General features: G+C 49.2%; 49 protein-coding genes, 1 tRNA gene and 2 pseudogenes (1 of these 52 running past the window's edge). 28 read left to right on the plus strand and 24 right to left on the minus strand.

The genetic code is table 11. The features are described 5' to 3' along the window. Window positions 1–69: 69 nt before the first annotated feature. Window positions 70–981 carry a LysR family transcriptional regulator gene (locus tag HMPREF3119_RS17330; RefSeq protein WP_015422282.1) on the minus strand — a complete coding sequence of 304 codons (912 nt, stop codon included), beginning with the start codon at window positions 979–981 and terminating at the stop codon, window positions 70–72. 100 nt (window positions 982–1,081) lie between these two features. On the opposite strand from HMPREF3119_RS17330, the gene HMPREF3119_RS17335 reads away from it, so the two are divergent. Together HMPREF3119_RS17335 and HMPREF3119_RS17340 are read left to right on the plus strand one after the other, a co-directional pair. Further along, the gene (locus HMPREF3119_RS17335) at window positions 1,082–1,714 is read left to right on the plus strand and encodes an alanyl-tRNA editing protein (RefSeq protein ID WP_070580420.1); all 633 of its coding nucleotides are present in this window, start codon (window positions 1,082–1,084) and stop codon (window positions 1,712–1,714) included. A gap of 56 nt (window positions 1,715–1,770) precedes the next feature. Beyond that, a complete protein-coding gene (locus HMPREF3119_RS17340) occupies window positions 1,771–2,409 on the plus strand; it encodes a LysE family translocator (protein WP_174525718.1) in 639 nt (212 codons plus the stop codon). A gap of 23 nt (window positions 2,410–2,432) precedes the next feature. On the opposite strand, the gene HMPREF3119_RS17345 is transcribed toward HMPREF3119_RS17340, so the two are convergent. Beyond that, window positions 2,433–2,750, minus strand: a complete 318-nt coding sequence (locus HMPREF3119_RS17345) for a helix-turn-helix domain-containing protein (RefSeq protein WP_004234724.1) — start codon at window positions 2,748–2,750, stop codon at window positions 2,433–2,435. After that, a complete protein-coding gene (locus HMPREF3119_RS17350; protein ID WP_036418075.1) occupies window positions 2,747–3,076 on the minus strand; it encodes a type II toxin-antitoxin system RelE/ParE family toxin in 330 nt (109 codons plus the stop codon). Before HMPREF3119_RS17350 ends, HMPREF3119_RS17345 begins: the two co-directional genes overlap by 4 nt. Before the next feature lie 285 nt (window positions 3,077–3,361). Here HMPREF3119_RS17350 and HMPREF3119_RS17355 point away from each other — a divergent pair, with 285 nt between their 5' ends. Further along, window positions 3,362–4,846 (plus strand): aldehyde dehydrogenase family protein, encoded by a 1,485-nt coding sequence (locus tag HMPREF3119_RS17355; RefSeq protein WP_004241158.1) that lies wholly within the window; start codon window positions 3,362–3,364, stop codon window positions 4,844–4,846. A gap of 38 nt (window positions 4,847–4,884) precedes the next feature. On the opposite strand, the gene HMPREF3119_RS17360 is transcribed toward HMPREF3119_RS17355, so the two are convergent. Further along, window positions 4,885–5,877: a hypothetical protein gene (locus tag HMPREF3119_RS17360; protein ID WP_070580422.1), complete on the minus strand. Its 993-nt coding sequence runs from the start codon at window positions 5,875–5,877 to the stop codon at window positions 4,885–4,887. 148 nt (window positions 5,878–6,025) lie between these two features. On the opposite strand from HMPREF3119_RS17360, the gene HMPREF3119_RS17365 reads away from it, so the two are divergent. Further along, window positions 6,026–6,808 (plus strand): sulfite exporter TauE/SafE family protein, encoded by a 783-nt coding sequence (locus HMPREF3119_RS17365; RefSeq protein WP_004241156.1) that lies wholly within the window; start codon window positions 6,026–6,028, stop codon window positions 6,806–6,808. Here the strand turns inward: HMPREF3119_RS17365 and HMPREF3119_RS17370 are convergent. Then, complete coding sequence (locus HMPREF3119_RS17370) at window positions 6,805–8,292, minus strand: MocR-like pyridoxine biosynthesis transcription factor PdxR (RefSeq protein ID WP_032098157.1); 1,488 nt, start codon at window positions 8,290–8,292, stop codon at window positions 6,805–6,807. The genes HMPREF3119_RS17365 and HMPREF3119_RS17370 overlap by 4 nt on opposite strands. Before the next feature lie 135 nt (window positions 8,293–8,427). Here HMPREF3119_RS17370 and HMPREF3119_RS17375 point away from each other — a divergent pair, with 135 nt between their 5' ends. Beyond that, window positions 8,428–8,904, plus strand: coding sequence for a GNAT family N-acetyltransferase (locus tag HMPREF3119_RS17375; protein WP_015422284.1), 477 nt, complete (start codon window positions 8,428–8,430; stop codon window positions 8,902–8,904). A 52-nt stretch (window positions 8,905–8,956) separates the two neighbouring features. Here HMPREF3119_RS17375 and HMPREF3119_RS17380 read toward each other — a convergent pair whose 3' ends face one another. From HMPREF3119_RS17380 to HMPREF3119_RS17390, 3 genes are read right to left on the minus strand one after another with little or no spacing between them, the layout of a single operon-like run. After that, a complete protein-coding gene (locus tag HMPREF3119_RS17380; protein WP_083297298.1) occupies window positions 8,957–10,282 on the minus strand; it encodes an amidohydrolase in 1,326 nt (441 codons plus the stop codon). 19 nt (window positions 10,283–10,301) lie between these two features. Continuing rightward, a complete protein-coding gene (locus tag HMPREF3119_RS17385; protein WP_004234713.1) occupies window positions 10,302–10,778 on the minus strand; it encodes a hypothetical protein in 477 nt (158 codons plus the stop codon). A gap of 12 nt (window positions 10,779–10,790) precedes the next feature. Next, window positions 10,791–11,579, minus strand: coding sequence for a DUF3100 domain-containing protein (locus HMPREF3119_RS17390; protein ID WP_004241147.1), 789 nt, complete (start codon window positions 11,577–11,579; stop codon window positions 10,791–10,793). A gap of 1,575 nt (window positions 11,580–13,154) precedes the next feature. On the opposite strand from HMPREF3119_RS17390, the gene HMPREF3119_RS17395 reads away from it, so the two are divergent. From HMPREF3119_RS17395 to HMPREF3119_RS17430, 8 genes are all read left to right on the plus strand, one after another. Continuing rightward, the gene (locus tag HMPREF3119_RS17395) at window positions 13,155–13,745 is read left to right on the plus strand and encodes a fimbrial protein (RefSeq protein WP_004241141.1); all 591 of its coding nucleotides are present in this window, start codon (window positions 13,155–13,157) and stop codon (window positions 13,743–13,745) included. 96 nt (window positions 13,746–13,841) lie between these two features. Continuing rightward, window positions 13,842–16,340: a fimbria/pilus outer membrane usher protein gene (locus HMPREF3119_RS17400; RefSeq protein ID WP_070580424.1), complete on the plus strand. Its 2,499-nt coding sequence runs from the start codon at window positions 13,842–13,844 to the stop codon at window positions 16,338–16,340. A gap of 61 nt (window positions 16,341–16,401) precedes the next feature. Beyond that, the gene (locus HMPREF3119_RS17405) at window positions 16,402–17,136 is read left to right on the plus strand and encodes a fimbrial biogenesis chaperone (RefSeq protein ID WP_004234702.1); all 735 of its coding nucleotides are present in this window, start codon (window positions 16,402–16,404) and stop codon (window positions 17,134–17,136) included. Window positions 17,137–17,155: 19 nt separating this feature from the next. Next, window positions 17,156–17,569 (plus strand): fimbrial protein, encoded by a 414-nt coding sequence (locus HMPREF3119_RS17410; protein ID WP_070580426.1) that lies wholly within the window; start codon window positions 17,156–17,158, stop codon window positions 17,567–17,569. Further along, a complete protein-coding gene (locus tag HMPREF3119_RS17415; RefSeq protein WP_036422833.1) occupies window positions 17,569–18,060 on the plus strand; it encodes a fimbrial protein in 492 nt (163 codons plus the stop codon). The genes HMPREF3119_RS17410 and HMPREF3119_RS17415 overlap by 1 nt, the downstream gene beginning before the upstream one ends. Further along, window positions 18,060–18,596, plus strand: a complete 537-nt coding sequence (locus tag HMPREF3119_RS17420) for a fimbrial protein (protein WP_070580428.1) — start codon at window positions 18,060–18,062, stop codon at window positions 18,594–18,596. Before HMPREF3119_RS17415 ends, HMPREF3119_RS17420 begins: the two co-directional genes overlap by 1 nt. Window positions 18,597–18,603: 7 nt before the next feature. Continuing rightward, complete coding sequence (locus HMPREF3119_RS17425; protein ID WP_036418065.1) at window positions 18,604–19,467, plus strand: MrpH family fimbial adhesin; 864 nt, start codon at window positions 18,604–18,606, stop codon at window positions 19,465–19,467. A gap of 98 nt (window positions 19,468–19,565) precedes the next feature. Next, the gene (locus HMPREF3119_RS17430) at window positions 19,566–20,468 is read left to right on the plus strand and encodes a LysR family transcriptional regulator ArgP (RefSeq protein WP_004234693.1); all 903 of its coding nucleotides are present in this window, start codon (window positions 19,566–19,568) and stop codon (window positions 20,466–20,468) included. A 28-nt stretch (window positions 20,469–20,496) separates the two neighbouring features. Here the strand turns inward: HMPREF3119_RS17430 and fba are convergent, their stop codons facing one another. The 7 genes from fba to HMPREF3119_RS17465 form a co-directional block, all read right to left on the minus strand. Continuing rightward, a complete protein-coding gene (gene fba / locus HMPREF3119_RS17435) occupies window positions 20,497–21,360 on the minus strand; it encodes a class II fructose-1,6-bisphosphate aldolase (protein ID WP_004241136.1) in 864 nt (287 codons plus the stop codon). Between the two features lie 66 nt (window positions 21,361–21,426). Beyond that, the gene (locus HMPREF3119_RS17440) at window positions 21,427–22,392 is read right to left on the minus strand and encodes a carbohydrate kinase family protein (RefSeq protein ID WP_004234690.1); all 966 of its coding nucleotides are present in this window, start codon (window positions 22,390–22,392) and stop codon (window positions 21,427–21,429) included. A 34-nt stretch (window positions 22,393–22,426) separates the two neighbouring features. Beyond that, on the minus strand, window positions 22,427–23,821 hold the full coding sequence (locus HMPREF3119_RS17445; protein ID WP_004234688.1) for a PTS ascorbate transporter subunit IIC: 1,395 nt from the start codon (window positions 23,819–23,821) through the stop codon (window positions 22,427–22,429). Between the two features lie 29 nt (window positions 23,822–23,850). Beyond that, window positions 23,851–24,132 carry a PTS sugar transporter subunit IIB gene (locus HMPREF3119_RS17450; protein ID WP_004234686.1) on the minus strand — a complete coding sequence of 94 codons (282 nt, stop codon included), beginning with the start codon at window positions 24,130–24,132 and terminating at the stop codon, window positions 23,851–23,853. Continuing rightward, window positions 24,129–24,578 carry a PTS sugar transporter subunit IIA gene (locus tag HMPREF3119_RS17455; RefSeq protein WP_004234684.1) on the minus strand — a complete coding sequence of 150 codons (450 nt, stop codon included), beginning with the start codon at window positions 24,576–24,578 and terminating at the stop codon, window positions 24,129–24,131. Before HMPREF3119_RS17455 ends, HMPREF3119_RS17450 begins: the two co-directional genes overlap by 4 nt. Window positions 24,579–24,989: 411 nt before the next feature. Then, window positions 24,990–26,090 (minus strand): ABC transporter substrate-binding protein, encoded by a 1,101-nt coding sequence (locus tag HMPREF3119_RS17460; protein WP_070580430.1) that lies wholly within the window; start codon window positions 26,088–26,090, stop codon window positions 24,990–24,992. Between the two features lie 10 nt (window positions 26,091–26,100). After that, window positions 26,101–28,314 carry a TonB-dependent siderophore receptor gene (locus HMPREF3119_RS17465; protein ID WP_070580432.1) on the minus strand — a complete coding sequence of 738 codons (2,214 nt, stop codon included), beginning with the start codon at window positions 28,312–28,314 and terminating at the stop codon, window positions 26,101–26,103. 194 nt (window positions 28,315–28,508) lie between these two features. On the opposite strand from HMPREF3119_RS17465, the gene HMPREF3119_RS17470 reads away from it, so the two are divergent. Further along, window positions 28,509–29,408 (plus strand): DMT family transporter, encoded by a 900-nt coding sequence (locus tag HMPREF3119_RS17470; RefSeq protein WP_004234679.1) that lies wholly within the window; start codon window positions 28,509–28,511, stop codon window positions 29,406–29,408. A gap of 47 nt (window positions 29,409–29,455) precedes the next feature. Here the strand turns inward: HMPREF3119_RS17470 and HMPREF3119_RS17475 are convergent, their stop codons facing one another. Both HMPREF3119_RS17475 and HMPREF3119_RS17480 read right to left on the minus strand, forming a co-directional pair. Further along, window positions 29,456–30,715, minus strand: a complete 1,260-nt coding sequence (locus tag HMPREF3119_RS17475) for a Zn-dependent hydrolase (RefSeq protein WP_070580434.1) — start codon at window positions 30,713–30,715, stop codon at window positions 29,456–29,458. Window positions 30,716–30,739: 24 nt separating this feature from the next. Next, complete coding sequence (locus tag HMPREF3119_RS17480) at window positions 30,740–31,081, minus strand: DUF5713 family protein (RefSeq protein ID WP_015422291.1); 342 nt, start codon at window positions 31,079–31,081, stop codon at window positions 30,740–30,742. Window positions 31,082–31,264: 183 nt separating this feature from the next. Between HMPREF3119_RS17480 and HMPREF3119_RS17485 the strand changes: the two genes are divergently transcribed. The 8 genes and pseudogenes from HMPREF3119_RS17485 to HMPREF3119_RS17525 all read left to right on the plus strand — a co-directional run. Further along, a complete protein-coding gene (locus HMPREF3119_RS17485; protein WP_228006246.1) occupies window positions 31,265–32,392 on the plus strand; it encodes a DNA cytosine methyltransferase in 1,128 nt (375 codons plus the stop codon). Between the two features lie 81 nt (window positions 32,393–32,473). After that, window positions 32,474–32,944 (plus strand): very short patch repair endonuclease, encoded by a 471-nt coding sequence (locus HMPREF3119_RS17490; protein WP_070580437.1) that lies wholly within the window; start codon window positions 32,474–32,476, stop codon window positions 32,942–32,944. Window positions 32,945–32,950: 6 nt separating this feature from the next. Then, window positions 32,951–33,649: a helix-turn-helix transcriptional regulator gene (locus HMPREF3119_RS17495; RefSeq protein ID WP_070580439.1), complete on the plus strand. Its 699-nt coding sequence runs from the start codon at window positions 32,951–32,953 to the stop codon at window positions 33,647–33,649. 50 nt (window positions 33,650–33,699) lie between these two features. Continuing rightward, window positions 33,700–34,302 carry a glutathione S-transferase family protein gene (locus HMPREF3119_RS17500; protein ID WP_070580442.1) on the plus strand — a complete coding sequence of 201 codons (603 nt, stop codon included), beginning with the start codon at window positions 33,700–33,702 and terminating at the stop codon, window positions 34,300–34,302. A gap of 138 nt (window positions 34,303–34,440) precedes the next feature. After that, window positions 34,441–34,749: a YdgH/BhsA/McbA family protein gene (locus HMPREF3119_RS17505; protein WP_070580444.1), complete on the plus strand. Its 309-nt coding sequence runs from the start codon at window positions 34,441–34,443 to the stop codon at window positions 34,747–34,749. Between the two features lie 919 nt (window positions 34,750–35,668). Next, window positions 35,669–35,938, plus strand: coding sequence for a helix-turn-helix domain-containing protein (locus HMPREF3119_RS17510; RefSeq protein ID WP_004234664.1), 270 nt, complete (start codon window positions 35,669–35,671; stop codon window positions 35,936–35,938). Window positions 35,939–36,091: 153 nt separating this feature from the next. After that, on the plus strand, window positions 36,092–38,956 hold the full coding sequence (locus HMPREF3119_RS17515; RefSeq protein WP_070580447.1) for an autotransporter outer membrane beta-barrel domain-containing protein: 2,865 nt from the start codon (window positions 36,092–36,094) through the stop codon (window positions 38,954–38,956). A 561-nt stretch (window positions 38,957–39,517) separates the two neighbouring features. Then, window positions 39,518–39,967: pseudogene (locus tag HMPREF3119_RS17525) on the plus strand (phosphorothioated DNA-binding restriction endonuclease); the annotation flags it as partial. A 141-nt stretch (window positions 39,968–40,108) separates the two neighbouring features. Here the strand turns inward: HMPREF3119_RS17525 and HMPREF3119_RS17530 are convergent. The 3 genes from HMPREF3119_RS17530 to HMPREF3119_RS17540 are packed head-to-tail and all read right to left on the minus strand — an operon-like array spanning window position 40,109 to window position 45,188. Continuing rightward, entirely contained in the window at window positions 40,109–42,286 is a 2,178-nt protein-coding gene (locus HMPREF3119_RS17530; RefSeq protein WP_070580451.1) for a Z1 domain-containing protein, read from the minus strand. Between the two features lie 6 nt (window positions 42,287–42,292). Further along, a complete protein-coding gene (locus tag HMPREF3119_RS17535) occupies window positions 42,293–43,807 on the minus strand; it encodes an ATP-binding protein (protein WP_168162296.1) in 1,515 nt (504 codons plus the stop codon). Window positions 43,808–43,853: 46 nt separating this feature from the next. Next, complete coding sequence (locus tag HMPREF3119_RS17540) at window positions 43,854–45,188, minus strand: DNA cytosine methyltransferase (protein ID WP_070580452.1); 1,335 nt, start codon at window positions 45,186–45,188, stop codon at window positions 43,854–43,856. Window positions 45,189–45,879: 691 nt separating this feature from the next. Between HMPREF3119_RS17540 and HMPREF3119_RS20030 the strand changes: the two are divergent. After that, window positions 45,880–46,389: pseudogene (locus HMPREF3119_RS20030) on the plus strand (IS3 family transposase); the annotation flags it as partial. 384 nt (window positions 46,390–46,773) lie between these two features. On the opposite strand, the gene HMPREF3119_RS17545 reads toward HMPREF3119_RS20030, so the two are convergent. Then, a tRNA-Leu gene (locus HMPREF3119_RS17545) sits at window positions 46,774–46,855 on the minus strand. Between the two features lie 396 nt (window positions 46,856–47,251). On the opposite strand from HMPREF3119_RS17545, the gene ampH reads away from it, so the two are divergent. After that, entirely contained in the window at window positions 47,252–48,475 is a 1,224-nt protein-coding gene (gene ampH / locus HMPREF3119_RS17550; RefSeq protein ID WP_024474288.1) for a D-alanyl-D-alanine-carboxypeptidase/endopeptidase AmpH, read from the plus strand. Between the two features lie 60 nt (window positions 48,476–48,535). Here ampH and HMPREF3119_RS17555 read toward each other — a convergent pair whose 3' ends face one another. After that, the gene (locus tag HMPREF3119_RS17555) at window positions 48,536–49,762 is read right to left on the minus strand and encodes an RtcB family protein (protein WP_036413148.1); all 1,227 of its coding nucleotides are present in this window, start codon (window positions 49,760–49,762) and stop codon (window positions 48,536–48,538) included. Window positions 49,763–49,957: 195 nt separating this feature from the next. Here HMPREF3119_RS17555 and rtcR point away from each other — a divergent pair, with 195 nt between their 5' ends. Next, window positions 49,958–51,544 carry an RNA repair transcriptional activator RtcR gene (gene rtcR, locus HMPREF3119_RS17560; RefSeq protein WP_070580454.1) on the plus strand — a complete coding sequence of 529 codons (1,587 nt, stop codon included), beginning with the start codon at window positions 49,958–49,960 and terminating at the stop codon, window positions 51,542–51,544. 58 nt (window positions 51,545–51,602) lie between these two features. Here the strand turns inward: rtcR and lptG are convergent, their stop codons facing one another. Further along, window positions 51,603–52,685, minus strand: a complete 1,083-nt coding sequence (gene lptG / locus HMPREF3119_RS17565; RefSeq protein WP_004234617.1) for an LPS export ABC transporter permease LptG — start codon at window positions 52,683–52,685, stop codon at window positions 51,603–51,605. Beyond that, window positions 52,685–53,788 carry an LPS export ABC transporter permease LptF gene (lptF, locus tag HMPREF3119_RS17570; protein WP_070580456.1) on the minus strand — a complete coding sequence of 368 codons (1,104 nt, stop codon included), beginning with the start codon at window positions 53,786–53,788 and terminating at the stop codon, window positions 52,685–52,687. Before lptF ends, lptG begins: the two co-directional genes overlap by 1 nt. Before the next feature lie 283 nt (window positions 53,789–54,071). Between lptF and pepA the strand changes: the two genes are divergently transcribed. From pepA to HMPREF3119_RS17585, 3 genes are all read left to right on the plus strand, one after another. Then, the gene (gene pepA / locus HMPREF3119_RS17575) at window positions 54,072–55,583 is read left to right on the plus strand and encodes a leucyl aminopeptidase (protein ID WP_004234614.1); all 1,512 of its coding nucleotides are present in this window, start codon (window positions 54,072–54,074) and stop codon (window positions 55,581–55,583) included. A 96-nt stretch (window positions 55,584–55,679) separates the two neighbouring features. Further along, window positions 55,680–56,129, plus strand: a complete 450-nt coding sequence (locus HMPREF3119_RS17580) for a DNA polymerase III subunit chi (protein ID WP_004234612.1) — start codon at window positions 55,680–55,682, stop codon at window positions 56,127–56,129. A 58-nt stretch (window positions 56,130–56,187) separates the two neighbouring features. Then, window positions 56,188–57,671 carry the 5' portion of a valine--tRNA ligase gene (locus tag HMPREF3119_RS17585; RefSeq protein ID WP_151908749.1) on the plus strand. The gene runs 1,372 nt beyond the window's last position, so the window shows 1,484 of its 2,856 coding nt (coding positions 1–1,484); it begins with the start codon at window positions 56,188–56,190; its stop codon lies off the right edge, out of view.

Raw genomic sequence — 57,671 nt, forward strand, 5'->3', positions numbered from 1 at the left:
TTGCAAAATACAGCAAAGCATTCTGATTAATCAGACAGATACAAAAAAAGCGCCTTTAAGGCGCTTTTTTTATGTCCGCAGTTTTTTCACCAGATAATCAATAAACACCATCATATGCGGCGGCTGATAACGCGACGGCGGATAAAGCAGCCAGGCATCCCCGCTGTAACGGGTTTTAAACGTCCAGTCCGGCAGAACCTGCACAATCTCCCCGCTCTCCAGCGATTTACGCGCCGTAAATACCGGCAGCCCGCCGATCCCGAGATGTGATTTCACCCCGCCGAGCCGCACCCCGCTGTGGTTTGATGAATAACGCCCGTGCACATTCACAGACACCACTTTATTCCCCTGCTGAAAACGCCAGCGGGTATCTGCCGCTTCCTCACTGAGGAACAGGCAGCTGTGATCCTTCAGCTCCTGCGGATGAGACGGAGTGCCATATTCCGCCAGATACTGCGGCGTGGCACATAAAATATGACTGACCGTAAACAGCCGCTTGCCGATAAGCCCCGGCGGCGGTTCATTGGTAATACGGATGGCAAGATCGATTTCCTCATCAATCAGATCCATATAGCGATCTTCCAGACGCAGCATCACATTCACACCGGAATTCGTTGCGAGGAATTCATTGATAAGCGGATGCACCATAAAATAGCCCAGTGCTTTCGGGGCGCCCAGACGCACCAGCCCGGAAGGTGTTTCACTGAACTGCCCGCTGGCACTCATCACCGCTCCCGCAGAATTCACCAGCGCCTGACAGTGCTGATATACCGCTTTGCCGCTCTCATTCAGACGCAGTTTGCGGGTCGTACGCTGCAATAACCGGGTATTCAGTGCACGCTCCAGCCGCGAGACCGCACGGCTGATCGCAGACGGTGTCGCGCCGAGTTGCCGGGCAGCTTCCGAGAAACTGCCGGTTTCCACCACTTTGGCAAATACCGCCATTTCCTCGAGTAATGCGAGGGTTTCATTTGTGATCACAGGGAATAAATCCTTTGCATTTTTGCCGTATTATCATATGACAGTGCCTGCAATACAATGTCAGACAACACGACACAATAATAATGAGGCACACATCACCATGACAGAAAAATGCTATCTGACCAGCCGCGCCTTACAGGGCACCGCCACTGTCCTGGAATGCCGTCCGGCAGAGGACGGGCGCTATGCGGTTATCCTCGATAAAACCCTGTTCCATCCGCAGGGTGGCGGGCAACCGGGAGACACCGGCACACTCGGTGACGCCACTGTTCTTCACACCGCTTTTATGCCGGAAGGTATCATTCATTACACCGATATACCGGTCGCCCCCGGTGAAGTTCAGATGAATGTCGATGCGGAGAAACGTCAGCTGCACTCGAGGCTGCATACCGGCGGACACCTGCTCTCTCATGTGATGGAAACTTTCGGCTGGAAACCGACCAAAGGACATCACTGGCCGGATGAAGGGAGGATCCAGTATATTCCTGCCGGTTCCCCGGTGATCGTGGATCCGGAAGATGTCCGCCGTCACTGTCAGGCGCTGATCGACGCAGATCACCCCTGCCATCTCTATCAGGATGAGGACGGTATGTTTCAGATCCGTTTTGCGGATTTTGAACCTTACTCCTGCGGCGGCACGCATGTGCAGTCACTCGGCGAGATCGGCACACTGGTGCTGAAATCCGTGAAAACCAAAAAGGGCGTTCTGTCCGTTCAGTACGACGTCATCTGACGGAGCCTGTCTCTCTGCGGCGGCACTCCCGCCGCCCCTGTTAATCTGCTGAGGTTATGATGAATCTGTTCAACCAGAGTGAATTTCTGGCGCTTGCGCTCGTCCATTTTTTCATTGTTGTCTCGCCGGGGCCGGACTTTGCCGTGACGCTGCGCCAGAGTATTTATCACGGACGCAAAGCCGGACTGATGACCGCACTCGGCATTGGCGCCGGGATTTCCGTGCATGTGGTGTACACGCTGGCTGGTGTGACAGCCCTGATGCAGGCCACACCGTGGCTGATGGATACCGCGAAATACATTGGTGCGGCTTATCTTATCTGGCTGGGCATTCAGTTTCTGCGCAGTAAAGGCGCAAGTGCCGCTATCGCCCCGGAGAGCCCGGATAGCGCCCCGGTACAAACGGCCGGCAAGGCATTTTGGATGGGATTTCTGACCAACGCCACCAACCCGAAAGCGATGCTGTTTTTCCTGGCCATGTTCACCACGCTGGTCAGTCCGTCCACGCCGGTGACGGTGAAACTGTTCTACGGCGTGTGGATGTGCGGCGTGAATGCGGCCTGGTTTATGGCCGTTTCCGTTTTGTTCTCACACCAGCGTATCCGTGAGCGGTTCCTTGCACACAGCCGGTTGTTCGACAATGTCATCGGCACTATTCTGCTGCTGTTTGCCGGGCGGCTTTTGCTGGCTGTATAACGGCAAGGTAACCGCCGGTATTATCAGACAGACTCCGAAATTACAGGCAGAAAATCAAAAGATAATCGTCCGCCAATGGCGTCTGCATAACGAATCAATGTTCCCAGTTGCGGGTCATAGTCCCCTTTTTCCAGGCGGGAAATATTCTGTTTTTGCGTCGCCATTTTTTCAGCCACTTCAGCCTGGGTAATTTTCCGGGCTTTTCTCGCTGCTTTTAATGTATCCAGCAATACTTTTCGTGCCTGAATTTCATCCAGTGCATCAATGACTTCAGGATCTTTAAGTAATGTATTTTTCAGCTCTTCAAAAGGGACTAGATCATAATCATCATTACGACTCATTTCAGCCTCCTTATCACTTCTTTCATTCTCTCATGTGCTAACTCTAGCACCTGCTTTGGTGTTTTCTGCGTTTTTTTCTGAAAGACATGCACAATAATTATATGGTTTCCCCGGTAAAAAAAGAAAACCCCTCTGGCACACCCTTCATGAGAACGGATCCTCAGCTCCTTCAGCCCGTCACGATGAAGGTCACGGACAACCGGTTCTTTTAGAAATGCACCGTATTTACGCAGGGTTTCAAGCCCGGTCAGCATCTCAGCTTTAAGTCCTGCGGGTAGCTTCATGATCTCTTTTTCTGCTGCTTTAATCACTGAAAGTTCAAACATCCTTCATCCCAATGTTTTCTTTTCAGTTTATCGTCCGCACCAAATGTAATCAAATATGATTACTGTATACCATAACTCTATTCAATATGGCAAAAAAATAAATTTGGTAATTAATGCTGCCTTTTGCAGTTATAGCCAAATTCATTGCCACGTTAATAGTTTGATATGGTAATGTTTAAGGACGTTAATAAATACGTGCAGTTACGTTCTCATGTATTTACGCCTTGTTGTCCCGATGAGGCCGTTCCGGCGCTCATCAGTCACCCGGACAGAACGGAGAAAATAATGATTAAACTGAAAGATATAGAACAGGCTTTGCGTCCTCAGCCATCCTACAAAATGCTGATTAACGGCCAGTGGGTCGAAAGCAGTGATCACGCCAAAAGCCAGACATTTAATCCCGCAACCGGTGAATTACTGGCAGATTATCCGGCCGGTACCGCGCAGGATGTCAACACAGCGGTTGCCGCCGCCAAAAAGACCTTTGAAACCTGGCGCCATACCTCTCCTGCGGAACGTCAGCAGCTGTTACTGAAAATTGCCGACCGCCTGGAAGCCGAAAAAGAGCGCTTCGCCACCCTGGAATCCCTCGACAACGGTAAGCCGTATAATGAGGCTATTTCCATCGATTTACCGGCCGCGATTGACCATTTCCGCTACTTTGCAGGAGCTATCCGCGCCCATTCCGACCAGGCCGATGTGCTGGATGAAAACACCCTGAGTCTGGTGATCCGCGAACCGCTCGGCGTTGTCGGTCAGATTATCCCGTGGAACTTCCCGCTGCTGATGGCTGCCTGGAAACTGGCGCCGGTCATTGCCGCCGGAGATACCGTGGTGATAAACCCGGCTAGCCTGACCCCGCTGACCCTGCTGGAACTGGGCCGCATCCTGAATGATGTGCTGCCTGCCGGGGTGATTAATATTGTCACCGGTCGCGGCTCTGTGGTCGGCCAGGCGATTCTTGACCATCCGGATGTGGACAAAGTGGCGTTCACCGGCTCCACCAGCGTTGGTTACACTGTTGCTGCTGCCGCCGCGAAAAAACTGATCCCGGCCACTCTGGAACTGGGCGGTAAATCGGCGAATATCGTGTTCCCGGATGCCAATATGGAAAAAGCCGTCAAATATGCAGCTATCGCGATCCTGATGAACCAGGGTCAGGCCTGTGAATCCGGTTCACGCCTGTTCCTGCACAAAGATATTCACGATGAGTTCCTGAAAAAACTGAAAGCCCGTTTTGAATCTGTCAAAGTCGGCGATCCGATGGCGAAAGACACTCAGATGGGCAGCCAGGTCAGTCAGGGACAGCTCGATACCATCCTCAGCTATGTGGAACTGGCAAAAAAAGAGGGTGCCACCATCCTCACCGGCGGCGAACGCCTGACCAGTGACGGGCTGGATGCCGGGTTCTTTATGAAGCCGACGATTATCACCAATGTCACCAATCAGATGCGGGTTGCCCGCGAAGAAATTTTCGGACCAGTACTGGTGGTGATCCCGTTCAGTGATGAGGATGAAGTTGTCGCGATGGCAAATGATTCCGAGTACGGGCTGGGTGGTGCGGTCTGGACACAGGATATCAACCGCGCACTGCGTGTGGCGAAAGCGGTCAGAACCGGCCGTATGTGGGTGAATACCTATCATGAGCTGCCTGCGCATGCCCCGTTCGGCGGTTATAAAAACTCCGGGCTGGGACGGGAAACCCATAAAATGATGCTGGATGCCTATACCGAAGTGAAAAACATCTATATCAGCACCAAAGAGTCATAATTAACGTAAATGCCCGGCGACGCCGGGCATTTTTTTACTTATTTATTGCTTTTCGCTTCAGGTGGCGGGTTTTTCCCGGCAGATCGCGCAATACTGTACATCTGCTGCATCATCATCTGATCCGCAGTTTCCGCCACAATAATCACATAGCGCCGCTCTTTCTGGTCATAGCGGAAATAGGTGCATTCCGGCTTACCCCAGCGGTTGTAATAGATCGCGCCGTTCTCTTCCTGATAGATAATGCCTTTCTGCTGATTCAGCCATTCATCAAAACGCCAGCGGTATTTCGGGACTTTCACCAGATGAATAATACCTTCCGCGTCACTGAGCGGATCACGGAAGCGGTAAATCTCCGTATTATCATCATCGCTTTCAATATGAAGGCCGCCGATATCGCGGACATAATCGCCGCCCTCCTGTTTTTTCAGGTCGATGGCCATTGTTTCCGGCAGCGTGACTGAGATATTTTCTGTCATTCTGATGGTGTCACCGGGAACCGGCGGGAAGCCGTTCTCTTTGTAATACTGACGCTGCGTTTCCAGATAAGCTTCATAGGAGGCGGCTCTGACATCAGATACCGCTTTCATTCTGGCCAGTTTTTCGGAGGTATGATCGGCACGGGAAAGGGTCATTTTCAGGGTACAGTTAAAGAAGCCGCACGCGCCCTCTTTTTCCGTGGTCAGATAGACGGTTTGTCCGCTGTCCGGTGATGTCCAGGTCGTCTGTATATTATTCAGATCAAAGGTATCGCCATGAATATCACTGTCAAAACGGTTGCCGCTGTTATCCACCGTGACTCTGCCCGGCTCAAACCAGAAAAATGTGGAGTCTTTCAGGCTGACCATGGTGTCACGGATGGCGGCTTTGACATTTTTTTCCGGATCACTGTTCTCCGGCGCATTATCCGCCGGGTTATCATACGTGACGGTAATATCATCAATCACATAATATCCGTCCGGTGCAGGCGGCGGGGTTTCCTTACATCCGGCCAGCAATGCAATCACCACAGATAAAAATACGCCCCTTTTCATGACTCATCCTTTATTTAATCACCGGAAACCCGTTGTGATCATAGCGCAAAAAATGAGAAATCCTGACCGGAATTATCCTTAAGTGTATTTATCCGCCCGCCATGGGGTATGATAACTCCCCTGTTTGTTCCGGCCCGGGGAAAGGACAATGGCTATTATCACAACACTGATCACAGGCGCCTTAACCGGGCTGATTATCAGCACCACCGGTGTCGGCGGCGGAGTGATAGTGCTGCCAATCCTGACGTATCTCTACGGCATGAATGCCCTGATGGCCGTCGCCACCGCCAATCTTCTCTCCATGCTGATGAAGGTCGCCTCCTCCTGGCTGCACTACAAACTCGGCAATATTCCGCTCCGGCGCGCCATGATTGTGCTGGGGATTATGCTGCCCGCCACCTTCGGTGCCAGTCTGCTGGTGACATGGCTTGCCTCGGTACCGGCCTGGCAGGCGATCACGGAAAAGAGTATTAATCTGCTGGTCGTGGCGGCGATCCTGTTTTCACTGTGGCTGTTTATTCAGCGGATGTTTTTTCCGCCTCCGTTACCGGCGGATACGGCTGAAACCCCCATGTCAGTAAGGGAGTTGCTGCTGCCGGGGATCACCGCCGGTGTGGTACTGGGAGCAACAGGGGTCGGCGGCGGGATTGTGGTACTGCCGATGCTGCTGCGCTATGCGAAGATGGATATCCGTCAGGCTATCGGCACCTCTATTTTTGTCACCACCCTGCTCTCCGGCTCTTCCGCTATTGCCTATATGCAGGACGGACACACGGATGTCCGTCTCGCGTTGTGGCTGTTTGCCGGTTCCCTGCTCAGTATGCCGCTGACCAAAATCCTGCTCACGCGGATGCCGGATCGCGCTTTTCAGTATGCCACGCTGATCCTTATCCTGTGCAGCGCAGTGATGATGACACTGAATCTGTTTTAAACCGTAACCACGCCCTGTGCCTGTAACGCCTCCGCGAGGCGGCGGATGCCATCGGTGAGTTTCTCCGCCGGATAGGCGGCAAACCCGAACAAAACCCCTTCCTGCGGTGCATCCGGGCGGCAGTAACGGGCCAGCGGCTGCATGCCCATACCGCACTGCCGTCCCGCCTGAATCACCGTCTGTGCCGGAACACCGTTTTTCATCCTGCATAACAGGTGGATCCCCGAGTCACTCGGGACAATCGCCAGCAGCGCAGGAAGATACTGACTGATGGCATCCGTCACCGCCTGCCGCCGCTCATAACAGGCTTTGCGTACCCGGCGCACATGCCGCGCATAGTGCCCTTCGTTAATAAACCGGGTCAGCGTGGCCTGCTCCAGATAGCCGCAGCCGGTATCGGCATAATATTTTGTCACCTCAAAGGCAGGGATCAGCGCTTTCGGCACGACCAGAAATCCCAGCCGGAAGGCGGGATAGAGCATTTTGGAAAATGTTCCCGCATAAATCACCCGCTGATGCCTGTCCAGCCCCTGCAATGCCTGAAGCGGACGATCGGCATAACGGAACTCCCCGTTATAATCATCCTCGAGGATCCAGACATGGTGCTTTGCCGCCCAGGAGAGCAGCGCCGAACGCCGGGCCAGGCTGAGTGTACCGCCGCCCGGAAACTGATGTGACGGCGCGGTGAACACCAGTTTCGCGTCCGGCCAGCGGCGCAGACCGTCATACACATCCATGCCCTCTTCATCCGCCCGTACCGGACGCACTGTCAGCCGCTGTGATAAAAACGCCCCGCGCGCACCATCATAGCCGGGGTCATCCAGCCAGACTTCATCCCCGGGCTGTAACAGCGTCTGCACTGTCAGGTTAATCGCCTGCTGGGTGCCGTTGACAATCAGGATCTGGTCCTCATCGCACTGCAATCCGCGGGTGGCACGGACATAATGACAGATTGCCCGGCGCAGCGGCGGGTAGCCGTGCGGCTCACTGTGCGTATGCAGCGCATAGCGGGACTGACGCCAGACACGGCCGAGCAGCCGCCCCCAGACATCATGCGGAAACAGATCCACACATCCGGTACCGACCATAAACAGTGCATCGGACGGCGCACCGGATGCAACACGCTGCGACAGCAATGTTTCTGCCAGCGGGCTGATATTGGCGGTTACCAGTTCCCCGGTTTCATCCGCCGGGGATGCCACCGGTCCGCTGATGGCGTGATCCGGCAGATTATCCGCCACAAAGGTACCCGCGCCGCGCCGGGTGATGAGATAACCCTCATCCTGCAACCGCTCAAACCCGGCAATCACCGAGTTACGGGAGATACCCATCATCTCCGCCAGCGCCCGCCCGGACGGCACTTTGCTGCCCGCATGCAGGCGGCCGCTGAGGATCGCCTCACGCAGAGCGTGATACACCTGATCTTTGATGATCCCGTTACCTGTCAGTAATTCGGGGAACGCTGCCGCGCCGGATTTTCGCATAGTGACCTGAAGTGGATCTGTTAAAAATATAAAAAGTGTATCTTATAAAGAACCAAAATAACACGTACTCTTCACATCACGGAAAACGCGCGTTTTCTTCACAACAGCAGAATGCAGAATAATGAGGGAAACACCATGAATAATACAATGACATCATCCGTACCGGATCTGGTGACAGTGGCGCCTGCCACACAGAATGATTATGCGGGCTGGCTGCCGCACTGGCTGGCCTATCAGGAATTTTATAAAGTCAGCTTTCCGGAAGAGGTCACGCTGACCAGCTGGTCACGTTTCTTTGATGAAAAAGAACCGATGTTCTGTGCCGTGGCGCGGATGAACGGCAAAGTCACCGGGTTCGTGCATTATCTCTATCACCGCTCCACCTGGGCGGAAAAAGAGTTTTGTTACCTGGAAGACCTGTATGTGGATCCGTCTGTGCGCGGCCAGCATATCGGCAAACAGCTGATTGAGTTTGTACAGCAGCAGGCGCTGGCACGTCCGTGCGGCCGTCTCTACTGGCACACCCATAAAGATAATACCCGTGGCCAGCGTCTGTATGACTGGGTGGCAAATAAATCCGGTGCTATCGAATATATTATGCCGCTGAAATGATGGCAGTCATGTCCTATAAAAAAGGCCCGTTTCCGGGCCTTCAGGGGGATGATCAGTTCTTAAAGGAACTGATAAACGAGAGGTACTCTTCTTTACTCATCAGCGGCTTATATTCCGCCATCAGGGCTTCCGCACCGGCGGCATCATCAAACAGCAAATCAATAATTGTCATTGCCATCATCTGAGCCGGACGGATATAGGCCATGTCGTCATCAAAAACGACATAATCTTTGCCGTGCAGCCCGCCGCGCACTGAACCAATCCACGGATGACTGACCGGCATGATATGGGACAGATCCCCGGTGTCAGTACTGCCGGTCATATGCTCGGCAACCCAGACATTTTCATCACCAATCAGACCTTCCGCATTCTGCTGTAACAGATCATTCAGTACGTCATTGTTGTACAGCGGCAGATAGCCCGGTAAATCTTTCACTTCCACTTCGGCACCGACAGACATGGCGCCGGCTACCAGCGCACGGGTAATACGCTCGTTGGCATCGATCATCGCCGGTACGTTTGAGGCACGGACATAACTTTCCATGCGCACATCACTCGGGGTCACGTTCACCAAATCACCGCCCTGGGTGATGATCGGGTGGAAACGGATATAATCCTTCTCCTGAAAGGTTTCACGGATAGCATTCACACCCATGATACCCATCATTGCCGCATTCAGGGCGTTAATCCCCATATGCGGTGCCGCCGCAGCATGTGCCGGTTTGCCTTTGTAATTAATCAGCTTGCCGATAAAGCCGTTGGTGGTGGTGGAGATTTCAATAAATCCGTTGTCACGCTCAGGTTTGACGCTGGTCAGGTGGATCTGCATCGCCATATCCACATCATCAAACTCACCGAGGGAAATCAGCTCCGGCTTACCGCCGATATAACTTATTTTGCCCTGTTCGATAAGCTTGTTGCGGTAAGCGAGTTCCACATATTCCTCAGCCGGAACGGCGAAGGGCACTACATCCCCCGCCAGATATTCCATCGCCCCGGAATCCACCAGCCCCATGGTGACCGCCATCATATTGGCGATCTGCGCATTGTGACCGCAGCAGTGTGCCGCGCCGGTCTGGTCATCCGCATCAGAGTGTTCAGCACAGATAATGGCATCCAGCTCACCGATCACCGCGACACTGCGTTTACTGCCTTTTCCGCCTTTCAGGCGGGCTTTGACCCCGGTGAGCGCCAGCTGATTACGGTAGCTGACACCCAGTGAATCAAATGCCGCTTCGACTTTCTTCGCTGTGCGGGTCTCTTTATAACCCAGCTCCGGCTCTGCCCAGATATTCTCTGCCAGTTTTTTAATGTCACCCTTGCGGGCGGCAATCGCTTCGCAGACTTTGGCTTTCAGTTGTTCTTTGGTCATTGTCATGCTGAATATTCCCCTCTGATCAGATAACGCCACTCCATGTGAGCGTCAGTTGGCCGATAAGTGCGGCAAATAAGAATGTCCCGGAGAATACCGCCAGTGACACCGGGATAATGCGCCATGAAATCGCTTTGAATTTATCGATATCTTTACCCAGTGAAAGACCCGCGAAGGCCAGTACTGTGGTACTGATAACCGCGATAGAGACTTTACCGGTCATGGCAATCATTTCTTTGTCATACGGGAACAGCGGTGAACACAGACCGGCGGCGATCAGGGAAACCCAGAAGATCACCGGCAGTTTGCCTAACGGCGGGATCATCGCGATCAGGTATGCCGCGAAGGACATACCGCCCAGCAGTGTCATCGCCAGCAGTGTATCGCTGAACACCTGCCCGAACTCACCACGGCCGTACATTGACCCGCCGACTGCATCGCCGAGCGCGGTAAAGAACACCACCAGAACCAGGATTATGGCTATTTCTGTCATCTTTTTCATGATTAGTTATCCTTATTCAGTATCCGCAGACGCCGTTGCACGTTTTCTTTTCAGTTTGTTGTACAGATAAGACGCAAACGGTAAGGAGAAGAAAATATAGATGTACAGACCTAACACAGAAGACATCAGGTTCGCGGAAGACGAGAACGCCTGAATATCCGCAGCCTGGTCAGGATAGAGTTCCAGCAGAGGGGCAACCGCCGCCGCCAGCATCGAGCCGCTGCCGACACCCGCACCCATTGCCAGAGCAAGCGGACTGAGAATGTCCAGACCGGCGATCACACTCGCGAGGATCCCCATCCAGACAGCACCGTACAGCGTACCGCAGATATACATTGCCATGACACCGCGGCCTTCCGGCGAACTTAAGCCGTATTTGGCTTCGATGATAGCAATGTTCGGCTCACGGCCGACAGAATAGGTGGCACCGACCGCTTCACGGCCCATACCTAACATAATCGCCAGCGGCAGACCCAGCATGATGGTACCGATAAAGTGGCCCACTTCCTGCAGAACCAGCGCACCACCGGCCTGAATGATTTTTTCCCAGGAGGCCCCGACGGAAGTACTCAGCTTGGCGATCAGGATCACCAGTGCCACACTCATGATAGAGGTCGCATGCGCCATGTTCTTTTCGTTGAGGATTTTAAATTTCGGAAAGCTGATAATACCACCCATCAGCATGGAGTAGAGCATCGGAAAAACCATCACCAGACTGATTTTAATTTGCCCTATCGCTTCCGCAAGAAGAATGATAAATAAGCTAACCAAAAGCAACTTACTATCTTTTAATATATCCATAGTGTTACCTTTATAGGAATTGTTATTGAGAATTACTCGTGTGTATTTATATAAAAAACGTACCCTTTCCATATTCATACTACCCGCGGGACTGTTTTCCTGACAATATTCCGAAAATTCCTCAGCCATGCCTTTTGGGCATGCCATAAATTAATAAATTAATATTTATTGATTAACCCTGTCCTGACTACTTATTTCGGGTTACTAATTAATAGATAATTCGTTAAATTTCAATGTGATATAAAATGCTATAATTTTGTGAAAAACATTATTCGATAAGTGATATTGGTTTTGATTAAAATAAAAAGAGAAATATTCAAATAAGACAATAATGTGAAGCGGCTCCTGTTTTTTTAATTTTCCGGTCCGCTGATTTTAATGAGAATGATTTTATATAATGATGAAAACCCCGTTTTAATACTGAATTTATTCAGGAGGTACCGGGATGAACATCTTATTACACCTTCCAATCACCGTTATGGCAAAATATTTGACTGGCAGTAAAAAATCACCATTGTAACGGATAACATGAATAAATCAGATGTAGATCACATTATTTTATCAATATGGACACAGGTCACAATATTGACTATTAACCCGGCCCTCAGCACAGAAATCCGGAAAACCGCGTTGTACTGAACGGGTTTCATCCGCTGGTATTCCTCCGGCAGGCTGTTTTTCACACAAACGCAGAAAACCCGGGTAAACACAGCAGAATTGATCGCTGAGTGCCTAATTGCGTTGCTTAATTGTTACCGGATTGTGGGTTTCTTTTTCTGTCCGTAAATCTGTTTCATCAGGTCTCAGAAATATTTTGCATTTGCTCACGCATAATTACTTAAAAAACACATCGGTATCAGAGTATACCCTCATGTAAACACCACGGATAATAAATAAATTTTTCTTAACTGTGATGCAGGCTGCAATATCCTAAATCACGGATAACGCCTTACATCTTAAGATGAGTATGCCGTGTGACTGACATCACCGTTGCTATAATTATAAATAAAATTGCATTATTTATTTTCGGCTGTAATCCATTTTTCTCCCTGATTAATTATTGCGATAAAACTAAACAATAAAACTAATCACTTTTGTATATGATTAAAATCAAACACTTTTTGTAAATAGTGATTATGTCCTGTGATGAGCATATTAAGATTGGGATTAGTGGTTAAATGCATGACCATTAGTTAACTAATTGCATTTAATCACTACAAATATGACTTAATGCGGCATATGAAAAAATCAAACAAGAAATGTCGCCAAACAATCCACTATTTTTTAGTCAGTTTCCGTGAAAGAGTTTTGTTCATATGCAATATATAATTTCATTTCTTACCCGGGTAATAATATTTAAATTTAAATGTTATCGCGATATAAAAAATAGCGGTATTTGCATGATAATTGACACTCTAATAAACAATTATGATAATACTGCGGTATTCAAAGAATATTGCTCAGAATTATTATTAAATTATCCCGGCTTGAGCCTCACGGGATTATTTATTTAATAATATAAATAAAACAGATTATTCTTAAATATTGACGAATATCCCTGATAAAGGAAATAACATGAAACTTCAGAAAGTATTACTCTCAGTAGTTCTGGGATCTTTATTTGCTGCGGGTACTGCTATGGCAGAAGATCCTGTGCAACCACCAGAAGTAAAAAGCGGTCTCGGTACCGTGCATTTTAAAGGCTTCATTAATAACGTGCCTTGCTCTATCGACAGTAAATTCCTGGATCAGACAGTGGATTTCGGTGAAATCAGCCGTAACGAACTGACTACCGGCACTTACCGTACAGATAGCAAAACATTCAATATCGAACTGAAAAACTGTGATACCACCACGTATAAAACTGCGCAGATTCAATTCACTGCACCAACAGTTGAACTGAAAGACGGTACTGCAACATCCAAATATGTTGGTCTGGGTTCAATCCAGAATGCCGGTATCGCACTGACAGACAGCGGCGGTAAAGCTATCGAACTGGGTTCACGTTTCCCTGCCGAAAAATACACCCTGAACGGTGGCCGTGATCAAATCACTCCGCTGAACTTTGCAGCGTATGTGAAAGGTAACCAGTCTGCAGTTGCCGGTGAACAGGCTACTACCGGTCACTTCGATACCCCGGTTAACTTCCAGATTTTCTATCAATAACAGGATAGTTACTGAAAGTTCTTTTTAATATATGCAGTGGTCTGCAAGGACAGCTCCCGCCACTGCATAATAGATTAGCGGTGGCTGGCATATCTCATGAAGCTCAGAACAACAATTAAAATATTTACAGCTTCTGTGGTTGCAGTTATTCAGATAAATACCGCATTTGCTGAAGAAGCCGTTAACTTTAATACATCATTTTTAGACTCAGACAGTCAGGAAATTGATTTTTCAAAATTCAGCCGGGCTAATTATGTTATGCCGGGTACTTATCTTCTGGCAACTAAACTCAATAATAATGTTATTACCAGTGATGAGAATATCCTTTTTTATATCCCGGAATATGATCCTGAAATAACAGTCCCCTGTATTACCCCTGAATTATTTGCACAACTTGCCATGAAAGAAGAGTGGCAGAATAAAGTCAGCTGGACAGCGCAGGATAAATTGCAGTGCCTTGATATCCGTACCATTCCTGATATGCAGGCAACGGGTGATATCGCGGATAATAAACTCAATATCCGGATCCCCCAGGCCTATATGGCCTACAGCGATCCGTCATGGGATCCGCCGGAGCGCTGGGATGACGGTATCGCCGGATTTTTATTCGACTATAACGCCACCGCCACGCACAGCAAATACCAGCCGGGCAGTGATAACGATAAAAGCAGCAAGACGGATGTAGTCAGCTACGGTGATACCGGCGTCAACCTCGGTGCATGGCGTGTGCGTGCGGAATGGCAGGCGACCGGCGGCGACAGCGCGGAGCACTCAAAACGCTGGCGCTGGAACCAGATCTACGCTTACCGGGCACTCCGGGATCTCAGCGCCCGTCTGATATTCGGTGAACAGTATCTGACCTCAGAACTGTTTGAAAGCTTCCGCTACATCGGCATGAGCATGGAAACCGATGAAAATATGTTCCCGCCGCTGCTGCGCGGTTATGCGCCGGAAGTTGCCGGGGTTGCCCGCACCAACGCCACCGTGATCATCCGCCGGGGTGAACGTATCATTTATCAGGAGCAGGTCAGTAAAGGACCGTTCCGTATCCGTGATATGAACTACATCGGTGACGGTACACTGAATGTCACCATTAAAGAGCAGGATGGCAGCGAACAGCATTTCACCATCGAAACATCCCGCCTGTCGATGCTGACCCGTCCCGGCCAGTTCCTGTTTAAACTGGCGGCCGGTAAACCGCTGTCAGACGATCACAAAACCGAAGGCCCGGAATTCGGTACAGGGAGTTTTTCCCGGGGGATGAGCAACAACACCACGCTGTTCGGCGGGGTACTGGCGGCAACGGATTACCAGAACGTGTCTTTCGGGATAGGCCGGGATATCGCACCATTCGGGGTATTTTCCGCGAAAGTCTCCTATTCCCGGGCAAACATGGGTGATTTTGCAGATAAACAAAATAAAACCGGCGGCTCTTACAGCATCACCTATTCCAAAGAATTCGATGCCATTAACAGTCAGCTGACCTTCGCCGGTTACCGCTTCTCGGAGCGGGATTACATGACCATGAACCAGTTTGTCGATCTGCGTTACCGCGGCGGTAATACCGACAACAGCAAAGAGATGTATAACATCATCTTTAACAAGGTGTTCCCGTCTCTGCGCATGAACGTCTATCTGAACTACAGTCATCAGACATTCTGGAATAAAGCGAGCATCAATAACTACAGCATGACCCTCTCCCGCAACTTTGACTGGGGAGAGAAAAAGAACCTCAGCATGAGTATGTCAGCCTACCGGACAGAATCGGATTCAACAAAAGATAACGGCGTCTACGCCAGCCTCTCTGTTCCGCTTGATGATAATAAAGGCATGTTCAGCTACAGCGGCAGTTACAATAAGAACTCTCACAGTAATAACGTTAACTATTACACTGATATTGATAATTCGAGTAACTATTCACTGTCTGCCGGTGAAGGCGACGGCAAAGTCAACCTCGCCGGTTTCTATACCAATGAAGGGGGGAATAACTACCTTTCACTGAGCGGAACCTATATTCAGGATAACGTTCTTACGGTATCCGGCCAGTCACGCGGCGGCTTTACCCTGACCCGTGAAGGCGCGGCATTCCACCGCAGCGGCAACAGTATGGCACCGCGCATTCTGGTGGATACCAGCGGAACATCAGATATTGATGTGCGCGGTACCGGCAAAGCAGTACGGACCAACGCCTTCGGGAAAGCGATTATCCCGACCGCGACGGCCTACTCACGCGGCCTGCTGTCTCTTGATCTCGATGCCATGCCGGATAATGCCGAAGCCCTGACATCCGTGCAGCAGGCAACACTGACCTCCGGTGCGATCGGTTACCGGAAATTTAATGTTGTCGAAGGCTATAAAATCATGGGTATTATTGCTATGAATGATAATACTCATCCGCCATTCGGCGCCTCTGTCATGAATGACAAAAATGCGGAGATCGGCATTGTGGCCGATAACGGATCGGCTTATCTGACCGGGATACAACCGGGCCAGAAGCTGACTGTAGCCTGGAACGGACAGACACAATGTACTGTCCGGATCCCGGAAATAAAGGATGATAACGTTCAGTTTAATATGCTGCTGCCATGCCGGTAAATCCGGCGGCACCGGTATGTATTTTACAGAATTAACAGATGAATCCGTAAGGAACCTTAACATGAGAAAAGTGACCACCTTATTCTGCGCCGCACTGACCACCCTGGCCGCCATTCCGGTAACCGCGGGAGCCGCCATCGCACTCGACAGAACCCGTGTTATTTATAACGAAGGTGATAAAGCTGTGCCGCTGACGGTCACCAATGAGCACCTCAGCAAACCGTATCTGGCGCAGTCCTGGATTGAGAACAGCACCGGACAGAAAATCACATCACCGGTGTTTGTCACTCCGCCGGTGCAGCGGATTGAGCCTGACCGCAAAAGCCAGATTAAAGTGCAGCTCTCTCCGGAAGCCGCCTCATTACCGGCTGACCGCGAATCGGTCTTTTATCTGAACGTCCGTGAAATTCCGCCGGCCGTTGAGAAAAGCAACGTGCTGCAAATTGCCCTGCAAACCAAGATCAAACTGTTCTACCGCCCGAAAGCGATTCAGGTTCAGGAGCGGATGGAAAAAATCGCCGGTGCGGATGGCATCCGTCTGTCACAGAATGGCGGGCAGTACACCATTGAAAACACCACGCCGTACCATCTTTCAGTCACTCGTCTGGATGCCACCGGCGGAAAAGAAGTGAAATTTGAGCCGGTGATGGTATCACCAAAAGCCTCCGCGTCCTTCAGTGCTCCGGCGCTGGGTAATGCGCCGGTTGTTTATTACGTCAATGACTACGGTGATACCAAACCACTGAAATTCAGCTGTGCCGGCAGCAGCTGTACCGTGCAGTCAGACAGTAAATAATTAACAGGAGGAACCGCCGATGACACTGACCATGCTTTTCCGTACCGGCTGCGCGGCACTGTTGTGCCTGCCGCTGATGGTCTCCGGCGGTTCTTACACTTATATCGATGTGTATGTCCGGAGGGAGATATTTATCGCGCCCTGCAAAATTAATCAGGGCAATAATATCCTGATTGATTTCAAAGATGTCACCACCACCCGGATAGACAACGATAATTACCGTGAAAAACTGGATTACCGGATCGAGTGCCGGGATAACCGCGCCCGGGCCATGAAGCTGTATATCACCGGCACCTCATCCTCCGTCGATTCGCGCTATCTTTCCACCAGCGTCAGTGACCTCGCGGTGAAATTCCTGGCAGATAACAAACTGATGCCGGTGAATTCAATGCCACGGCCACTATCCATATCGATTATGAATAAGGAGTTGTGATGCGACATTTAATCACAGCTCTGATGCTGTCCTGTTTTGCTCTGCCGGTGTATGCCGGTACAGGGGTAGCACACAGTTCCGCCAATATCCGGATCACCGGAAGGCTTCAGCCGCCGCCGCCCTGTAAAGTGAATAACAACGAGGAAATCCTGGTCGATTTTCAGCGCATCCAGATAAAAATGCTGGAAAAGTCAGATATCCGCAAAGATGTGGATATCCCCTTTGTCTGTGAGCAGGACTCAGAGAATTTCAAATATTTCCTCACCGTTGACGGGCCGCGGGCACAGTTCAATAACAAACTGGTGAAAACCAACCAGAATAACGTGGGCTTTAATATTGAACTCGCCGGGGTGAAACTGGATTTGGGCAAAGCGCAGCTGGTGAGCAGCCGCCATCTGACATTAACCATTGTGCTGACCAAAAACCCTAACGGGGACGTCACGCCCGGCTCCTTCAGCGGCACCGGCACTGTAACGATGGAGTATTTCTGATGAACCGCCCTGCTGCTTTCAGTCTGTTATTCAGCGCCGCACTGACATTCTCTGCCGTCTTTATTCCGGCGGGGCACGCCGCCGATAACCTGCGAGTGATCGGCGAGCTGTACAATGACCCCTGCACGCTGTTACCGGAAAATAAAGATCTGGTGGTGGATTTCAGTGATGTTTCACTGCCGGATTTGTATGAGGGGGTTGAGGTCCGCAAATCATTCTCCCTGATCCTGTCTGACTGCGATATCACGGATATGAACCGGTTTAAGATTAAATTCACCGGGACCCCGGATATGCCGTCCTATCTGGCGCTGGATCCGTCCAGTGACGCAGGCGGGTTTGCCATCGGCGTGCGGACAGATAATATTCCGCTGATCCCGCTGAATCAGTTTTCCAACACCATTACCATTGCCGGAAACGGTGAGAACAACATCCGTTTTACCGCTTTTTTGCAGGTTGATCCGAAAGCAAAAACCGGTAAAACCATTAAGTACGGCGCGTTTAATTCCACCGCGTTTCTGACTATCGACTATTTCTGAGGTCGGTATGACCAAGATCCTCCGTTATCTCACTGTGCTGACCACTCTCCTTTTATTTGTGCTGCCTGCACAGGCAACACTGTACAGCTATATTACCCGCTCTGAAGGTAAACCGGCAGATATCGATTATTACTACCGGATTACTGCCTGGACTCCGCCGCCGGCGGGCAGCGTGCATCCTTGTGTGAAAGTCGGTCTGACAAAAAAATGCTACGCCAATATTAATCACCGCCACACAAACGCAGACCGGGGTGGGGTATCCTCCCGTAATAACAGCGAATTTGAGGGGCGCTGCCGGAATATGAACCTGATGACACTGCCGGATGCCACAGCTGTTTATAACTATATTTATAATAACTGTTTCGGCGGACTGCCGTTTGAGGGGCAGACCAATCACAAAGGTGACGCTATCCGTAACGAATGTGTGACCCTCTTTTTAACCAGCAGCCCGACCGGTGGTAACGGTTATATGTATCCGGATTCTGTCTGTGGCGTAGCTCCCCCGCCGGGCGGAATTTGCAGTTTTACGGCTGACTATCCGAGCGCCATTCTCGATCATGGCCGGATACCGGATAATGAAATTAACGGCAATCAGGCCAGTCAGTATCTGAGAATGAAATGCAGCAAAGATGCCACTGTCCGGATCTACTCCGTGAGTGATACGGAATCCCGGCTGAGACTGAAAAACAATCTCTACAGCAGACTGACACTGAACGGCTATCCGCTGAACTCATCCGGCGGTGGTGTACCGGTTTATGTACGCGGGGATTATGAAGCAAACGCACTGCTGAAAAGCACACTGGAAACCACCGGGCCGGTGGAAGCCGGGCCTTTTATCGGTAATATATCCATTGTTATGACCATTGACTGATCGTCTTTACACGCCGGTATTCCCGTACCGGCGCTTTTCCTCCTGCCGCCCTTTTCGTGTAGAATAGCCGTACTTTTCACCACCACCGCAGGGCTTCCATGAAGAATGTCGATTATAAATCACTGAGATTGCTCGATCTTATTATCAAAGAACAGGGATTCGAGAAAGCCTCAGCGAAACTCTTTATTACACAATCGGCAGTTTCCCAGCGGGTAAAACAGCTGGAAAATCAGGTCGGTTCCCTGCTGCTGACACGCACCGTGCCGCCGAAACCGACCGAACTCGGGCAAAAGCTGCTGGGTCTGCTTTATCATGTTGATTTAATTGAGCATGATGCCTTTGATAATGAAAGCGGCAACCATGTGGTCACCATCCCTATCTCCATTAACGCCGACTCCCTCGCGACCTGGTTTTTATCCGCTATCAAGCCGATCCTGGATGACCGCGCCATTCGTCTGGATATTAAGGTGGATGATGAGAGCCGGACACTCGACTATCTGCTCAAAGGGGAAGCGGTCGGGGCAATCAGTATGCAGCCGCTGCCTGCTGTCGGCGGAACCTGTGATTATCTGGGGGCGATGGATTATATTTTTGTCTCGAGCCCGGCCTTTGCGGAAAAATATTTCAGCAAAGGGGTGACCAAAGAGACCCTGCTGCGGGCGCCGGTGGTGTCATTTAACCATTCGTCAGATATGCACCATATCTTTTTACAGGAGTATTTCCGTTTAACGCCGGGAAGCCTGAACAGCCATATAGTGCCGTCATCAGAGGCCTATATTCAGCTGGTACTGCAAAACTCCGCCTGCTGTATGATTGCGGAACATCAGATTAAACATGAGCTTGAATCCGGACGGATGATCAATCTGGTGCCGGAACTGGTGCAGCAAAAACAGCTTTACTGGCACCGTTACCAGCCGGAATCCGGCACATTACAGCGGATTTCAGAAGCGATTATTAATAATGCCAAAGATTATCTGACCCAATCCCCGGTGACCGCCTGAGCGGCGGCCACCGCAGGATCTGACAGGGTTACAGAGACTGCCCGGCAGAGCCGAACAGACGCATCCGCTCTTCCACCCGCTCAGCGACCGGCTGTAATCCTTTCATAATCACTTTGCGCGGGTCGTTGATATCATGCGCGCCCTGCTGTTCAAACTGCTCTTTCACGGACAGGCACCACGCATACATATTTTCTGTATTAACGTTGATTTTCGCCGTACCGAGTGAAATCGCTTTCTTCATATCCTCGTCTGAAATACCGGTTCCGCCGTGCAGTACCAGCGGTACTTTCACCAGCTGCGCGATATGCTGCATTTCCGCAAAACCGAGCTTCGCCTTGCCTTTATACAGCCCGTGAGTCGAGCCGAGCGCCGCCGCCAGGCAATCCACCCCGGTTTCTTCCACCAGCTTCTGACACTCTGCCGGGTCCGCATAAATGACGTGAGAATTCACAATTCCGTCCTCACTGCCCGCGATGGTACCCAGCTCTGCTTCCACAGACACACCACGGCGGTGCGCGTAAGTCACCAGACGTTTGGTGATTGCCAGGTTTTCGGCAAACGGCATATGTGAACCGTCGAACATCACGGAGCTGAAACCGGCTTTAATTGCCGCTTCACAGGCTTCATAAGACTGACCGTGATCCAGATGCAGCGCCACCGGCACATCTATTTCCAGAAACTCCATTGCATTCACCACAATATCGTGAATACATTTCAGCCCGAGCATATGTTTTATGGTTCCGCCGGAGACACCTAAAATAACCGGGGAACGCAGTTGCTGTGCAACTTTTAATACCGTTCCGGTCCACTCCAGGTTATTAATATTAAACTGGCCGACGGCGTACTGGCGTGCAAATGCACGATTGAGCATATTCTCCATCGAAACTAACATCGGATTTCCCCTTGTTGGCGTATAACTGTAATTTAATCAAAAACCAGAATTAATCAAAATCAGAATTTAATCAAAATAGTGTTTCAGATTTCTTTCGTATTTATTCACCGCATTATGGACATCCGCCAAATCCGGCATTGATTCGCGCACCCCTTTTTTCTCAATTGAGATGGCTGCTGACAGACTGGCAAATAAAATAATATTCTCAATATGCCAGTTATAATGAACTCCGTACGTAAATGCGCCGTGGAATATATCACCGGCTCCTGTTGTATCAATCGCATTACAGATAAATGCCGGTGATATTGTCAGCATTCCGTTTTGCAGATACGCACAGCCTTTCTCACCCAGCGTAATAAATGCCTCACCCCGGGCCAGTTTATTCAGTTCCGTTAATGCCGTTTTTAACTGAATATCGGTGGTGAATTTATCAATCTCAATCAGATCACGGGCAAAGTTTTCACTGGCGACCAGATAATCGGTATATTTCGCCAGATTTAAATTGCTTTCCCGCAGTGACCCCGCGTCCATCACGACGCGGGCATCAGGCAGACGGGTCAGAATATATTCACTCAGCTCCGGTTCATGACCATCAATTAATACCGTGATGACTTCCCCTTTATCCTCCTGTGTCAGGCGGGTAATCAGCTCATCAATTTTCAGTTTCTCTTCAAATGTCATACGCGGCGGAGAGACCAGCTTGCGCGTAATAATTGTCCGGGAACCATTTAACTGATTCACTAATACAGATGCCAGCGGTGTGATCATTTCATCATTAAAAATAACGTAATCGGTATTCACACCCACATCATGAAACTCATCAATAATTTTCTGACCGTAGATATCGTGGTTCAGGTGTCCGGTAAAATAAATATCCTCTCCCCACAATCCCAGTAACCATGCCGCATTGGCACAGGGTCCGCCGCCGCTTTCAATAAAATCGCCGGAGAAATTTTTGGTATTCTCCTCCGGCCAGCGGTTAAGAAAGAAGAACTGGTCGAAGCAGGATAAACCGACAGAAATTACTGCCATAACAACTCCTTAAAACCTTTCGTCAGTATCATATTTACTTATGTGCGCGGTCTTTTTCCATTAATTCGTCATAGCTCAGGGTATCACCCACCACTTTGACTGATTTAAAGGCAAACGGCGCCAGTAATGCCAGAACCAGAACAAAACAAATCAGGTAAATCGCAATCTGACCGAAGTGAGTAAAGGCTTCACCGATAACAATGCCCCACACCGCGAAGTCAAAGTCTGCAAAGGTACTGTTTTCGAAGCCCAGGTTGCCCAGCGCCGGTAACAGCATGGCCGGTAAGAAGGCGAGGAAAATACCGCCGATAAAGGAGGCGATAATACAGCCCTTTTTGCCGCCCAGTTTGTCCGCAAATACACCGGATGTACCGCCGCAGAAGAAGTGCGGCACCATGCCCGGGATAATCAGCGCCATACCCAGACCACCCAGCATCAGCATGCCGACAAGGCCGCCGATAAAGGAGCTGATAAAACCAATCACCACCGCAGTCGGGCTGAAGGTAAAGAAGACAGCACAGTCAACCGCCGGAATCGAGTTCGGGATCAGTTTCTGGCTGATACCCTGGAACGCAGGTACCAGGTCACCCAGGATTAAACGCACACCGCTGTAGACAATCGCCACACCCACCGCGAACTGCAGACCGGTCAGGATGGAGAAGATCACCATATTCTGCTCAGTGATGGTGCTGATATAAGCTGAACCGGCAACAATGCTGCACACCAGATAAATCACGACCATCACAATACCGGTCGTTACTGTGGTATCGCGCAGGAAGCCCCATTTTTCGGAGATCTCAGTATCCGCAAATGAGTTTTCTGCTTTACCGACTTTCGCCGCAATCCAGGCAGACAGGTAATAACCGAGGGAACCAAAGTGCCCCATGGCAATACCGCCGTCTTCAGTAACGCGCTTGGTATAACGCTGTCCGATTGCCGGTGAAATAGCTGACCAGGCACCCAGCAGGAAACCGCCGATAATAACCATTTCCCAGCCTTTGAAATTCGCGGCCTGTAATACTGCCGAGAATAAACAGGCTAAAAAGAAAGAGTGGTGGCCGGTTAAAAAGATATATTTATATTTGGTGAAACGGGCAATCGCCAGGTTGAAAATAAAGCCGAGTAATAAAATACTCATGGTTTCCACACCCAGTAATTTCTGGGCAACAGAAACAATCGCTTCGTTATTCGGAATAACACCCCGGATATTAAAACCGGCTTCAATAATACCACCGAGCGGATTCAGGTTTGCCACGATAACACCGGCACCTGCACTCAGCATTAAATAACCGAGGATCGGTTTTAATGTCCCGGTTAATAATTTATTGACCGGTGACCGTAATGCCAGTAACCCCACCAGGGAGATAATCCCCATAAGAAAGGCAGGCTGACTGAATATCTCAGTCAGGAATGAGAGAATATAAGCCATAATTTAATTCCTGTAAAAAGAATGAACTATCAGGACTGACTCAGTTTCAGTAAAGCGTCTTTAATATCTTCCGCAATTTTGGCTTTATGCACATAACTGCGGATCACGGCAACTTCACACTGCGGCGGAAATTGTGATGCCAGCTCTTTAATCGTGACATACAGATCCGCTTTCTCACCCACGGCATTTGCAAAATCCACTGAAGCCACATCGGCTTTTATGCCCATCTCCTCACAAATTTTCTTCACGTTATTGGCGGCCATTAATGAGCTGCCGATACCATTGCCGCACACTGTTCTTATTTTAATCATGCTGTCCTCTCTATCGACGTCCGGATAAACTGTAAAATCTGTTCTTTGTTATTCTCTTTTACAAACTCAGTAATATTATTTTCAATCAGATCAGCCACGGTCTGAATCAGATGAATATGGGTATCTGAATCTGTCGCGCTGATAGCAATAATGACATTGACCGGATCAAACTCCTCGTGATGAAACACCAGCGGTGTGCCGGTCACCACCACGGAGAACGCGGTTTTTAATGCCCCTTTTTCCGGTCTCGCATGGGGCATCGCCACCCCGGTATCCAGCACAATCACCGGGCCGAACTCATGATATACGCGGATCATTTCCTCAATATAATCAGGGGTACATGCGCCTGATTTTTGCAGCAACTCACCGGCATAGCGGATGCCCTCTTCCGGAGATGCAAAATTCTGATTCAGGGATAACAGCCCGCTCTCAAAATGAATATCCAAAACCGAACTCCTGATGTGATTTTTTCTTATTTTAAAGATGGCTTATTTACGCCTAAATAAATAGCGACGAAGATCACATTCCGGTTTTAAGAATGTGAAGCCGATCTCGTTTGCCTGAAATAACGCTTTATCGTGTAAAGCAAAAAATAATCCAGTTAATTCATATAATTACTTTTTACTGATAATTTCGCTGTTTTTATTTTCCGGGCTGAATATGTGGCCTGAGTCATATTTTCACTGGTGAAAATAAGATGTTCATCACATTTTTGAGGGTGTTGAGTCGTCACTTTGCGGGGCGGATCAAATTGAGGGGCAAAATTGATTTATTTTTAACCGGTGATAAAAAAAGAAGCCCGGCAACACTGTTTTCTGTGCCGGGCTTTTGTGCTGTTTTTGCTGATAAACGGATAATTACTGCATCGTCACCCAGAACGTCCCGGCACCGCTGATCGCCGTAAACCGCTGATGGAATGACACCATTTCCGCCTGCGGATTCAGGCCACTGAATGCCTGCGGATGGAAAAATGCAGCCAGTGCTTCGGCGGCAAAAATATTCAGCGGGCTGTTGTAGAAATTATGGTAAACCGCCATCACGTGCTGTGATTTCACCGCCTCCAGTGAGGCTAATCCCTGGCGGTTCATCAGCGCATTCATCACTTTTTGCGCCTGTTCTGCCGGTGCGCCGTACCCGAGCGTGACCGCCTGTGAACGGCGGTTATACTGTTTCCAGTCCGCACCGGTCAGCACATAGAACTGCGGGTTGAGATGCAGAATATTTTCAATGCTGCTTTCCGCGCCGTTTGCCGGCATCGTGTCGCGCACCAGGTTATCACCACCCGCAATCTCCGCCAGTTCGCCGAATCCGGTACGTCCGTATAAACGGCAGCAGTCATTGCCGAATAACCCGGCATTGCTTTCAATCAGCACGGACGGTTTTTGCTCCGGCAGACGCTGACGCAGTGCGGCCAGTTTAAGCCGGTAGTATTCCGAGAACTCCGCGGCGCGCCCTTCGGTTTCAAACAGTGTGCCGATAAGCTGAATACTTTTCGGGGTGTTTTCTGTCATGTCACTGCGGAAATCGATAAAAATCCCCGGAATACCCGCCGCTTCCAGTTGCGGCAGCAGGTTCGTACTTTTCATCAGCCCGTAGGAGGATTTGTGCATCAGTACCGCATCCGGCGACAGTGCCAACAGGTTTTCCGTTGTAAAAGTACCGTCTTTGCTTTTCGGCAGAACCGGTAACCGCGCCAGTTCCGGCGCGGCCTCCAGATATGCTGCTTCCAGATCCGGCGCATAATGCGCCAGGGTATCACTCCATCCGCTGAGAGAGGAAAAATGGGTTTTCCCCGCCGCAATATCCACCGCCAGAATGTCACGGGCATCCGCAAGAAACAGCCGCTTGACCGGCGTATTCACCGCTACGGACCGTCCCTGTAAATCGGTGACAATTTGCGTCTGAGCACGGGCTCCCGTGCTCAGCAGCAGCGTCATCATTACTATGAATATACGCATAAAACGGGTCTCAGAATGTCACCAGGTAATTCAGTGCAAATGTGCGGCCGCGACCTTTATAGCTGTATAAGTCCGGTGCGCCGTACGCCGGGCTGTACAGGATAGGTGCGCGCTGTCCCCACACGGTGGTGTAATCTTTATCCAGCAGATTTTCGACCGCAAAGCTGACTTTACCGACCGGTAACTGATAGCTGCCGAGGAAATCGACGGTGTTATATCCGTCCAGTTTCTCCCCGTCCGCATCGGTCAGGCTGAAGGATTGCTGGCTTTGCAGACGCAGTGTCCAGTCTGACGGCTCCCAGGCCACATACGCGGTGACTTTTGACGGACTGGCAAACTTCACGCTCCATTTTTCCCACTGATCGCCCGCTTTGGTCTCGGATTTGATCAGGTTGAAATTAGTCCCGACACGCCAGTCAGTATCTGCGATCGCGTAATCCGCCGCCCCTTCCACACCGTAGATCCGGCGTTTGTCATCTTTCAGGAAGATAGTCATATCTTTCTTATTGATGTCGTAGCTGCTGTCAGACAGTGAATAGTACGCCGCCAGCTGGGTTTGCAGGCTGTCCCCGGTGTAACGCCAGCCCAGTTCGAAGGAGTTGACTTTGATACCTTTGACCCGCGTATCATTGATGTTCACACTGTTGAGCAGCGGATAATGACCACTGACCGGCGAACCGTAAGTGCCGGTACCGTAGAATTTGGCGATATCCGGGATTTCAAAGCCCTGGGAGAAATTAAACCAGGTCTGTTGTGTATCGCTCAGGTTGAGCAGCACCCCGGCATTAAATAACAGGTTGTTGTAATCCGTTTCCCCGCCCGGTACCGCATCCGCTGAAGTGGCTTTACCTTCCGCAATCAGCTGTTGCTGCTGATAACCGACAAAATCATCCACTTTGTTTTTCGTGTACTGATAACGCATACCGCCGCTCAGGGTCACCAGCGGGTTGATGTCATAACTGCTTTGCAGAAACGCCGCCATCGTGGTGGTGGTATAGCCCGGATAACGCCCGGTATTGTAGGCGGAATCCAGTGTCAGTCCGTTGCTTTCCTTCGCTTTCTGCAGATTAAAGAACTTCTGGTTGGCACTGAATTTTTCATGCTCGGCATCCGCGCCGTACGTCAGTGTCAGGTTATCCAGTGGTTTACTGTTAAAGGTGACTTTACCACCGTAGAAATCAGTTTTCTGCTCTGATGCACTGATGCTGCTGACCACATAATCCGGCTTTTTACCGCCCAGCGCCGGGAACGGATAGAAGGTCTGGGTTTCATCACGGTAATACGCCTGCGCCACCAGATCCTGTCCCAGCAGATCACTGTTGCTGTATTGCAGGTTCACCATATGGCGTTTGGTACCCGGGATCCGGTCAGAATCCAGTTTGTCGCTGTTATGCGCAGTGCCTTTTCCCAGCACCGCCGCAAAATCTTTGCCCAGATCGATCCCGTGTTTACCGTCAGATTCACTGTTGTAATACTGAGCCATCAGTTCCAGCGACTGATGGTCATCAATCGTCAGAGTTCCGGAGCCCATCACATCCAGGCGGTCAGAATACTGAAGCCCGGTCTGGGTGTTATCGATCAGGATTTCGCGGCCTTTGCCGTCATACCAGCCGCCGTAACGCTGATAAGCCACGGATAAACGCCCGTAAGCCTGATCATTACCGCCGCTGACCGCAGCTGCCACGTTTTCATCATGGTCCGAACCGTTGCGGAACCCGCTTTTGCCGCCGATCTGAACCTCAACCTGTTTTTCTTCCTGACCTTTTTTGGTCACGATATTAATCAGACCACCGCTGCTGCCGCCGCCGTACAGGGAGGTCGCACCGGAAATCACTTCAATATGATTGATATTGAACGGATCAATCGAATCCAGCTGGCGGCTGTCACTGCGTGATGAATTCAGGCGTACGCCATCCACCATCACAATCATTGAGCGCCCGCGCATATTCATGCCGTAGTTTGTCCGGCCCTGGCCGCTGACACTCATCCCCGGGATCAGCTGCGCCAGGATATCTTTCAGCTCTTTGCCGCCTTCCGCCTGCTGCGCGATATCCGCATTGTCAATTACCCAGGTGGTCTGGGCCATTTCAGAAACTGTCCGGTAGCTGCGCGAAGCAGAGACCACAATCGGTTCGCCGGAATCGGCAGAAGTTACCGCCAGGACATCCGGTGTGATTAACAGGGTCAGGCAGGGTGTCAGAAGACAGAGAGAGCGGATGCGCATTGGTATCTTTCCTGTGGAGATCAAAAAAGTTCATTATCAGACTGCTGATAATATTGACTGAGAATGATTATCACAAGAAGAAATATTCCCCGCTTGCTTTTTATATTTGATTTTCAGGGGGTGACTATTCACTGTGGTATAATCGGAACCGGATACTTCCCTCTTAACTCACTGATTTTCAGATAAGGAATCCCATGCGACCTGCGGACTATCTGCGGCTTACCCTGCTGGCGGCCATCTGGGGTGCCAGCTTTCTTTTTATGCGGGTGGCCTCCCCGCAGTTCGGCGCGGTTAACACGGCCTTTCTGCGTGTCTTTTTCGGCTGTGCCGGACTTCTGGTGATCCTCCTTATCATGCGCCGCACCTTCCGGTTTGACGGAAAATTAAAACCGGCATTATTACTGGGCGTGATTAACTCCGGCATTCCCTTTTTTATGTACTGTCTGGCCGCGCAGTGGCTGCCGGCCGGTTACTCCGCCATTCTCAACGCCACCACGCCGCTGATGGGGGCGCTGATCGGCTTTGCTTTCTTTGCCGAAACCCTGACCGCCCGCAAATGGCTGGGGGTGATGATGGGACTGGCCGGTATTGTGGTGATCACCACGGTCGGGGAAAGTCAGTCTTCCGCCCATTTATTATGGGGCGTGGCCGCCTGTCTGCTTGCCACCGCCTGTTACGGGCTGGCGGGATTCCTGACGCGGCGCTGGATCAGTGAAAAAGGCGGTCTGGATGCCCGTCTGGTTGCGTTCGGCAGCCAGCTCGGTGCCACGCTGTTCCTGCTGCCGTTTTTCGGTTTCAGTGTCACGACCGGCCCGGCGGTTAACTGGGCACAGCCGATGGTCTGGGGCAGTGTGATTGCGGTGGGGCTGCTCTGTACGGCAGTGGCGTATATTCTCTATTTCCGCCTGATTGCGGATATCGGCCCGATGCGCTCACTGACAGTGACCTTTCTGATCCCGCCGTTCGGTATTTTGTGGGGTTATCTTGTGCTTGATGAGACACTCAGCCCGAATTTCTTCCTCGGTGCGCTGATTGTCTGTGTGGCGGTCTGGCTGCTGGTCAGCCGGGGCAAACAGCCCGCAGCGGTAAAATAATTCACCGGGCGGCATCCGCCCGGATGCCGCCGTTTTGCCGGGATAACTTACACCGGCTCAGCCAGTCTCAGTATCACCGTATCCAGCAGCACCTGCGCGCCGCGTATCAGATCGGCATCTTCGGTATATTCAGCCGGGTTATGGCTGATTCCGTTCTTACTCGGCACAAAAATCATCGCTGCCGGCGCTATCCGCGCAATCATCTGCGCATCATGTCCGGCACCGGACGGCATACGACGATATGCACTCCCGGCGGCTCTGGCCGCATTCTCCACACAGTTGACCAGGGTTTTATCAAACACCACCGGCTGAAAACGCGCCAGCTGACGGGCTGAGACCGTAACCCCTTCCTGCTCTGATAACACCGCCAGATAATCGCGGATCTGCCCTTCCGCCCATTGCAGGCGCTCTTCGTCCGGGTCCCGCATATCAATGGTGAACGTTGCCGAGCCCGGGATTACGTTAACCGCATTCGGTTCAAAAGCAATCGTCCCCACCGTGGTTAATGTGGCCCCGTTTTTCTGAGAAATACCTTCGCGCAGAAAGGTGATCAGCTTCGCTGCCGCATATCCGGCATCATGACGCAGCCGTGTCGGCGTGGTTCCGGCATGGTTTGCCGTGCCGGTGATGGTGATTTTCTGCCACGAGATACCCTGTAAGCTCTCCACCACCCCGATCTGTAATCCTTCCGCCTCCAGCACCGGTCCCTGCTCAATATGCAGTTCCAGATACTCGTGCGGCACAATGCTGCCCGGCACCATACTGCCCGCATAACCGGCGCGTTCCAGCTCATCACGCAGCACTGCACCGTCAGTGGCCACCGCATTCAGAGCATCTTCCAGCGGATAACCGCCCGCATACACCAGCGAGCCCATCATATCCGGATGAAAACGCACACCTTCTTCGTTAGTGAATGCCGCCACCGTGATCGGACGGGACGGCAGCACACCAGCTTCCCGAAATGCGCGGACAACCGCCAGGCCGCTGAGCACGCCGTAGCAGCCATCCAGTGCCCCGGCGTTAATCACCGTATCGATATGTGACCCTATCATCAGCGGCGCGGTATCGCTGTTTCCGGAAACTGACGGCAGTGTGCCGAAAATGTTTCCGATCTGATCAATACGGATCACCAGATCCAGCGCTTTCATCCAGCTGACCACCAGGTCACGCCCCTGCTTTTCCGCATCGGTCAGCGCTGTCCGCGTCCGCCCGCCTTTTACCGGATCCGCCCCGGCATTTCCCAGTTCCTGCAAATGATTCAGTAAGGTCTTTCCGTCTATCTTCAGCCCACCGGATTTGTGATTCATGATCACCTCATTATTGTTATTGAATTACCAGTCCCGCGTTGCGATAAGCTCCTCCGGGTCCGCATCCTCAAAGCCGTATGCACGGGCAATCAGGTAAAAGGATTCGCCGATAGAATCCCGGGCAACGGTTTCAATCTCACTGCCTGCTTCATCAAACGCATCCTGCAAATCATTAAATTCCTCTGTCGCCTGCTGTGTCAGCACATACAGCGCCGCCAGGTCGTCCGGCGGATTGTTTTCCAGCACCTCACACAGACGCAGAAGAATCTCCTCTCCCTGCTTCACCAGATGGTCCGGGAAATAGCTGTCATCATACATATCGCCTAATAAACGGAGCTTCAGAACATCCGGATTGGTTACAGGCATTTTCATTCCCCCTGAAATAGTTACGCTAAGAACAAATTAATACAGAGAGACAACATATACCAGTTTCCGCGCCCGCCGGACATACCTGTTTTTCCGGCCTTCCTGTTTCCCGGAGCCCCGGGCAGTGATATAGTGCCGGGATAAAACCGGCGCACTGCCCGGCGGCTGTTTCCCGAACCGGAGATGATTTTGAAAAAACACCCAGAGGACGCCCCTTTCCGGCAGTCACCCGAGGATAATTGCAGATTCACTTTTATCGATCTTTTTGCCGGCATCGGCGGGATCCGCCTGCCCTTTCAGCAACAGGGCGGTCGTTGTGTGTTTACCTCTGAGTGGGATAAATTCGCCCAGCGCACCTATTTTGCCAATTTCGGTGAGATGCCTGACGGCGACATCACCAGGATCGCGGCAAAAGATATTCCGGATCACGATATTCTTCTCGGCGGTTTTCCGTGCCAGGCATTTTCACAGGCGGGTGCGCGTCAGGGGTTTAACGACACCCGCGGTACCATGTTCTTTGAAGTCCAGCGCATCATGACAGAGAAACGGCCGAAGGCGTTTCTGCTGGAGAACGTCAAACAGCTGCGTGGCCACGACGGCGGCCGGACATTACAGACTATCCTCGATATTCTGCGCGGACAGTATGAACAGACTGTGCCGGATAATATTCCGCTGAGTGAAGAGACCCGCAGCGCGTTGTCGCAAAAACTGAACTATTGGGTTGATTTCCGCGTGCTGCGTGCCGCCGATTTTGGTATTCCGCAGAACCGCGAGCGTATTTTTATTATCGGTTTTGATCGCGACCAGTTTCCGGATGCGGATTTTGACACCTTATTTTCCTGGCCGGAACCGACTCATCAGCCTACCTGTCTCGGTGATATTCTCCAGAGCAAAAAAGCGCTGGCGGAAGATGCGGTGCGCTATAAAAAAGATCGTTTTACCATCTCCGATAAATTATGGGCCGGCCATCAGAAACGCAAAAGAGAACATAAAGCCAGAGGTAACGGCTTCGGATATTGTCTGTTTAATAAAAACAGTGAATATACCAATACCCTGAGTGCCCGCTATTATAAAGACGGTTCTGAGATCCTGATTGACCAGTCCCGGGACGGTAGAAACCCGCGCAAACTCACCCCGCGTGAATGTGCGAACCTCCAGGGATTTCCGGAAAATTATATTACCGATGCCGTTTCCCAGGGGCAGATTTATAAACAGTTCGGCAATTCTGTCTGTATGACTGTTGTCGAAGCCATAGCTGAACAACTCACGGCGGCATTAGTCCGGGCCGGTGCAATACCGCCGGTAAAATAATCTTCCGGCGGCGCGGCACATATTTTCCCGGCGAAATAGGGTAATCTGGGTTTATTCCTGAAATCAGCGGCTGAAAATCCGATGGATGTACATGACAAAGAAACCCGCTCCCGGAATATGCGCGCCATCCGCAACCGGGATACCAGACCGGAGCATCATGTCAGAAAGCTGTTGCATCATAACGGCTTCCGTTTCCGGTTATATCCGGCAGATTTACCCGGCAAACCCGATATATGGATGGCAAAATGGCGGACCGCTATCTTTATTCACGGCTGTTTCTGGCACATGCACGATTGTGAGAAATTCCGGCTTCCCGCCACACGGACCGCATTCTGGCAAAAAAAATTATCAGAGAATAAAATCCGCGATAAAAAATATATCGCAGAACTGCACCGCATGGGGTTACGCACATTAATCATCTGGGAATGTGCCCTGACCGGGAAAACAAAATTATCTGACCCGATGCTGCTGACATTAATAAAAACCTGGCTGATAAGCAGTGCTGTTTCAGGCAGTATTACGGACTCCGGATTAACTATCACGCCAGGCTGATACCTTATGACACGCACCCAGCGCTTACTCACCTTATTACAGATCCTGAAAGAGAACCGTTATCCGGTCACGGCGGATTCCCTCGCCTCGCAATTACAAATCAGTGTGCGTTCCGTTTACCGGGATATTGAAACCCTGCGCTGCCAGGGTGCTGAAATTACCGGTGAAGCCGGTCTCGGTTATCAGATGAAATCCGGATTACTGCTGCCGCCGATGATATTTGATGTCAATGAACTGGAAGCCTTAATTCTCGGGTTACGCTGGGTACAGAGTAATGCGGATGATGAGCTGAAAGCCTCCGCTGCCCGCGCGGCAAATAAAATCAACGCTGTGGTGGAACATGGATCCCGCGCTGTATTCAGTGACAGCACATTATTTGTGCCCGCCTCACAGCTGACACAGGTCGATAATATCATTGCCGGGGAATTGCGCCGCAGTCTGCGGGAAGAGCTGAAAATCAAACTGTGTTATCAGGATAAAGAGGCACAGACCAGCAACAGGATTATCTGGCCGATTGCCATCGGTTATATGAAAGAGGTGCAGGTGCTGGCCGCCTGGTGTGAATTACGTCAGAGCTACCGGCATTTCCGGCTCGACAGAATTCAATCCTGTGAAGTATTAACCGACAAACTGCCGTACCCGAAAAAATACCTGCTCGACCGCTGGCGCAAAGAAGTCCTCTGCATCCCTCCTGACAGATTCTGACACTCCCCTCACCTATGATGATGCCTCAACACACTAAACAGGAGAGCATCATGAGCGGACTGACACTTTATACCAATGCAATGTCACGCGGGAATACCGTCGATTTATTTCTGAAAATTCTGGATGTGCCGTATCAGCGCGTGGAACTCGATTATGGTGCCGATATGCATACCCCGGAATATCTGGCTATCAACCCGATGGGTAAAGTACCGGCATTAACCGACGGCGACCGTGTTATTACGGAAACAGCCGCTATCTGCATGTATCTTGCCGATAAATTTATTGAAAAAGGCTTTGCACCGGCGATTGATGCTCCGGAACGCGGCACCTATTACCGCTGGTTCCTGTTCACCGCCGGTCCGGTTGAAGCGGCCTTCACCGCCAAAGAGATGGGCCAGATACTGACAGAAGAAGAACAGAAAATGTCAGGGTTCGGCTCCTTTGACCGCGTGATGGCCTGCCTGGAAACCGGACTGGCTGATGCGGCACCGTATTTATGCGGCAACACTATGACTGCCGTTGATGTGTATACCGGCTATTTCCTGATGTTCCTGGCCAAGCATGACTTAATTACCATCTCTCCGGTCATGAAAGCGTATTTAGACAGCCTGACGTTAAACCCGGCATTTGCCGCTGCCTTCTCCGGAAAATAACAGCAATCCTCCCTGCCATAAGGCGGATGCGAAAATACAGCATCCGCCATTTCTGCACTTTCTTTTACCGTTTATCCGCAGTACAGTTTCCTCATTAATATCTTTACGGTAACTCACCAGGCAGAGGAAATAATGATAATGAACACCCTGAAAATAATCGCATTCCCGGTTCTGCTTTTTATTTCAGCTTCCGGTTTTGCACAAACGGTTACCGCCTGGGGGGATACATTATCTGACGCAGAAGCCAAAATAGCCCGTCAGGCAGAAAAAGCCGGTACCGGATATCAGATAACCAGTGCCAGAGTCGGCTGGGTCACTTATGTTACAGCCACACTGACACCATCACCGGAAAATACACGCAATATTTCACCTGACGAAAAACAAAATCAGAATAATACGTTACCACAAACGGAGAATACCCGTAACCGCTGGCTGACAGAAAAATAAATATACCGGTAAATATCCTTTCCGGGTGTAACCACGACAGATGTGTTACATCCCCGTTAAATAAATAAAAATAGCAGTAAAGATAAAAAACCGTTAAACAGATGCATTGTAATACTTACTGCCATCACATTACCACTTCATTATCCCCTTCAAAAACACGCATTTTAAACCACTCCCAAAATACAATAAAACCCACATTTTATTGTTATTAATCTGCCGGTAAAAACAATATTCCCCCGGGGAAAAAACACAGCGATAAATACGGATTTCAGGCCCTGAAAAGCATAAGAAACCGGATTCCGCTCCGCCACAGTAAGGAATGTTGCTGATTGCTATATAAAAAGCCAATAACGCCGGGAAAAACACGTCATACGGTAAACATCAGACAAATGATCCGCCAAATCTGAAAAGAAAAGTGTAAGTATTTGTGTGAAAAGTATCACACTTTTACGAGCGCGATCCGGAAAACTCGAACCATGATTTTCCCTTCTTTTCATTTCAGTCAAAATGACGGGGTACAATATAACGAATTGAATAAGATACAAAAAATAGAAAACAATAAACGCAATACAAGGATTTTTACTTACTCAGCCAATATGTAAAAGATCGCTAAAACCGATCAATAATCAATTGATGATAGTTTTTGCCTATCATAAGTGAAATATCGATCGTTAATAACAATTTTTTATGTTTTCACATGTCTTGTATATTTCATTACCAGATGGTAATTATTTATACGCAGCAGACGGGTAACTGCAATTAATATTATTACATCCGGATTTGTAATAATTTATTACAGGATATTACGATTTTTGTTTTCGCGTTAATTAATATTTCTCCCTGCTTAATCAGCACCGCTGTCATATAAGTAAACACATCACACCTGAATCCTGTTACGGCCCGGGGAGTGGAATCTATTATGAAAAATAATCAGATATTACTGCATGATGTAGGCGCGCTGATCCGAAAGTTACGTAAAGAAAAAAGAATGAGCGGCGTTGATCTTGGCGCAGAACTGGGAATCAGTCAGCAACAGATTTCCCGCTATGAAAATGCCACGAGTGAAATATCGGTATCAACACTCATTAATATACTTGCTGTATTTAATATAACACCCGCTGAATTTTTTACCCGTATCTCTGATACGAAGCATGACTTTTTCAGCAAATACACCACCGGGAACTGGTAAATACCAGCCAATTAGTCCGTTAATTATTGTTGTTATGCATCAGGAAGATACATTCTGTTTCCTGCCTTACATCAATAATAATGATAATAAAAATATCTTATTTACATAATTTTTATGTGTTTTTGGAAAATAAAAATTATGAAAAGGAATGTTATGAATATTAACCTGTTTATCAGGGGATATCAGCGATCCCCTAATTCTGGCTATACCGCCCTCTCACTGCGGGGCTGGTTAGCGGCAGCCGGGCTTCTCAGCCTGAGTACTGCGGTCTGTTTACAGACTGCGCAGGCTGCGGATATCGGCAGCCAGAGCGGCACCAATATTACCGTTAATGATGGTGACCGGATCACCGGTGACACCGGGGATGCATCCGGAAACCGCTATGGTGTCCTGAACTCCTATAACAATGGTGCCGGAACCATCAATCTCGGCAATAACGTGACTGTGAATGTGACAGACACGGACAAATACGCCAAAGGCGTGGTTATTCAGGGAAATAACAGTGTATTAAACGCCAATGCCTTATCCGTGAACGTAACCGGTAAAAGTGCTATCGGTGTTGACCTGTCCGGTAAAAAAGTACAGGCCAATCTGGGAACCGGCAGCAGTGTGAAAGTGGAAGGAACCGGTAACGGCATGGCAAGCGGTGTTGTGGTCAGCAACGCCTCCACCCTGACCGCTGACCGTCTTTCTATTGAAACCAAAGGTAACAGCGGCATTGGCTTGTCTATCGCAGACTACGGCAGTAACGTCAATCTGGGCAGCGGCAGTACGATTAAAACCAACGGTACCGGAAGCTATGGTATCCGTATCGACGGCCTGAACGGCACCGCATCCAATGGCCCTTCCTATTTTACTGCCACTAACCTGACTATCGATGCACAGGGATCCAGTGCATACGGCATGAATATCCAGAGAAACTCGATTGTTGATCTGGGTACTGACAGCAAAATTATGACCAACGGCGATAACGCCCACGGTATCTGGAGCTTTGGTGACATCAAAGCAGATGCCCTGACAATTATCGCCCGCGGAAGCAATGCCAACGCGCTGGAAGTTCGCGGCGGAACCGCCAATATCGGTGCCGGCAGCCATATGTATTCTGAACAGGGCGGTGGTCTGGTCACCAACGGCTCAGGTACGACCATCAACTTTACCGGTACGGCGGATAACCGTAATACCATTTTCTCCGGAGGCTCTTACGGTGCGTCAGCACAGTTTTCCGGTGCTAAAATCAACCTGTCAAACACCGATATTACGATTGACCGCAACGGCAGCCTGGGTCTGGGACTGTGGGCGCTGGGCGGCGGTGTCATGACCGGTGATAATATCTCGGTCACAGGTGCCGCAGGCACGCGTGGTGTCTATGCCATGACCAACAGCCAGATTGATCTGACCGGCGACCTGACCATTAATATGGCAACCGCAGATCAGATAGCCATTGCCACCCAGCACAATGACGGCTATGCCGCCAGCCGGATTAATGCAACGGGCAAAATGCTGATCAACGGCGGTATTCAGTCACGGGGCGGCCTGATCAATGTGGATATGGCTTCCGGCTCACAATGGACCGGGAACGCTTACAGCGATAACGTCAACGGCGGCCTGCTGAATGTCACCATGGACAACAGCCGCTGGAATGTCACAGATGATTCCAACCTGGATAATCTGATACTGAATAATACCACCGTCGATTTATCGCACAGATTATCCGATACCGGTTACTCAACACTGAGTGTCGCCAACCTCAGCGGCAACGGTGCATTCACGCTGCGGACTGATATTGTCGGTGACGGTGATGGTGTCAACAACGCCGGTGACAAACTGGTGGTAACCGGTACCAGCTCTGGTGATCATTCATTAACCGTATTAAACCGCGGCAGCCTGGCCACAACCGGGAATGAAATTCTGACCGTCGTGGAAACCGCAGACGGCGCAGCCAGCTTTACTTCAACGTCTGAAGTCGAGTTAGGCGGTTATCTGTATGATGTGCGCAAGAACGGTAATAACTGGGAACTGTACTCATCAGGTGCCTACGTTCCGCCGCCGGTAGTCCCGGATCCTGATCCGGAACCAGAGCCGGAACCGGAAAAACCAAAACCACCGATCACCACCACGGCGGATGCAGGCGGTAATTTCCTGAACGTGGGTTATCTGATTAACTACGCAGAGACCCAGACACTGATGCAGCGCATGGGTGATCTGCGTCAGAACGGCGGGGATAATAATGCATGGCTGAGAGGCTTCGGCGGTAAATTCAACTCCTTTGCCGGCGGCAAAATGAGCGGGTTTGACATGACCTACGGCGGTACACAGCTGGGCTTTGATAAACGTATCTCACCGGACACACCGCTGTATATCGGTACCTTTGCGGGCTTAACGCAGGGCTCACCGGACTATCGCGGCGGGGACGGCACTGTCCGCTCATACCATCTGGGACTTTACACCACCTATATGGCGGATAACGGTTTCTATGTTGACGGTATTGCCAAGGTCTCCCGGCTGAAAAATAAATTCAGCGTATCGGACAGCCAGAACAATAATGTCAGCGGCGACGGCAGCTCAACGGGTGTCAGTTTGTCAGCAGAAGCAGGCCGGAAGTTCAGCCTGAACCAGACCGGTAATGGATTCTATATCGAACCGCAGGCACAGCTGACCTACAGCCATCAGGACTCAACCGGTATTCACGCCAGCAACGGCCTGAAAATCGACCTCGGCAGCTATGATTCCACCATCGGACGCGCCGGTACACTGATCGGTTATGAAACCACCACCGGTGACAGCCAGATCAACGTTTACCTGAAAACCGGTTTTATCAGAGAGTTTCAGGGCAACACGGACTATAAACTGAACGGCTCCCGCGAAGCACACAGCTTCAAAGGAAACTGGTGGAACAACGGACTGGGCATCAGCGCCAATATCAGCAAAAAACATACCCTGTATGCAGAAGCAGACAGCTCAACCGGCAACCGGTTTGATCAGTACCAGATTAACGGCGGATACCGTTTCAGCTTTTAATCTGTGAGATGCTGTAAGTAAAAAGACGAAGAGGGATCTTCGTCTTTTTTTGTTTTCAGGGAGGTCTGGTTTACAGCAGATATCAATGCGGTAAATATAATCAATATTCTATTGAAATTGTTATAATTTTTGTAACAGCAAACGCGCTGAAAACATTGAAAATTTTCAATTTTTGAGTATGTTAAGGATGACAACGGGATAATAATCATCAGGGAGAAATGATATTGGTCGATACTATTTTTTCTGTCTATAAATACATTGATATCACAGTGATTTTTATCGCCTCCCTGTTCATCCTCTGGCTTTCATCCATCTCATCTGACCGGCTTTTACGTATTATATTGTTTCTGTTATCACTCCTGTTAATCACACCCTATATTTTTCTGGCGGCTTATGTGGCGCTTATACTTTCGGTGAGTCTGATGTTTGTGTGAATATGAGTATAACCAGACGAAAACATCAGTCTTTTCCTCCTGTTAACGTGACACCCTCCATTGAAATTCACCGGTTTTACGAGCATGATCGCAGTTATATAAATATGTTACCCGGTTCATTCTTATTATGATATCTCCCGAAACACTGCAATCCGCCATCGCCAGCATTTCAGTGTGGCGCCAGGGTGACGTATGCGCACCCCATAAGCCATTGCTGTTGCTGTATGTGCTTTCGCAATATAAGGCGGGGCATCCGCGTCTGTTCAATTATGGCCGGGAAATCCACGAACCACTGACCCGCCTGCTGAGAGAGTTTGGACCCAAGCGACGCACCGATTACCCTAATATGCCTTTCTGGCGGCTCAGGAGTGATGGTTTCTGGGAAATCACCGATGCGGAAGGTTGTAAACACCGCAGGGGTAACACGCAGCCGACAAAGAAAGAGTTGATTGATAATCACGTATCAGGCGGCTTTGATGAAACTGCTTACCGGCAATTACGCGAACACCCGGAATTAATTGATAAGCTGGCTCAGCAAATTCTGACAAACCGTTTTCCGGGATACTTACACTCAAAGAAAATATGACTTAAAAGCCCTTCCCTCAGAAAGATTAATTCATAACTACAATCAGAAGTTATTCTTATATTCAACAAGCACATTAGCCTTAGTGATATATATAAAGGGTAGAGAACACTCTCTACCCTAGCAGGATAGCATTTAACTTTGATGTTGCACTATAATTGAACAAGCCAATCGTCTCGGTATCCACACCGCAACCACAGGAACATTATTAATAATTACTTTACCATCACACTTTAAATTAATAAAATGTATTTGAACACTCACTCGGTTATTATCTTTAATTGAAGAATCACCTGGGTATATTTCCCCGCGTCTAGATTTTGTTGTAGGATAAGCACCTTGAAATAAATAAGAACCTACATCCCTAACTCTTTTCTCATTTGGGCTCATTCTATAAATAACGCAACTCTCTGTTGAGTCTCTTTCAATTGCCTTTGCTAAATGCAATAATAAAGCTGTATTATTATGAGAGTCATAATTTCCAGCAACCCTTATTTTTACAAGTAAATTTTCGAACAAATCGCTTAAAAGAACGTTATCACAAATATAATGTTTCTGATTTTCTGTACGGTCTACATGTCCCTCATCACAACGCATAGATAGACGGTTCAAAAATTCTGATACTGTATTTTGGTTTTCAATAACTACAGATTCTGAAGGATGTGTTATTTTTGGAAAAATCCATTTATCAGAAAATTTAGTATGCATGTAATCAAATTCAATAACACTATCCCTACAGGGCTTCAAATCAAGATCTAATAAGAATGCTCGCTTCCAAGAATTTAATAACTTATTACTTACTTCAATTTCCTTAAGTTGCCTCCTTATATCTTCTTCATGCATGACATAATTTCTAAAGGCATCAAGTGTACTTTGCTCTAAATAAACCCTACAGAAACCCAAATAGCTTTTTTTATATCCAAAGAACCTTGCTCGCTGCTGTATAGTATCAGCATTACCGACACCAATACCTCTAGGCATATATGTTATAGTCAATCCTTCAACAGTAAATCCTCGGTCAACCGCAATTCCACCAACCAAAATCCATCCATATTTATGTTGCCAGTCGATCGCCGGTGTTTTATTAGTTCTTGCATTAACTTCAACTATCTGAGTACTTTTAAATGCAATGCTAAAAGAATTTATAATTTTATCAAATGATGGTAGTGCTACTGTTGTATTTAACTGATTGTACGACTCTCTAAATTCGTTTAGGAGATCTATCTTATCCGGATCATCATCACATAGCGCCAAACACCTGTGCCATTCATCAAATGTACTTCTAACCCAGCCATAATACTCTTTATGCTGAGAAGTCAAATGAGAAGGATGCACAAGCATTGAGCGATTACCGGCATTCCCGGACTCGCTAATGCCTACAGTTACTCCAATCATGAATATACGTAGGGCATCTAGCAATGATGAAGGTGGATGGCTTAAAGGATTATCTTTTGTCGGAACTTCACTTGGTGGAATAATATTGATATATTCAGAATTCGCCCCAAAAAAATCACGACCACCAACATAAGCATCGCCTGGTTCTAATACTTTTACAAAATTAGGTGATAAGGAATCTATAATACTTATAAGAAGAGGTGCTTGCGGAGTAGCTGTATATTGTAAATAGGTGTGATTCGGTAAAGCTTTTCTTAGTCTCATTAAGCAACCATATGTTGCACTCTCTTCTCCCTGAGAAACTCCAGTATTTAGACTAACCTGATCCGCTTCATCATCAATAATAAGAACAGATGTTCCATTCAAATCTAAAGCTTCAAGTATTTCAGCTAGTTTATTTATTCTTTTATGGTTTTTAAGGACGGTAATAAGAATTGTTTGTTTATATATATCCTCAGTAGACGAATCTTTTGATATGGATAACGTACTATGGATGACCTGCCCAGCAGTATCATAAGAGGACGGATTTTCTAGTTGTACCCATCTCCGGCCTCGTCTTGAATCATTTAGCCCCAAATCTTTTTTTAATCGACTCGTGGATTGTTCAAGTAGAGGGATTGATGTCCCTGCAACAACAATTACTATATGAAAACCATTATCCCTTGCAAGCGCCGCAACAGTCTCAAAGGACATGGTCTTACCACTTTGCACATAGCCAACAACAAGACCAATTTCTTGTCCATTTTCTATTTCAGGAGAAACTCCACGGGATAATATTGAAATAGCATCTTCTAGTAATTTTTCTTTAGCGCCATCCGGCATACCACTCTGTTCTAAAAAGGCTTCAGTTTCTTTACCCTTTTCAGGAGACCAATTCATTCCGTTATTAATGAAATCATTTCTAGTTTCTAAGCTCATTTATATTTACCTATTCGAAAATACATCTCGTAAGATATCATTCATGTTTCGCCTGACTGTTCCGGCTTTACTGACACCAGAGTCCCTAGCCAATACTTCAGCTATAGCAAGGGCAGCCCCCACGCGAAACATAATTTCAGAAACATCTCCATCTTTTTGAGCGAACTGAATCATTAGAGGATGAGACATCGACATCTGAATATGTAACCGTCTACATATATCGCCTATCCTCCCTGTATCACTCAATGCTAACCACTCACTATTAGAAACATCGTTCGATATTTCAATACATACAGACCAATTTTGATCACGAAACGAAATATCAAAAGTTCGTTTCATTAACTGAGACTGGTATTCAGTATGTTCGACAGGAGTATCAATTAGTACAGAGTCAAGTATACTAGGGATTATCAACGGCAAATGATTCCTCAGTTCATCCACTGAGCTATCAACCGCATGTCCAACAAGTGAGATTAGCCTATTATCATTTACTCTAACCCTATGGCCTTCCGCCTGACGTAATAAAGGCATATCATCGCTATCTAAATTATCGCGTAACAATTTTAGAAATATTTGCTCTAACTCTCCCCATCTAAAACCGTCTTTTGTATGGCTAACTTCAATCCCATTAATATATAACTCACCAAACACACGCTGATACTTATAACTATTCGAATTACCAAAAACATATGTGGGACGATAGGTTTCATCAGCGCTTCCTTGAATAACCCTATCTCGTCTGAAAAGTGAGAATCCGGCCTCACTAGTATTACCCACAGCACGTATAGCAGCAAAACCATTTACAGAAATATTATCACCAAATTTAAATTCAATATCTTTTCGCCAGATAATAGGCTCTCCATCTTTATCCTTAAAATAGGGGGATCTAAGTATTTCTGGTTCTTGATAACTTAATACCTCTCCATTAACCTTCAGTGTTAAAAGTCCCTTTCTAATATAGCACCTATAGATGCTAGCTAAATGTATTTTTATTTTATGGATAGTTCGTTTAACTGGAACATGAAAAACATTATTTAAAATAACCTCCGTAAAATGTTGTTCTTCACCACCTTTATTTTCTTTTATTGATATTTCATGTGACTCATCCGCAATCATATTTTCAATATCAAAGTACACTGTTCTTATTATTGGTTCACCAATCACAGATGTTCGAACCTCCCATTTAGGAGAAAACCAACACGCTGCACTTTTCATACCCATACCAAATTCGGATAGACCAGTATTATCCGGAGGGATTGATGCCGGTTTGAAAGCTCTTGGAAAGTCCGCTAAAGGAATCCCAAAAGCGTCATCTTTAATTGATATTCGGGCAGGTTCAGTTGAGTCTATATTTATTTCTATAGTTACTTTTTTTAAAGAACTCGTTGCCGAGTTTGCTAAGAAGCTCTGCAAGGCATTGTCTACAAATTCCCCCAAAGCAAACCAAGGTTTATAATTAAGGTGCCGCAAAACGGCTAATATACTTACTCCTGGACGAATATCAACCTTTGAAAGCACCACAATTATCTCCTTAAGCACTTTTAATTATAGGAAATACATTTATCTTCTAAAAAATTAAATTATTGTTATCACTCTCATCGAGCGGGGAACTTAATAACGCGTTGGCTACCCATTCGACAACTTTCGAGTTGACTGCATTACCTAAAGCCTGGAAGGCTTGGGTTGGACTTTCAGGGAGCTTATTTAATTCATCAAGACACTGGAGCTTAGCACACTCACGAGGTGTCATGTAACGCTTTTGCCAAGCAATAATTGGGACTTGAGTATCAGTCATGGCAATTAAACTTGGAGCTGTAGTTCTTCTCTTAACTCTTACACCAGAGGCTCTAAACTGTAGAACATAGCTCCAAATGTCCCTCTCTTCACCATGAACATTCCATTCAAGTTTCTGAAGGCTTGATGGGAACCTTAAAATATCGGGTAACCATTCATCTATCCAGCTTTTATTATCATTATAAAACTTTCTATTTTGCCTAATAAAATTCTTTTTCCACTTTGGAAATTCAAATTCTTCTGTTCGAGCATGGCTTGGCAATGTCATCCAACGATCATCCATACTTCTTCGAAGGCCAATTTTACAACCATGGCTCGCCCGGAATCCTTTTAACCCATTAATTCCTAATCGCATTTTTCTCGCATAAGGAGTTTCGTTTTCAAAAGGATAGGTTGCCCCCCACTCCATCGACCACAATGGGAAGGAAGGAATTTCAATATTAGGAGGACAAAGTTCTAAAAACTTACTCCAAGCATTTAAACAATCGATAACTTGAGGAGAAAGTGATTTCGCATCAATCGGATTATCGTCCAAAATACTATCTATAGAGGTTTCAGTATTCAGGGCTTCGGGCCATTTAAAATCATCAAGCGGCAACAGTGATCCAACTATATATATTCGTTCACGAATTTGAGGAATACCAAAACGATGCGGAGACAGTTTTGCCGCATCGATATTATAGCCAAGTCCATCTTTACCAAGCAATTGTTGTATCTTTATCCACGTTTTCCCATCATCATGTTTTAATAAGTTAGGGACATTTTCAAGAATGAAAAATTTAGGTCTCTTATGCTTTAAAATTTCGACTACGTTGAAAAATAATCCCCCTTGCTTTGTACACTCGAACCCTAATTGTTCACCAGCCTTTGAAAAAGGTTGGCATGGAAATCCAGCAGTTAAGACATCATGATCAGGGATTATATCAAGTGGTATTTTAGTTATGTCACCAAGAGGTCGAATACCAAAATTATCCTCGTATAAGTTCTGGAGAGGCTCTTTCCACTCGACTGCAAAACGGCAAATCCCACCTAATCGTTTCAGCGCCAAATGAAAGCCTCCCAGACCAGCAAATAAGTCAATGAAAGTAAAAGTTTTTTTATTTTCCATTCAAGCACTCTCTACAAACATAAATCAGGTGATGTTTATTCAAACACATCAACAACTGTATATAAACACATATTTACAATATCTGATATGCTTTGCCCTAAACATCAAAGAAATTGTAAATAATTTTACCAGTAAAATAACTAATACTTTGAATTGTATAATAGCTAGCCCATTTTCACTATAGTTGATGAATGGCTAGTTATTGCTGTACTAGAGGATAAGATTCGAGGGAAGTTATCACTCTCAGTATCGAAACTAGTTGATTTAACTGTTTCTGCAAGTGTCCACAACTTATCGGTAACGTTAGCATACCCGATTTTGGCCTCATGCACCGTAATCTGTAAAACGGTTGTCAAAAACTTTCTACTATTTTTGTTAATATAATTTTTTATTAATAACTTCAACTGATTTGCACCAGCCATTTTCTATCTCGCATAATGACTACGCAATGAACTCCATTATTTACTCAGTAAAGTAAATTCTTACCTATTTTCATCATATACTATAACACTTGATTTTTCACCCAGTCCGATACCACCGTTCACCCTAATATTCAAAAAATATGAACATAAACGGTTTATTCATTGCTCATTTATGTCTGTCCACTTCACCTAAAATGGAACAACTATAATTAGATTTTCTACCCTGAAAACAGCGGAGGTCACGATGAAAAGCACGTTTTACCGAATCACTGATTGTAAGTATTTTAAAGCTGACTGATCCCGTCATAACGGGGTCAGAAACGCCACATATTACAGCCTGAAATCGAAATGCGTAGTAACTCAATCCATTGATATTAAAAGACTTGAAGAGCTTAATAATAAGAATTCCAGACTTAAAAAACTGTTTGCGGAAGTCAGCCTAAAAAATCATGCTGTAAAGGAGCTTTTTGCAAAAAAGCGCTGGTAATGACCTAAAAAAGACCTGCGCTAAGGAATGAGTTCAGACGGGTTTATCGGTTATAGCAGCCTGCCGGTTAGTTTGATTGCCCAGAACCTCTTTTTACTGGACAAACACTAACTGTAAAATTAAAGATACTCTGGTTATTGAAGCGATTTATGCCGAACTGGAATTATCACCACGAGTCGAATTCTGGAAATATTTTCACCGGATACGACAGAAAAAGTACTCCTTTAATCGTAAACGGGTTTACCGAGTATATTGCCGGTTGGACTTAAATCTGAAACGGTGGGTAAAAAAAATTACCTAAGCTGATAAAAATACCGGTACTGAAGAAAGGGAATAAATCAAGATATATAGATAACGCTATCTATTTCATGAACGTATTTTCATTATTTATTGATAGTGAATCTATTAATGTGCGCCCTTTTCAGCCCTGAAACTGACCTCTTTTTCCGGGTCAAAATGTAAATCGAAGCGAATTGACCACAAAATTGACTTTTTTTGCCCCGGTAGCGCCCGGACGGCGACGGCGTAACAGGAATGCGTTACATGAACCCGTAATAAAAAATTAAAATGTTATTTTACAGTAAGTTACAAACGAAAAATGCAGAGAAAAACAGCCGGATAGTGAATTTCAGGCACAAAAAAAGCCACCTTACGGTAGCTTGATTTCACTTAAGAATGCCGAAGGCCGGAATCGAACCGGCACGCCCGTGGGCGGTTGATTTTGAATCAACTGCGTCTACCAATTCCGCCACTCCGGCACAGAAGTGTGTTCTGGAAAACGTCGTTATTATACTTGCGGCACTCTGTGGTGCAACAACTATCACAGAGGCGGTTTGCTGAGTGGTTAAAAAGACGGCGTTTCAGCAGGATACGGGATTTGTGCGGTGGCGGGAGAATCCCGCTTTATTTCCGCACTGAATAATAATATTTTTTTATTTGCCGCGATTGTGCCCCAGATGAATAGACATCAATACAATTGCTTATATAATCCTCTCCGGTTCCCGATAAATGTGAGGTGGGTATGGGCTTTGCCGGATGGGTTGCGACAGGTATTTTTATTGGTATCGTCATTGGTATCCTGTTACGTATCTTCAAAAAATAACTGACTTACAGTGTCATATCCCTGTGTCTGCATGGAAGGCTGTTGAATTATCATGAGTAAATTACACCGTCATATTGTACGCCTGATGCCGTTATCGCTGCTGGCTATTGCGCTGTCCGCCTGTTCTTCGCAGCCGGAGAAACACAGTACAGCGTCTGCCGAACGTCCGCCGCTTGACTGGTCTATCGTTGAAAGCAATCCGGAAGCACTGAAGCTGGCACCACAGCTGGTCGATGAGATCGGTGAGAAGATTTTCTCCGAAACCGATGCCCGCGGTATGTTTATGGTGGTGATTGATAATAATGAAGTTTTTCACCGCAGCTACGGCGAGACCCGTCCCGGAAATGGTATTAAGCCACGGACGGATTCGCTGATCCGCATTGCGTCCGTCAGTAAGCTGATGACCAGCGAGGTGATGGTGAAGATGGCGGATGACGGCCTGGTCAATCTCAATGATCCGCTGCAGAAATACAGTTATAAACAGTCCTCCGTGCCGTCCTATAACGGCAAGCCGATCCGCCTGTTCCACCTGGCGAGTCATACCAGTATCCTGCCGCGTGAGCAGCCCGGCGGGAAATGGGGTCGTCCGGTGTTTACCTGGCCGAGCCGCGATCAGCGCTGGACCTGGCTGAAAACCGCCAAACTGACGGCTCAGCCGGGAACGGAAGCTGCGTATTCCAACCTGGCCTATGATTTACTGGCAGATGCCCTGGAAAAAGCCGGAAATCGTCCGTATACCGAGTTGTTCCGCCACTATGTGACACAACCGGCGGGTATGAAAGATACGACCTATAATCCGTCTGCCGCGCAGTGTAAGCGGCTGATGGTCGGGTTTAAACCGAGTGATTGTTACAGCACGCTGGCGGCTATCGGCAGCGGCGGGGTGTATTCCACCCCGGCGGATATGCAGAAGTGGATGCAGCGCTTCCTCTCTTCCGGCAATACACAGCGCAAAGCGACAGCCACCAAAGAGCAGACCATCTATTTTAAACGTGGTCATCTGAATGAGATCAAAGGGATGGATGTTGCCGGTGAGGCTGACGGTCTGGGTCTCGGCTGGGTGTATCTGGCGCCGGTCGGGGATATTCCGGCGATTTATCAGAAAACCGGCGGCGGCGGCGGATTTAATACCTATATGGCGATGATACCGGAGAAAAATATCGGTGTATTCGTGGTGATGACCCGCAAAGACGGTAGTAAATTCAGTCCGTTACCAAATGGTGTCAATGACCTGGTCCGCTCCCTGGCAGATCTGCATACCCGTAATTACCTGTGATACATAAGAGTATGCCCGCATCAGGCGCGGGCATATTCTGTATATTCAGTGACTGTTTCCTTACCCCTTCACACACACCACCTGACGCAGTGTATGCACAATTTCCACCAGTGATGACTGTGCTGTCATCACCGCATCGATATCTTTGTACGCCATCGGGATCTCGTCGATCACATCGCTGTCTTTACGGCACTCCACATGAGCAGTAGCGCGCTGCTGGTCTGCCACTGAGAAGCGTTTTTTCGCTTCGGTACGGCTCATCACACGACCTGCACCATGGCTGCATGAGCAGAAGCTTTCTTCGTTTCCGCGTCCGCGCACAATGTAGCTTTTCGCGCCCATAGAGCCCGGGATGATCCCCATCTGCCCTTTTTGTGCCGATACCGCCCCTTTTCGTGTTACCAGCACTTCCTCACCAAAATGCTGTTCTTTCTGCACATAGTTATGGTGGCAGTTTACGGCTTCCTGTTGTGTGGTGAACGGTTTGGTGATTTCGCGGGACAACGCTTCCAGCACGCGGTGCATCATCACTTCACGGTTATGACGGGCAAAATCCTGTGCCCAGCCGACCGCTTCCATATAATCATTAAAATGCACGCTTCCTTCTTCGAAATATGCCAGATCGCGATCCGGCAGATTGGCAATGTGCGTCTGCATATCTTTTTGTGCCAGCGAGATAAACAGGTTGCCGATGGCATTACCTACCCCGCGTGACCCGCTGTGCAGCATCACCCAGACAAAATCTGTCTCATCCAGGCACAGTTCGATAAAGTGGTTCCCGGTTCCCAGCGTTCCCAGATGTTTGTAGTTGTTGGTATTACGCAGTTTCGGGTATTTATCGCAGATACGGCGGAACTGCTCATCCAGCTGCATCCAGTGGTTATCAACAATATCCGGGACATTTTTCCAGGTTCCCTTATCCCGTCCGTGACGTTCAGTAGTTCGTCCGTGCGGTACCGCGGCCTCAATGGCAAAGCGGATATTTTGCAGGCTATCCGGCAGGTCGGACGCGGTCAGTGAGGTTTTCACCGCGATCATTCCGCAGCCGATATCCACCCCGACAGCGGCCGGGATAATCGCGCCTTTGGTCGGAATAACACTGCCGATAGTCGATCCCTTACCGACATGCACATCCGGCATTACCGCCAGGTGTTTAAAAATAAAAGGCATTTTTGCCGTATTCTGCAATTGCAGCACCGCTTTCGGATCCACCGGCACACCGTTTGTCCACAATTTTACCGGCGCACTGTTTTCCTGAATCAGTTCATTAAAATCACGATTTATCATTTTTACATTCCTTTCGTTTGGTACCGGTAGTATTGCGATAAGTGTGCCAGTTTTGTTTAATCAGAAAATATTTATTTATCTTTATGATATTTAACGAATAATTTATTGACTCTATTTTTGGGATAACATCCCGCCCTGAAATCCCGTATGCTGACTTTATCTTTTAATATCGCCTTTTATCCGGAAAGATAAACCATGTCATCCACAAAGAAAAACGTTGTGATTGGTGTTCTCGGCACGGTACTTGACCGGCGCGGCAAGAAAGCCAACCGCTGGCATAAATGGCGGCCGAGTATCGGGCTGTGTCAGCAGCCGGATCTGCATATTGACCGCTTTGAGCTGGTTTATCAGCCGGGTGATATGCAGACCGCAGGCTGGGTAAAAGAGGATATAGAGCAGGCCTCCCCGCAGACTGAAGTGATGCTGCGCGAGGTGGATATTGCCGACCCGTGGGATTTTGAGCAGGTATATACCGCATTGCTGGACTTTGCCACTCACTACCCGTTTGATACTGAAAATGAAGAGTATCTGGTGCATATCACTACCGGCACCCATGTGGTACAGATTTGCTGGTTCCTGCTGACCGAAGCCAGCTATCTGCCCGCGCGCCTTATCCAGACTGCACCGCGCCATGACGCACGGGATAAAGATCCTGCCGGGGTGTATACCATTATTGACCTCGATCTCAGCCGCTATACACAGATCACCGGACGCTTTCAGAAAGAGCAGCAGGCACAGGTCGCGTTTCTGAAGTCCGGTATTGCCACGCGCAATGCCGAGTTTAATACCATGATCGATAAAATCGAGCGTGTTGCTCTGCGCTCCGCCGCCCCTGTTCTGCTGACCGGGCCGACAGGTGCCGGAAAATCATTCCTGGCACGGCGGATTTATGAACTGCGCCGCAGCCGCCATCAGGTAAAAGGGCGTTTTGTGGAGGTGAACTGCGCCACACTGCGCAGCGATAATGCCATGTCCGCCCTGTTCGGCCATGAGAAAGGGGCATTCACCGGAGCAATTCAGGCGCGCGGCGGACTGCTGAAAGAGGCGGACGGCGGGATCCTGTTTCTGGATGAGATTGCCGAGCTGGGCGCCGACGAACAGGCAATGCTGCTGAAAGCCATTGAGGAAAAACGATTTTTCCCTTACGGCTCGGATCATGAAACAGAGAGTGATTTTTCCCTGATCGCCGGTACACACCGCAATCTGGCACAGCGGGTCAGCGAAGGTCTGTTCCGTGAGGATTTATACGCCCGTATCAATATGTGGACCTTTGCCCTGCCCGGGCTGGCGCAGCGCCGCGAAGATATTGAGCCGAACGTGGATTATGAGCTGGCGAAATACAGCCGCGACCAGCAGACCCGTGTCCGCTTTGATACTGACGCCAGACAGCACTATCTCGCCTTTGCCTGCTCACCACAGGCTTTGTGGCGCGGTAACTTCCGTGAACTGAGTACCTCTGTCACGCGGATGGCAACCTTTGCGGAGAACGGGCGGATCACCACCGCACTCGTGCAGGAGGAAACTGAACGGCTGAAAAGCCAGTGGCACGGTACAGAAACATCGGTGGCATTGCCTGCCGGGGTGGGTGAAATTGATTTATTTGATCGTCAGCAGCTGGAAACCGTAATTGCCGTCTGCCGCCGTTCACAGACACTTTCTGATGCCGGACGCACACTGTTTGCCGTTTCCCGTCAGCAGAAGAAACAACCCAATGATGCTGACCGGCTGCGGAAGTATCTGGCCCGTTTTAATCTCAGTTGGGAACAGATTACCGGCCGCTGAAATGACAGAGCCGGTCAGTATGCACTGACCGGCTCCGGATACCGGTATCCGTAACGGCTTACTTACGTTTGATCAGCATATATAAACTGATCGCCAGGAACAGCAGGCTCGGCAGCAGTGCACCCAGTAGCGGCGGGAACTTATAGGTCAGGCTGAGAGAGCCGAAAATCTCATTGGAAACGTAGAACACGAATCCGCAGGCAATCCCCGTCACAACCCGCACGCCCATCGCTACCGAACGCAGCGGCCCGAAGATAAACGACAGCGCCATCAGCATCATGACCGCCACAGAAAGCGGTGCGAACACCTTTTTCCACAGGTTCAGCTGATAACGTCCCGCGTCCTGTCCGCTCTGCTGTAAATAATCAACATACTGATACAGGCCGCTTATCGACAATGCTTCCGGGTCCAGTGCGGCCACACTCAGTTTTTCCGGAGTCATCTGCGTCTGCCAGGTCATGGACAGTTTCTGCTCACCGGCAATCACATAAGTATCCTGCAGAATGGATTCCTGTACCTGACTCAGTGTCCAGGTATCGGAATCCGAATTGTAGTCCGCCGCCGCCGCACTGAGGATAGATTTCAGTTTGTGGTCGTCGTTCATCCGGTACAGCGTGATGCCCTTAAGCTGGGTTTCGCTGTCAACGCGCTGGATATAGATAAAGTCACTGCCGTCTTTGGCCCACATCCCGCGGTTGGTTGCCAGCAGAGACGCGCCGCTTGTTTTCTGTGCACGGTAGTTACGTGCCCACTGCTCACCGGACGGCGCGAGCCATTCACCGACAATCATGGTCAGGATCACCAGCGGGATAGCGGTTTTCATCACCGAACCCGCCACCTGGAGGCGGCTGTAACCGGAAGCCTGCATCACCACCAGCTCACTGCGGGTCGCCAGTGCGCCCAGTCCCATCAGTGCCCCGAGCAGTGCTGCCATCGGGAAGAAAATCTGAATATCCTTCGGGATACTCATGATGGTATACAGCCCGGCATCCCAGGTGGAGTATTCCCCCTGGCCGACTCTGCGCAGCTGATCGACAAATTTGATAATCCCGGATAATGACACCAGCATAAACAGGGTCATCATGATGGATTGCAGAATCGTCCGCCCGATGTAGCGGTCAAGAACAAGTACTTTAAACATCAGGCAACCCCCTGAACACGGGCAGAGCCAAAGCGCAGACGGCGGACGGCTGTGGTATTCCACAGATTCAGTACCACCGCGAGAGCCAGATAACTGAGATTAACCACCCACGGCCAGACCATCGGATCCAGCTTGCCCTTCTCGCCGCTTGAACGCAGCGAGCTTTGCAGCAGGAAGAAAATCAGATACAGCAGCATCGCCGGCAGCATACTCAGTACGCGCCCCTGACGCGGGTTTACCTCGGAGAGCGGTACTACCATCAGCGCCATCACCACCACGGAGAAAATCAGAGTCAGACGCCAGTGGAATTCCGCGCGGGCACCTTTATCTGTCTCTTTCCACAGTTCAGACAGCGTCATCTGCTGGTAGTTACTGTCACCGGTTTTTGCATCACGGTGATCAACAATTGCCTGATAATCGGTAAAATCCGTGATCCGGAAATCACGCAGATACGCGGTTCCCTCATAACGGGTGCCTTTATCCAGCACCACCACCTGATTACCGTTCTCTTTTTCGGTCATATGACCGCCGTCCGCCACCACAATGGACGGACGCTGTTCGTTTCTCGCCCAGAGCTGGGCAATAAAGACATTAGTGAACTTATTACCGTCAACATCCCCGAGATAGAGCACCATACTGCCGTCATCAGAGACTTTAAACTGCCCGCCGACCATCGCGGTCACACCAGGGTTAGCTCTGACTTCCTCCAGGACCTTTTCCTGATACTGGGATGACCACGGTATCAGCCAGACTACATTGACAGCCGCCACGATGGCGGTAAAGAATGCCAGGATCATAGCGGCTTTCACCAGCACATTATTACCCAGACCACAGGCATGCATCACGGTGATTTCGCTTTCGGTATAGAGCTTGCTGTAGGTCATCAGCAACCCGAGGAAGAGACTCAGCGGCAGAATGAGCTGCGCCATCTCCGGGATACCCAGCCCCAGCAGTGACACGACGAGTCCGGCCGGGATGCTGCCTTCAACGGCGGCACCCAGGACTTCAACCAGTTTTTGACAAAAGAAGATAAGCAACAGGATAAACAGAATCGCAATCTGTGCTTTTAATGTTTCTCTTACCAGATATCTAATAATGATCACGCTTAATACGCCTGTGAAAACTTGTGTTTTTGCATGAAAATAGCTAACTTCGTTCTGTGTTGACTATTTGTGTGCATTATTTTGCCGGCCTGAGGATGATTCCGGTATCAGACTACGCTTTTTCCTTCCTGTCAGGAAAGAAACGGAATTTTCATGAGATTCAGGACTCATAAAGTGCGCACACAGCTTATCATAAACTGTTTATAATCGATGGTGCAGATTAGTGCGAACGCTACATTTTAGCGGCAGCAGTTGTCTTTGTCTTTAAGATTCAGGAGAACGCATGGAGTTTAGTGTAAAAAGCGGCAGCCCGGAAAAGCAGCGCAGTGCTTGTATTGTGGTCGGGGTTTTCGAACCGCGTCGTCTGTCTCCTGTGGTGGAGCAGCTCGATAAAATCAGCGACGGCTACATCAGTGCTCTGCTGCGCCGCGGCGAGCTGGAGGGCAAGGTCGGGCAGTCACTGCTTCTGCACCATGTCCCGAATGTCCTGTCCGAGCGTATCCTGTTAATCGGCTGCGGGAAAGAACGTGAACTGGATGAACGCCAGTACAAACAGATTATCCGGACGACCATCAATACCCTGAATGAAACCGGGTCAATGGAAGCCGTCTGTTTTCTGACCGAGTTACATGTCAAAGGCCGCAATAACTACTGGAAAGTCCGGCAGGCGGTTGAAACAGCCAAAGAATCTCTCTATGTCTTTGATCAGCTGAAAAGTAACAAAACCGAATTACGCCGTCCGCTGCGCAAGCTGGTCTTCAATGTACCGACCCGCCGCGAACTGCCGACCGGTGAGAAAGCGATCAGCCACGGTCTGGCGATTGCCGCCGGTATCAAAGCCGCGAAAGATCTGGCCAATATGCCGCCGAATATCTGTAATGCCGCTTATCTGGCATCTCAGGCGCGTCAGCTGGCAGACAGCAACTCTCCGGTGCTCAGTACCCGTGTCATCGGCGAAGAGCAGATGAAAGAGCTGGGCATGCTGGCGTATCTGGCCGTCGGCCAGGGATCACGTAATGAATCCCTGATGTCGGTGATTGAATATAAAGGTAATCCGGATCCGGAAGCACGTCCGATCGTGTTAGTCGGCAAAGGCCTGACCTTTGACTCCGGCGGTATTTCCATCAAACCGGCTGACAGCATGGATGAGATGAAATACGACATGTGCGGCGCGGCAACCGTCTACGGCGTGATGCGCGTGGTGGCGGAGCTGGGTTTACCGCTCAATGTGATCGGGATTCTCGCAGGCTGTGAAAACATGCCGGGCGGCAATGCCTATCGTCCGGGGGATATCCTCACCACCATGTCCGGCCAGACAGTTGAGGTGCTCAATACCGATGCGGAAGGCCGCCTGGTACTGTGTGACACACTGACCTACGCCGAGCGTTTTGATCCGGAAACGGTGATTGATATCGCCACACTGACCGGTGCCTGCATGGTCGCACTCGGTAACCACTTCAGCGGCCTGATGGCAAACCACAATCCGCTGGCGCACGAGTTACTGAATGCCTCTGAACAGGCGGGTGACCGTGCATGGCGTCTGCCGCTGGCAGAAGAGTTCTACGAGCAGATCGAGTCCAATTTTGCGGATCTGGCAAACACCGGCGGCCGTCTCGGCGGCGCTATCACAGCGGGCTGCTTCCTGTCCCGTTTTGCCACCCGCTATAACTGGGCGCATCTGGATATCGCCGGAACCGCATGGCGCTCCGGAAAAAACAAAGGTGCGACAGGTCGTCCGGTTGCACTGCTGTCACAATTCCTGTTAAATCGTGCGGGTATCAGCACCGACGACTGACCGGAATTGCCGGGCCTTTGCGGCCCGGAAAAAGCATAAAGGTAACGGGGGATTGTGCTATCCTGAGCAATCCCCTTTTCTGCTATCAGAGATATTATGAAAAACGCCACCTTCTACCTGATGGAACAGCCATCCCCTTTTGATGACCTTGAGGCCCACGAGTGGCTGACCTGTCATCTGGCGGGTGAAGCCTGGCGCAGCGGGAAACGGGTGCTTATCGCCTGTGAGTCACAACAGCAGGCGGAGAAACTGGACGAAGCCCTCTGGGCGCGGGAGCCCGATGCCTTTGTTCCGCATAATCTGGCCGGAGAAGGCCCGCGTTACGGCGCACCGGTTGAACTGTGCTGGCCGCAGAAACGCGGAAATTCCCCGCGTGATTTGCTGATAGCCCTGCTGCCGCAGTTCACAGATTTTGCGACAACCTTCCGTGAAGTGATAGACTTTGTGCCTATCGATGAACACTTAAAACAGTTGGCGCGCGAGCGATATAAAATCTATCGCAGCGTCGGCTTTACGATGACCATGGCCACGCCGCCAGCTTACTGATAAACAAAGATTAAAAATGGAAAAGACAACCGACAACCAACAGGCCTGCGAGCCGTCCCTGGATAAAACCTATAATCCAACGGAAATCGAAGGTCCTCTTTATACCCACTGGGAAAAAAGCGGCTATTTCAAACCGAACGGCAGAACAGACAAAGAAAGCTTCTGTATCGTGATCCCGCCGCCGAACGTCACCGGTAACCTGCATATGGGCCATGCTTTCCAGCAGACCATTATGGATACCATGATCCGCTACCAGCGCATGCAGGGCAAAAATACCCTGTGGCAGTCAGGGACTGACCACGCCGGTATCGCGACACAGATGGTTGTTGAGCGCAAAATCGCCGCAGAAGAAGGCAAAACCCGCCACGATTACGGCCGCGAAGGCTTTATCGATAAAATCTGGGAATGGAAAGCGGAATCCGGCGGTAATATCTCCAACCAGATGCGCCGTCTGGGTAACTCCGTGGACTGGGAGCGCGAGCGCTTCACCATGGACGACGGCCTGTCAGCTGCGGTAAAAGAGGCGTTTGTCCGCCTGTATAAAGATAACCTGATTTACCGTGGTAAACGTCTGGTGAACTGGGATCCGAAACTGCACACCGCAATTTCTGACCTGGAAGTGGAAAACCGTGATGTCAAAGGTTTCATGTGGCATATCCGTTATCCGCTGGCGGACGGCGCGAAAACCGCAGACGGTAAAGATTACCTGGTGGTCGCCACCACGCGTCCGGAAACCATGCTCGGTGATACCGGCGTGGCCGTTAACCCGGAAGATCCGCGTTACAAAGATCTGATCGGCAAAGAAATCATTCTGCCGATCGTCAACCGCCGCATTCCGATCCTCGGTGATGAACACGCTGATATGGAAAAAGGCACCGGTTGTGTGAAAATCACCCCGGCACATGACTTCAATGACTATGAAGTCGGTAAACGCCACCAGCTGACCATGATTAACATCATGGACTTCGACGGCAACATCCGTACCGAAGCCGAAGTGTTTGATACCAACGGCGAAGTGACTGACGCCTGCAGCAGTGAAATCCCGGCCGCATACCGTGGCATGGAGCGTTTCGCTGCCCGTAAAGCGATCGTCAAAGAGTTCGAAGAGCTCGGCCTGCTGGAAGAGATCAAACCGCACGACCTGACCGTACCTTACGGCGATCGCGGCGGCGTGGTTATCGAACCGATGCTGACCGACCAGTGGTATGTGCGCACTGCCCCGCTGGCAAAAGAAGCCATCAAAGCGGTGGAAGACGGCGATATTCAGTTCGTACCGAAGCAGTACGAAAACATGTACTTCTCCTGGATGCGTGATATTCAGGACTGGTGTATCTCCCGTCAGCTGTGGTGGGGTCACCGTATCCCGGCCTGGTATGACAATCAGGGTAACGTGTATGTCGGCCGCGACGAAGACGAAGTCCGCCGTGAAAACAATATCCCGGCGATGGTTGAACTGCGCCAGGATGAAGACGTGCTGGATACCTGGTTCTCCTCCGGTCTGTGGACATTCTCCACCCTGGGCTGGCCGGAAAACACCCCGGA

The sequence above is a fragment of the Morganella sp. HMSC11D09 genome (assembly GCF_001807955.1).
GTDB lineage: Bacteria > Pseudomonadota > Gammaproteobacteria > Enterobacterales > Enterobacteriaceae > Morganella > Morganella morganii.

Coding starts and splice junctions, on each gene's coding strand:
- HMPREF3119_RS17335 (WP_070580420.1), top strand. CDS start 1,082: ATGACAGAAAAATGCTATCTGACCAGCCGCGCCTTACAGGGCACCGCC.
- HMPREF3119_RS17340 (WP_174525718.1), top strand. CDS start 1,771: ATGATGAATCTGTTCAACCAGAGTGAATTTCTGGCGCTTGCGCTCGTC.
- HMPREF3119_RS17345 (WP_004234724.1), bottom strand. CDS start 2,750: ATGAGTCGTAATGATGATTATGATCTAGTCCCTTTTGAAGAGCTGAAA.
- HMPREF3119_RS17350 (WP_036418075.1), bottom strand. CDS start 3,076: ATGTTTGAACTTTCAGTGATTAAAGCAGCAGAAAAAGAGATCATGAAG.
- HMPREF3119_RS17355 (WP_004241158.1), top strand. CDS start 3,362: ATGATTAAACTGAAAGATATAGAACAGGCTTTGCGTCCTCAGCCATCC.
- HMPREF3119_RS17360 (WP_070580422.1), bottom strand. CDS start 5,877: ATGAAAAGGGGCGTATTTTTATCTGTGGTGATTGCATTGCTGGCCGGA.
- HMPREF3119_RS17365 (WP_004241156.1), top strand. CDS start 6,026: ATGGCTATTATCACAACACTGATCACAGGCGCCTTAACCGGGCTGATT.
- HMPREF3119_RS17370 (WP_032098157.1), bottom strand. CDS start 8,292: ATGCGAAAATCCGGCGCGGCAGCGTTCCCCGAATTACTGACAGGTAAC.
- HMPREF3119_RS17375 (WP_015422284.1), top strand. CDS start 8,428: ATGAATAATACAATGACATCATCCGTACCGGATCTGGTGACAGTGGCG.
- HMPREF3119_RS17380 (WP_083297298.1), bottom strand. CDS start 10,282: ATGACAATGACCAAAGAACAACTGAAAGCCAAAGTCTGCGAAGCGATT.
- HMPREF3119_RS17385 (WP_004234713.1), bottom strand. CDS start 10,778: ATGAAAAAGATGACAGAAATAGCCATAATCCTGGTTCTGGTGGTGTTC.
- HMPREF3119_RS17390 (WP_004241147.1), bottom strand. CDS start 11,579: ATGGATATATTAAAAGATAGTAAGTTGCTTTTGGTTAGCTTATTTATC.
- HMPREF3119_RS17395 (WP_004241141.1), top strand. CDS start 13,155: ATGAAACTTCAGAAAGTATTACTCTCAGTAGTTCTGGGATCTTTATTT.
- HMPREF3119_RS17400 (WP_070580424.1), top strand. CDS start 13,842: ATGAAGCTCAGAACAACAATTAAAATATTTACAGCTTCTGTGGTTGCA.
- HMPREF3119_RS17405 (WP_004234702.1), top strand. CDS start 16,402: ATGAGAAAAGTGACCACCTTATTCTGCGCCGCACTGACCACCCTGGCC.
- HMPREF3119_RS17410 (WP_070580426.1), top strand. CDS start 17,156: ATGACACTGACCATGCTTTTCCGTACCGGCTGCGCGGCACTGTTGTGC.
- HMPREF3119_RS17415 (WP_036422833.1), top strand. CDS start 17,569: ATGCGACATTTAATCACAGCTCTGATGCTGTCCTGTTTTGCTCTGCCG.
- HMPREF3119_RS17420 (WP_070580428.1), top strand. CDS start 18,060: ATGAACCGCCCTGCTGCTTTCAGTCTGTTATTCAGCGCCGCACTGACA.
- HMPREF3119_RS17425 (WP_036418065.1), top strand. CDS start 18,604: ATGACCAAGATCCTCCGTTATCTCACTGTGCTGACCACTCTCCTTTTA.
- HMPREF3119_RS17430 (WP_004234693.1), top strand. CDS start 19,566: ATGAAGAATGTCGATTATAAATCACTGAGATTGCTCGATCTTATTATC.
- fba (WP_004241136.1), bottom strand. CDS start 21,360: ATGTTAGTTTCGATGGAGAATATGCTCAATCGTGCATTTGCACGCCAG.
- HMPREF3119_RS17440 (WP_004234690.1), bottom strand. CDS start 22,392: ATGGCAGTAATTTCTGTCGGTTTATCCTGCTTCGACCAGTTCTTCTTT.
- HMPREF3119_RS17445 (WP_004234688.1), bottom strand. CDS start 23,821: ATGGCTTATATTCTCTCATTCCTGACTGAGATATTCAGTCAGCCTGCC.
- HMPREF3119_RS17450 (WP_004234686.1), bottom strand. CDS start 24,132: ATGATTAAAATAAGAACAGTGTGCGGCAATGGTATCGGCAGCTCATTA.
- HMPREF3119_RS17460 (WP_070580430.1), bottom strand. CDS start 26,090: ATGCGTATATTCATAGTAATGATGACGCTGCTGCTGAGCACGGGAGCC.
- HMPREF3119_RS17465 (WP_070580432.1), bottom strand. CDS start 28,314: ATGCGCATCCGCTCTCTCTGTCTTCTGACACCCTGCCTGACCCTGTTA.
- HMPREF3119_RS17470 (WP_004234679.1), top strand. CDS start 28,509: ATGCGACCTGCGGACTATCTGCGGCTTACCCTGCTGGCGGCCATCTGG.
- HMPREF3119_RS17475 (WP_070580434.1), bottom strand. CDS start 30,715: ATGAATCACAAATCCGGTGGGCTGAAGATAGACGGAAAGACCTTACTG.
- HMPREF3119_RS17480 (WP_015422291.1), bottom strand. CDS start 31,081: ATGCCTGTAACCAATCCGGATGTTCTGAAGCTCCGTTTATTAGGCGAT.
- HMPREF3119_RS17485 (WP_228006246.1), top strand. CDS start 31,265: ATGATTTTGAAAAAACACCCAGAGGACGCCCCTTTCCGGCAGTCACCC.
- HMPREF3119_RS17490 (WP_070580437.1), top strand. CDS start 32,474: ATGGATGTACATGACAAAGAAACCCGCTCCCGGAATATGCGCGCCATC.
- HMPREF3119_RS17495 (WP_070580439.1), top strand. CDS start 32,951: ATGACACGCACCCAGCGCTTACTCACCTTATTACAGATCCTGAAAGAG.
- HMPREF3119_RS17500 (WP_070580442.1), top strand. CDS start 33,700: ATGAGCGGACTGACACTTTATACCAATGCAATGTCACGCGGGAATACC.
- HMPREF3119_RS17505 (WP_070580444.1), top strand. CDS start 34,441: ATGAACACCCTGAAAATAATCGCATTCCCGGTTCTGCTTTTTATTTCA.
- HMPREF3119_RS17510 (WP_004234664.1), top strand. CDS start 35,669: ATGAAAAATAATCAGATATTACTGCATGATGTAGGCGCGCTGATCCGA.
- HMPREF3119_RS17515 (WP_070580447.1), top strand. CDS start 36,092: ATGAATATTAACCTGTTTATCAGGGGATATCAGCGATCCCCTAATTCT.
- HMPREF3119_RS17530 (WP_070580451.1), bottom strand. CDS start 42,286: ATGAGCTTAGAAACTAGAAATGATTTCATTAATAACGGAATGAATTGG.
- HMPREF3119_RS17540 (WP_070580452.1), bottom strand. CDS start 45,188: ATGGAAAATAAAAAAACTTTTACTTTCATTGACTTATTTGCTGGTCTG.
- ampH (WP_024474288.1), top strand. CDS start 47,252: ATGAGTAAATTACACCGTCATATTGTACGCCTGATGCCGTTATCGCTG.
- HMPREF3119_RS17555 (WP_036413148.1), bottom strand. CDS start 49,762: ATGATAAATCGTGATTTTAATGAACTGATTCAGGAAAACAGTGCGCCG.
- rtcR (WP_070580454.1), top strand. CDS start 49,958: ATGTCATCCACAAAGAAAAACGTTGTGATTGGTGTTCTCGGCACGGTA.
- lptG (WP_004234617.1), bottom strand. CDS start 52,685: ATGTTTAAAGTACTTGTTCTTGACCGCTACATCGGGCGGACGATTCTG.
- pepA (WP_004234614.1), top strand. CDS start 54,072: ATGGAGTTTAGTGTAAAAAGCGGCAGCCCGGAAAAGCAGCGCAGTGCT.
- HMPREF3119_RS17580 (WP_004234612.1), top strand. CDS start 55,680: ATGAAAAACGCCACCTTCTACCTGATGGAACAGCCATCCCCTTTTGAT.